General features: G+C 68.7%; 52 protein-coding genes (1 of these 52 running past the window's edge). 37 read left to right on the top strand and 15 right to left on the bottom strand.

Features of this window, described 5'->3' with window-relative positions:
* Positions 1–367, top strand: partial view of a metallophosphoesterase family protein gene (locus TF1_RS03215; protein ID WP_011291337.1) — the end only. 368 nt of this gene lie to the left of the window's left edge; the window shows 367 of its 735 coding nt (coding positions 369–735); its start codon lies beyond the left edge, outside the window; it ends in the stop codon at positions 365–367.
* Between the two features lie 72 nt (positions 368–439).
* Here TF1_RS03215 and TF1_RS03210 read toward each other — a convergent pair whose 3' ends face one another.
* A complete protein-coding gene (locus TF1_RS03210) occupies positions 440–817 on the bottom strand; it encodes a DUF3140 domain-containing protein (protein WP_011291338.1) in 378 nt (125 codons plus the stop codon).
* A 163-nt stretch (positions 818–980) separates the two neighbouring features.
* Here TF1_RS03210 and TF1_RS03205 point away from each other — a divergent pair, with 163 nt between their 5' ends.
* Together TF1_RS03205 and TF1_RS03200 are read left to right on the top strand one after the other, a co-directional pair.
* Complete coding sequence (locus TF1_RS03205; protein WP_016188397.1) at positions 981–1427, top strand: DUF6789 family protein; 447 nt, start codon at positions 981–983, stop codon at positions 1425–1427.
* Positions 1428–1502: 75 nt separating this feature from the next.
* Complete coding sequence (locus tag TF1_RS03200) at positions 1503–1907, top strand: ChaB family protein (RefSeq protein WP_011291340.1); 405 nt, start codon at positions 1503–1505, stop codon at positions 1905–1907.
* A gap of 45 nt (positions 1908–1952) precedes the next feature.
* Here TF1_RS03200 and TF1_RS03195 read toward each other — a convergent pair whose 3' ends face one another.
* Positions 1953–2957 carry a glycosyltransferase family 9 protein gene (locus tag TF1_RS03195; protein ID WP_011291341.1) on the bottom strand — a complete coding sequence of 335 codons (1005 nt, stop codon included), beginning with the start codon at positions 2955–2957 and terminating at the stop codon, positions 1953–1955.
* A gap of 128 nt (positions 2958–3085) precedes the next feature.
* Between TF1_RS03195 and TF1_RS03190 the strand changes: the two genes are divergently transcribed.
* The 3 genes from TF1_RS03190 (at position 3086) to TF1_RS03180 (ending at position 7354) form a co-directional block, all read left to right on the top strand.
* Positions 3086–4033 carry a Rieske 2Fe-2S domain-containing protein gene (locus tag TF1_RS03190; RefSeq protein ID WP_011291342.1) on the top strand — a complete coding sequence of 316 codons (948 nt, stop codon included), beginning with the start codon at positions 3086–3088 and terminating at the stop codon, positions 4031–4033.
* A gap of 926 nt (positions 4034–4959) precedes the next feature.
* Positions 4960–6000: a glycosyltransferase family 9 protein gene (locus TF1_RS03185; RefSeq protein WP_016188399.1), complete on the top strand. Its 1041-nt coding sequence runs from the start codon at positions 4960–4962 to the stop codon at positions 5998–6000.
* 130 nt (positions 6001–6130) lie between these two features.
* Entirely contained in the window at positions 6131–7354 is a 1224-nt protein-coding gene (locus TF1_RS03180; protein ID WP_255266132.1) for a glycosyltransferase, read from the top strand.
* Positions 7355–7384: 30 nt separating this feature from the next.
* On the opposite strand, the gene TF1_RS03175 is transcribed toward TF1_RS03180, so the two are convergent.
* Positions 7385–9418 carry a trypsin-like serine peptidase gene (locus tag TF1_RS03175; protein ID WP_061783622.1) on the bottom strand — a complete coding sequence of 678 codons (2034 nt, stop codon included), beginning with the start codon at positions 9416–9418 and terminating at the stop codon, positions 7385–7387.
* 373 nt (positions 9419–9791) lie between these two features.
* Here TF1_RS03175 and TF1_RS03170 point away from each other — a divergent pair, with 373 nt between their 5' ends.
* Complete coding sequence (locus tag TF1_RS03170) at positions 9792–11153, top strand: cellulase family glycosylhydrolase (protein WP_011291347.1); 1362 nt, start codon at positions 9792–9794, stop codon at positions 11151–11153.
* Between the two features lie 111 nt (positions 11154–11264).
* On the opposite strand, the gene TF1_RS03165 is transcribed toward TF1_RS03170, so the two are convergent.
* Entirely contained in the window at positions 11265–12665 is a 1401-nt protein-coding gene (locus TF1_RS03165; protein ID WP_011291348.1) for a cellulase family glycosylhydrolase, read from the bottom strand.
* Between the two features lie 252 nt (positions 12666–12917).
* Between TF1_RS03165 and TF1_RS03160 the strand changes: the two genes are divergently transcribed.
* A complete protein-coding gene (locus TF1_RS03160) occupies positions 12918–13550 on the top strand; it encodes a 3'-5' exonuclease (RefSeq protein ID WP_011291349.1) in 633 nt (210 codons plus the stop codon).
* Positions 13551–13796: 246 nt separating this feature from the next.
* On the opposite strand, the gene TF1_RS03155 is transcribed toward TF1_RS03160, so the two are convergent.
* Complete coding sequence (locus TF1_RS03155) at positions 13797–14321, bottom strand: GNAT family N-acetyltransferase (protein ID WP_016188402.1); 525 nt, start codon at positions 14319–14321, stop codon at positions 13797–13799.
* Positions 14322–14392: 71 nt separating this feature from the next.
* Complete coding sequence (locus tag TF1_RS03150; RefSeq protein WP_082797688.1) at positions 14393–15064, bottom strand: AAA family ATPase; 672 nt, start codon at positions 15062–15064, stop codon at positions 14393–14395.
* Between the two features lie 63 nt (positions 15065–15127).
* Between TF1_RS03150 and TF1_RS03145 the strand changes: the two genes are divergently transcribed.
* Positions 15128–15877 carry a PIG-L deacetylase family protein gene (locus TF1_RS03145; protein WP_061783621.1) on the top strand — a complete coding sequence of 250 codons (750 nt, stop codon included), beginning with the start codon at positions 15128–15130 and terminating at the stop codon, positions 15875–15877.
* A 30-nt stretch (positions 15878–15907) separates the two neighbouring features.
* Here the strand turns inward: TF1_RS03145 and TF1_RS03140 are convergent, their stop codons facing one another.
* A complete protein-coding gene (locus TF1_RS03140) occupies positions 15908–16525 on the bottom strand; it encodes a TetR family transcriptional regulator (RefSeq protein ID WP_061783620.1) in 618 nt (205 codons plus the stop codon).
* Positions 16526–16922: 397 nt separating this feature from the next.
* Here TF1_RS03140 and TF1_RS03135 point away from each other — a divergent pair, with 397 nt between their 5' ends.
* A complete protein-coding gene (locus TF1_RS03135) occupies positions 16923–17693 on the top strand; it encodes a DeoR/GlpR family DNA-binding transcription regulator (protein ID WP_038043447.1) in 771 nt (256 codons plus the stop codon).
* Positions 17694–17705: 12 nt separating this feature from the next.
* Here TF1_RS03135 and TF1_RS03130 read toward each other — a convergent pair whose 3' ends face one another.
* On the bottom strand, positions 17706–18107 hold the full coding sequence (locus TF1_RS03130; RefSeq protein WP_016188407.1) for a VOC family protein: 402 nt from the start codon (positions 18105–18107) through the stop codon (positions 17706–17708).
* 311 nt (positions 18108–18418) lie between these two features.
* Here TF1_RS03130 and TF1_RS03125 point away from each other — a divergent pair, with 311 nt between their 5' ends.
* From TF1_RS03125 to TF1_RS03095, 7 genes are all read left to right on the top strand, one after another.
* A complete protein-coding gene (locus tag TF1_RS03125) occupies positions 18419–19435 on the top strand; it encodes a LacI family DNA-binding transcriptional regulator (protein ID WP_011291356.1) in 1017 nt (338 codons plus the stop codon).
* 348 nt (positions 19436–19783) lie between these two features.
* Positions 19784–21502, top strand: a complete 1719-nt coding sequence (locus tag TF1_RS03120; RefSeq protein WP_011291357.1) for an ABC transporter substrate-binding protein — start codon at positions 19784–19786, stop codon at positions 21500–21502.
* Between the two features lie 116 nt (positions 21503–21618).
* Positions 21619–22614, top strand: coding sequence for an ABC transporter permease (locus tag TF1_RS03115; protein WP_011291358.1), 996 nt, complete (start codon positions 21619–21621; stop codon positions 22612–22614).
* On the top strand, positions 22611–23525 hold the full coding sequence (locus TF1_RS03110; RefSeq protein ID WP_011291359.1) for an ABC transporter permease: 915 nt from the start codon (positions 22611–22613) through the stop codon (positions 23523–23525). Before TF1_RS03115 ends, TF1_RS03110 begins: the two co-directional genes overlap by 4 nt.
* Before the next feature lie 3 nt (positions 23526–23528).
* Entirely contained in the window at positions 23529–24479 is a 951-nt protein-coding gene (locus TF1_RS03105) for an ABC transporter ATP-binding protein (RefSeq protein WP_016188408.1), read from the top strand.
* Positions 24480–24483: 4 nt separating this feature from the next.
* Entirely contained in the window at positions 24484–25416 is a 933-nt protein-coding gene (locus tag TF1_RS03100) for an ABC transporter ATP-binding protein (RefSeq protein ID WP_011291361.1), read from the top strand.
* Positions 25417–25707: 291 nt separating this feature from the next.
* Positions 25708–28200, top strand: coding sequence for a glycoside hydrolase family 2 protein (locus TF1_RS03095; protein ID WP_041427778.1), 2493 nt, complete (start codon positions 25708–25710; stop codon positions 28198–28200).
* Positions 28201–28324: 124 nt separating this feature from the next.
* On the opposite strand, the gene TF1_RS03090 is transcribed toward TF1_RS03095, so the two are convergent.
* On the bottom strand, positions 28325–28891 hold the full coding sequence (locus TF1_RS03090) for a class F sortase (protein WP_011291363.1): 567 nt from the start codon (positions 28889–28891) through the stop codon (positions 28325–28327).
* Positions 28869–29426, bottom strand: a complete 558-nt coding sequence (locus tag TF1_RS03085; protein ID WP_049754921.1) for a hypothetical protein — start codon at positions 29424–29426, stop codon at positions 28869–28871. Before TF1_RS03085 ends, TF1_RS03090 begins: the two co-directional genes overlap by 23 nt.
* A 316-nt stretch (positions 29427–29742) precedes the next feature.
* Between TF1_RS03085 and TF1_RS03080 the strand changes: the two genes are divergently transcribed.
* Complete coding sequence (locus tag TF1_RS03080; RefSeq protein ID WP_011291365.1) at positions 29743–30396, top strand: HD domain-containing protein; 654 nt, start codon at positions 29743–29745, stop codon at positions 30394–30396.
* Here the strand turns inward: TF1_RS03080 and TF1_RS03075 are convergent.
* Both TF1_RS03075 and TF1_RS03070 read right to left on the bottom strand, forming a co-directional pair.
* The gene (locus tag TF1_RS03075; protein ID WP_011291366.1) at positions 30361–30636 is read right to left on the bottom strand and encodes a DUF4031 domain-containing protein; all 276 of its coding nucleotides are present in this window, start codon (positions 30634–30636) and stop codon (positions 30361–30363) included. The genes TF1_RS03080 and TF1_RS03075 overlap by 36 nt on opposite strands.
* A gap of 10 nt (positions 30637–30646) precedes the next feature.
* Complete coding sequence (locus TF1_RS03070; protein ID WP_011291367.1) at positions 30647–31096, bottom strand: Lrp/AsnC family transcriptional regulator; 450 nt, start codon at positions 31094–31096, stop codon at positions 30647–30649.
* 157 nt (positions 31097–31253) lie between these two features.
* Between TF1_RS03070 and TF1_RS03065 the strand changes: the two genes are divergently transcribed.
* The 7 genes from TF1_RS03065 (at position 31254) to TF1_RS03035 (ending at position 40133) form a co-directional block, all read left to right on the top strand.
* On the top strand, positions 31254–32114 hold the full coding sequence (locus tag TF1_RS03065) for a tryptophan 2,3-dioxygenase family protein (RefSeq protein ID WP_011291368.1): 861 nt from the start codon (positions 31254–31256) through the stop codon (positions 32112–32114).
* A 41-nt stretch (positions 32115–32155) separates the two neighbouring features.
* Positions 32156–33397 (top strand): kynureninase, encoded by a 1242-nt coding sequence (kynU, locus tag TF1_RS03060; protein ID WP_061783619.1) that lies wholly within the window; start codon positions 32156–32158, stop codon positions 33395–33397.
* Positions 33398–33805: 408 nt separating this feature from the next.
* The gene (locus TF1_RS03055; RefSeq protein ID WP_011291370.1) at positions 33806–34654 is read left to right on the top strand and encodes a hypothetical protein; all 849 of its coding nucleotides are present in this window, start codon (positions 33806–33808) and stop codon (positions 34652–34654) included.
* Positions 34655–34928: 274 nt separating this feature from the next.
* Complete coding sequence (locus TF1_RS03050) at positions 34929–36020, top strand: ADP-ribosylglycohydrolase family protein (RefSeq protein WP_227480830.1); 1092 nt, start codon at positions 34929–34931, stop codon at positions 36018–36020.
* Positions 36021–36176: 156 nt separating this feature from the next.
* Positions 36177–37925 carry an ABC-ATPase domain-containing protein gene (locus TF1_RS03045; protein WP_011291372.1) on the top strand — a complete coding sequence of 583 codons (1749 nt, stop codon included), beginning with the start codon at positions 36177–36179 and terminating at the stop codon, positions 37923–37925.
* Between the two features lie 123 nt (positions 37926–38048).
* Positions 38049–38990, top strand: coding sequence for a proteasome assembly chaperone family protein (locus TF1_RS03040; protein WP_011291373.1), 942 nt, complete (start codon positions 38049–38051; stop codon positions 38988–38990).
* Positions 38991–38999: 9 nt separating this feature from the next.
* Positions 39000–40133, top strand: coding sequence for a quinone-dependent dihydroorotate dehydrogenase (locus TF1_RS03035; RefSeq protein ID WP_011291374.1), 1134 nt, complete (start codon positions 39000–39002; stop codon positions 40131–40133).
* 105 nt (positions 40134–40238) lie between these two features.
* On the opposite strand, the gene TF1_RS03030 is transcribed toward TF1_RS03035, so the two are convergent.
* Complete coding sequence (locus TF1_RS03030) at positions 40239–41204, bottom strand: carbohydrate kinase family protein (RefSeq protein ID WP_011291375.1); 966 nt, start codon at positions 41202–41204, stop codon at positions 40239–40241.
* A 145-nt stretch (positions 41205–41349) separates the two neighbouring features.
* Positions 41350–42378 (bottom strand): hypothetical protein, encoded by a 1029-nt coding sequence (locus TF1_RS03025; protein WP_061783618.1) that lies wholly within the window; start codon positions 42376–42378, stop codon positions 41350–41352.
* A gap of 496 nt (positions 42379–42874) precedes the next feature.
* Here TF1_RS03025 and TF1_RS16430 point away from each other — a divergent pair, with 496 nt between their 5' ends.
* Positions 42875–43006, top strand: a complete 132-nt coding sequence (locus TF1_RS16430; RefSeq protein ID WP_255266130.1) for a hypothetical protein — start codon at positions 42875–42877, stop codon at positions 43004–43006.
* 62 nt (positions 43007–43068) lie between these two features.
* Here TF1_RS16430 and TF1_RS03020 read toward each other — a convergent pair whose 3' ends face one another.
* Positions 43069–44142 (bottom strand): coiled-coil domain-containing protein, encoded by a 1074-nt coding sequence (locus TF1_RS03020; RefSeq protein WP_011291377.1) that lies wholly within the window; start codon positions 44140–44142, stop codon positions 43069–43071.
* Between the two features lie 384 nt (positions 44143–44526).
* Between TF1_RS03020 and TF1_RS03015 the strand changes: the two genes are divergently transcribed.
* The 11 genes from TF1_RS03015 to TF1_RS02965 form a co-directional block, all read left to right on the top strand.
* A complete protein-coding gene (locus TF1_RS03015; protein ID WP_038043468.1) occupies positions 44527–45480 on the top strand; it encodes a methionine ABC transporter ATP-binding protein in 954 nt (317 codons plus the stop codon).
* Positions 45477–46160, top strand: coding sequence for a methionine ABC transporter permease (locus TF1_RS03010; RefSeq protein ID WP_011291379.1), 684 nt, complete (start codon positions 45477–45479; stop codon positions 46158–46160). The genes TF1_RS03015 and TF1_RS03010 overlap by 4 nt, the downstream gene beginning before the upstream one ends.
* 69 nt (positions 46161–46229) lie before the next feature.
* Positions 46230–47087, top strand: coding sequence for a MetQ/NlpA family ABC transporter substrate-binding protein (locus TF1_RS03005; RefSeq protein WP_011291380.1), 858 nt, complete (start codon positions 46230–46232; stop codon positions 47085–47087).
* A 234-nt stretch (positions 47088–47321) separates the two neighbouring features.
* Positions 47322–48620 (top strand): ABC transporter substrate-binding protein, encoded by a 1299-nt coding sequence (locus TF1_RS03000; protein ID WP_081638427.1) that lies wholly within the window; start codon positions 47322–47324, stop codon positions 48618–48620.
* Between the two features lie 343 nt (positions 48621–48963).
* Positions 48964–49833: a carbohydrate ABC transporter permease gene (locus TF1_RS02995; protein WP_016188417.1), complete on the top strand. Its 870-nt coding sequence runs from the start codon at positions 48964–48966 to the stop codon at positions 49831–49833.
* The gene (locus TF1_RS02990) at positions 49833–50747 is read left to right on the top strand and encodes a carbohydrate ABC transporter permease (RefSeq protein WP_061783644.1); all 915 of its coding nucleotides are present in this window, start codon (positions 49833–49835) and stop codon (positions 50745–50747) included. The genes TF1_RS02995 and TF1_RS02990 overlap by 1 nt, the downstream gene beginning before the upstream one ends.
* Before the next feature lie 20 nt (positions 50748–50767).
* Positions 50768–52198, top strand: a complete 1431-nt coding sequence (locus TF1_RS02985) for a GH1 family beta-glucosidase (RefSeq protein WP_038043471.1) — start codon at positions 50768–50770, stop codon at positions 52196–52198.
* Positions 52199–52306: 108 nt separating this feature from the next.
* Positions 52307–53329, top strand: a complete 1023-nt coding sequence (locus TF1_RS02980; RefSeq protein WP_011291385.1) for a LacI family DNA-binding transcriptional regulator — start codon at positions 52307–52309, stop codon at positions 53327–53329.
* Between the two features lie 104 nt (positions 53330–53433).
* A complete protein-coding gene (locus tag TF1_RS02975; protein WP_081430397.1) occupies positions 53434–53637 on the top strand; it encodes a hypothetical protein in 204 nt (67 codons plus the stop codon).
* 100 nt (positions 53638–53737) lie between these two features.
* Positions 53738–54430 carry a hypothetical protein gene (locus tag TF1_RS02970; protein WP_011291386.1) on the top strand — a complete coding sequence of 231 codons (693 nt, stop codon included), beginning with the start codon at positions 53738–53740 and terminating at the stop codon, positions 54428–54430.
* A gap of 510 nt (positions 54431–54940) precedes the next feature.
* Positions 54941–57428: sensor histidine kinase (locus TF1_RS02965; RefSeq protein WP_061783643.1), on the top strand; the 2488-nt coding region annotated here is incomplete at its 3' end.

Here is a 57428-nt window from a genome sequence, read left to right as displayed (position 1 = left end):
GTCCGAGTTCGGCGAACCGGAGATGAAGTGTTTCGCCAGGAGCTCGCGGGAAGCCGCCGAACGGCTCGGGGCAGCGCTGGCGTCGCTGGACGCGGACACTGTGGTCGCCCTCACCCACTATGCGCCGGTCCGGGACACGCTGGCGGGGGAGCCCGTGGAGATCTTCCCGTTCCTCGGCAGCTACCTGCTGGCGGAGGCGATTGATGCGGCGGGGGCGGCTCTCGCGGTGCACGGGCACGCCCACCGGGGCACCGAGGTGGGGATGACCGCGGGCGGGGTGCCGGTGCGCAACGTGGCTTTGCCGGTCCTCGGCCGCCCCTACGGGGTGTACCGACTCGACGAGCGCACGACACAGCCCACCCGCTGAGGGGCGCGGGCCCCACCGGGGCGCGGCTGCGCCCGGACACGGACGGCGGAGCCCTGCAGGGCGTCTGCGCCGCTAGCCGCTGAGCTCCGGGTCTTCCCCCGGCCGGGGCGAAGTGGGTTTCAACGGGTCGTGGCCCAAGGTCATCAGGGCGTGCCGCCACTCGTCGTCGTCCGGTCGGGGATTCTGCAGCAGCAACGACACCTCGTCCACCACGGTCTGCATGGTGTCCACGTCTTCATCAGTCAGGTCGGTGCGCCGCTTGGTCAGCACGTGGATGATTTTCCGGCCCTCCTCGTCGATGTTCAGCGAGGGGTGGGAGGTGAAGCCTTCCGGGTTCGACGCCTCGGTCAGCAGCCAGGAACGCAGTTCGTTGCCGTTCATGTTGACGAGTTCGTGGAACCGCGTCCACAGCCGGTCGAGAGCGTCCTCGCTGAGACGGTGCTGCGCCATATGTGCCTCCCCGTGACTGCTGCGGATCCGGACATCTCTTGCCGGTTTCGCTACCGAACCTGGTCCGCGGCAAACCCGCCGGCCCGGCAACGTTTGCCGACCGGTGTGCGCGGTACCCGCGAGGACAACCGTGGAATGGCACTGGGCGAGGGAGGAAGGAACCGTGGGCATCGTCCGCGCGGCAGCACAGGGGGCAGTGGCGGGGTTCGCGGCAACCGGGGCGATGAGCGGGCTCCTGGCCGCGGCCTACCGGCGGGGCAAGGATCCGCTGCTCCCCCCGAAACTGGTGACCCGGCGGCTGCTGCCGGGCGGGCGGGAGCGCACTCCGCGCCCGGGGGAGAACGCGGTAACCGTGCTCGCCCACGCCGGGTTCGGGGTGGCGGCGGGCGCCGTCTTCGGCGCCGCGACAGGGGAACGGTCCCCCGGCCTGGTCGCGGGGGCATGCTACGGGCTGCTGGTGTGGCTGCTCAGCTACGAGGGGTGGGTGCCGCGGCTCACCGTGCAGCCGCCCGCGCACCGCGACAACCCGAAACGCGCGGTCACCATGGTCGTGGCGCACCTGGTGTACGGGGCCGCGCTCGCCGCGGCGCTCCGCCGGATGCGCAGGTGATGTTTAGCTGCGAGGGCAGCGGTCAGGCGTGGGGGATAGGGAGGTAGCGCCGAGACGGCAGAGGAGTGACAGCCGATGCCCGCGAAAGATGAGTTGCCGAGCACGCTGCAGCGCTCGTCGGAGAAGGCGCAGCGCACCTGGATCAAAGCCCACGATTCAGCGGTGGAGACCTACGGGGAGGGGGAGCGTGCCCACCGTGTCGCGTACGCGGCGTTGAAGCACTCGTTCGAAAAGGTGGGGGACCACTGGGAGCCGAAGGAAGCCCAGGGGCCGTCGGATCCGCAGGCCGCCAACCCCCGTGCGGGCCGCGGCGCAGACGTGGACACCGCGGAAGGGGTGGACGTCACCGCTTCCAAGAAGCACTTGTACGAGCGCGCCCGCGACTTGGGGATTCCCGGCCGGTCCACGATGACGAAGGAGGAGCTGGTGGCGGCATTGCAGCGGGAGAACCGGGCCCGTACCCGCCAGGCCCGGCAGTGACCTGGACCGCGCCCGCGGGCCAGAGGGCTTGGCCGCGGGGGCCGGTCACCGGGGGAGGGAGGCGAGGAGGTCTGTACACGCTTCGAGTACTTCGTCGGTGGTGATGGCGGCAAGACCCGGGTCGACGCGGGTGGCGCGCGGGTCCCCAGTGGTGCCCGACCACAGGCAGCGGTGCCGTTCCCGGTCGATCCGCGGCCCCCAGGTCGCGGGTGAGGACGGGCCGAACAGGGTCACCGACGGGGTGCCGTAGGCGGTCGCCAGGTGCGCGACCCCGGTGTCCCCGCTGACCACGAGCCGGGCGTGCGCGATGAGGGAGGCGAGCTGGGACAGCCCGGTCCGGCCGGCGAGGTCGTCCTGCGGGGACAGGCCTGCCACGCGGGCAATGCGTTCCGCGAGGCGCTGTTCTGCCGGGGAGCCGGTGACCACCACCCGCATCCCTTGGTCGCGCAGGTGGCGGGCGATCTCCGCGAACCGCAGCTCCGGCCAGCGGCGGGCAGCGAAGGCCGCCCCCGGGTGGATGACCACGGTCGAAGAGGTGTCCTTCTCTTCCGGGGGTACAGGCCACCGCAGGTCTTCGGGGTCGGCGGTGATGCCGTAGTAGGCCAGCAGCCGGCACCACCGGTCGACTTCGTGCAGGTCGACGGTCCATGCCGGGCCGGGCACGATCGCGTCGTCGGGGTCGTAGTGGGCCCACAGCAGCCGCGGGTGGAGCGCGGCAAGGGCACGAGTGCTCTGCGGGCCGCGCCCGTGCAGGTTGACGGCGATGTCGGGTGGGCTGAGCCCGGACCACGGCGGGGTGACGGGACCGGTGACCGTGACGGTCTCCCACGGAAGCCCGGCGAGGGCGAGCAGTTCCGCGGTGGACTCGGGGCCCGCGAGGATAGGCCGGTGCTGGGAGAAGGTGCGGCTCAGCGCGCGCAAGGCGGGGACCGCGGTCACGAAGTCGCCGAGTCCGCGGGCGCGCAGGACGAGCAGGATCGGCCGCTCCCGTTCCCCAGGGGCCAGCGGGGGAAGGGGAAAGGCCGGCACGAAACCGTACTGTTCTTTCATAACCCACACCTACCAGAAAACGACCAGGACAAACGTTGACCCGGGGACGCGGATACCTGGGGTGAGCTTGGTGGGAAACAGGACTGGCGGGCGGTTCGACTGACCGCCCCGCGGGTAGCCGGGCCCGCATGAGACTTGGCGAACCCATTCGGAAGATTGAACGGAACGAGAGCCTGGACCAGATCGCGGCGTTCGCGGAGCGGCTGGTGGACCGGGTCGTCCCCCGGGGGAAGGCCCGCGACCTGCTGCACGGGGTGCCGCTCGGCCATCCGGTCCACCCGCTGCTGATCCAGGTGCCGATCGGCTCGTGGCTGTCAGCGTTCCTACTGGACTTGGTGCCGGGTGGCGGCCCTGGGCTGCGCCGCTCCGCGCACCTGCTGGTGAATATCGGTGTCCTCACCGCGATCCCCGCGGCGATTGCCGGGTGGGTGGACCTCTCCCAGCAGCACAAACGCCAGCAGCGCACCGGTGTGATCCACGCTCTGGCCAACGGCACGGGCATTCTGCTGTTCGGCCTGTCGTCGCTGGCGCGTTCCCGGGGACAGCATTCGACGGGGGCGATGCTCGGCGGCATGGGGTTGAGCGCGGTCGCGTTCGCCGGCATGCTCGGCGGCCACTTGTCCTACTACCGCGCGAGCGGGGCCAACCGCGCCGACTACCTGATCGACCGGATGCCGTCCGAGTGGCACAAGATCGGCATGCTCAAGGACTTCCCCGAGGGGAAACCCGCCCGGGCCCAGGTGGGCGAGGTGCCGCTGGCCGTGGTGCGGATCAAGGACAACGTGCACGCGCTGGTGGGGGTCTGCTCTCACTTGGGTGGCCCGCTCGAGAAGGGGAAGATCGAGGGGGACTGCATCCGCTGCCCGTGGCACGGCAGCATGTTCCGGCTTACCGACGGTGTCGTGGCGCACGGTCCCGCTACCGCGGCCCAGCCGATGATGGAGGTGTCGGTACGCGACGGCGCGGTGTGGGTGCGCCGCCCGCAGGACCGCCCCGCCACGGAGGTTCCCCGTCCCCGAGCCGAAACCGAAGCGGCGCAGCGCAAAGAGAAGGAGAAGAAGACCACCGCACGGTGACCGCTGCCCGGGGAGCCTAAGAGTTTCCCGCGGCCAGCATGCCCGCATCCGGGTGCGGGGCGTCGTCGAACGCCTCGCACCACCGGGCCCCGCCCGGCCTGTCGGCCGGGAGCACCCCTCTTCCGCCCCGCCTCGATCAGACTGCTCTTCCCGTCCCGGCCTGTCCGTCCCCTGCCGTAGGAGGCACGCGGCGGCACCGCTCGTCCCGGCACACCCCGAAATCCCCGGTTTGCCAGGGTTGACGACGTAGTGTTTAAGAAGCGTTTCTCTTGGTAGTCAATGGCCTGCTCCGAGGCGGGAGGGGACGACCTGATGCGGTTGATCGGTGTTGCTGCTGTTCGTCACAGCTCGGCCGCCGCGCATGCCAGCGGCACCACAGCCGGGCCGGGCACCCCGGCAGCACAGTGCCGCCGCGGGCCCCGCGCCGCAGCCGCACCGCACCCCGCGTCCCGGGCGTCCAGCCCTGTCCCGCGGCGACGGCGGGCCCGCACCGCCGGATCACCCCACGCGGGGGCGGAGCCGTCCTGGAGGAAGCTGCGCGCGTGCTGACCGGGAGGGTGGAGATGCCGGAGCCGACGCATTCGGTGGTCGTGCCCACGGCGGGACGCCCCCGCCCGCCCTTGGACCCGGTCCCCTGGCCGACGTCGGGACTCGACGCCGCACCGCCGACCGCGGCCGCCCTGGCCGACGCCGTGCGGCTGCCGTTCGCCACGCACCTATCCCGGAAGAGCGGAGGGACAAGTCTGGTGTCCGCCACGTGGTTGACCTCGTACCCGCACCGCCCTGCTGGCATCCAGCGGCGGCCAGAGAATTCGTTGACGGTGACCCGGGCCCGCCCTCCGTCCGCGCCGCCGGATCGGCGGCGGACCCCGCCGCAGGCACGCGGGCACACCCGTCCACCGTGCCCTGCCTTCCTGCCGCACAGTGTGGCAGCGGCGTTCGAACCGACCCAGCGCCGTCCCACGGTGCTGGTCGCGTGTCTGGACAGCAGCGGCGAAGTGCTCCTGTCCGGTCCCGCGGTCAGAGCGGTGGCGGGGAGCGCGCAGCGGGTGGTCATGCTGACGGATCCGCGGGGCAGCGCCGCAGCCCGGATGCTGCCCGGCGTGGACAGGGTGATCGAGTGGCGTGCGCCGTGGACCAGGGACAGGGAACCCGGCGAGTACTGGCCGGAGCTGCTCGGGTTCTGCGCCGCGCTCGGCGAGGTCCGTCCGGATGCTGCACTGGTCTTCACCTCCGCCCACCAGTCCCCGCTGCCGCTGGCCCTGCTGCTCCGGCTGACCGGGGTGCCGTGGATCGGCGCGATCAGCATGGACGATCCGGGGAACCTGCTCGACCTGCACCACCAGGTTCCCGAGGGGATGCCGGAAGCGGAGCGTCTGCTGTCGCTCGTGGAAGCCGCCGGCTACCGGCTGCGGGCCAGTGACTCGGGTCGGCTCGCTGTGCGCCGCCCGCTCCCGGACACGACGGACTTGACCGGACCGGACGGCTATGTGGCCGTGCACGTGGGCGGGTCGGCGCCTGCCCGGCGGCTGCCGGTACGGCTTGCCGTGGAAGCCACCGCGAAACTGGCCGCTGAGGGGATCCGCGTGGTGGTGACCGGTGCGGCCGAAGACAAGGCGGAGGCCGCGGCCGTCGCGGAAGCGGGGGCGCTTGACCTGGCGGGGCGCACCAGCCTGCCGGAGCTCGCCGACGTGGTGGACCGTGCCGCGGTGCTCGTGGTCGGCAACACCGCCCCCGCCCACTTGGCCGCTGCCGTGCAGACCCCGGTGGTGTCCCTGTTCGCCCCGGTCGTTCCCGCCTCGGCGTGGGCGCCCTACGGCACCCGGCTGCGGCTGCTCGGCGACCAGAACGCCCGCTGCGCGGGGAGCCGGGCCCGCGCCTGCCCGGTTCCCGGCCACCCCTGCCTGAATTCGGTGACCGCCGACGAGGTGGTGCAGGCCGTCCACGAGTTCGTGGGGGCGCGATGACCCCGGCCGGGGCCCGCGTCCCGGCGCGCAGACGCCGCGGTGCGTGCGCGGCACCGCAGCACGTTCCGCGCAACCCAGGACTCACCCGGTTCCACGCCGACGGGAACCGGCTGTTCCAGGAGGTGACACGGTGAGGATCGCCATGGTCTCCGCGTCCGCTAGCCCGCTGGCTGTGCTCGGCGGGGCAGACGTGGGCGGACCGCACGTCTACATCGCGGAACTCTCCGCAGCACTGGCCCGGCTCGGGCACGAGGTGGTCGTCTACACCCGCCGCACTGCAGAAGGGATGTCCGGGGACGTGGTGCTGGGACCGGGGGTGCGGGTCCGGCCCTTGGCGGCGGGGCCCGCTGTCGCGCTCAGCGACGAGGACCTGCTGCCGCACCTGCCCGAGTTCGCGCAGGAGTTGCGGGCGGCGTGGGCTCGCGAGCTGCCTGAGGTGGTCCACGCCTACGGGTGGACGAGCGGTATGGCGGCGGTGGAGGCGGCCCGCGGCAGCGGTACCGCGGTGGTGCAGACTTTCCACGGTCTCGGCACCGCCTACCGCCGGTTCCGGGGAGCTGCGGATCCGCTGGCAGCCGGGCGGATCGCGCTGGAACGGTCGGTGGCCGCGCAGGCCACGCTGCTCATCGCCACGTCGACGGCGGAGCAGCGGGAGCTCCGCTCGTGGGGGGTGGCTGCTGCCCGAATCAGAGTGGTGCCGTGCGGGGTTGACGTGGCGCGTTTCACCCCGGAGGGGCCGCGGGCGCCCCGCGGGGAGCGGCCGCGGATCCTCACCCTGGGCCAGTTGCGGCCCCGGAAAGGGGTGGAGACAGCGATCCGGGCCCTGCCCGCCGTGCCCGACGCTGAACTGGTGGTTGTTGGGGGGCCAGAGGCGTCCACGGTGCGCACCGATCCCGAGGCGGTACGCCTGCACCGGCTCGCCCGGCGCCTCGGTGTGGCGGATCGGGTGTGCTTCCTGGGCCGTGTCCCGCACGGGGAGGTCCCGGCCCTGCTGCGCTCCGCCGACGTGGTCGTCAACGTGCCGTGGGACGAACCGTGCGGGATGAGCACTGTGGAGGCGATGGCCTGCGGCATTCCCGTGGTCGCTTCGGATGCGGGGAGCCACCGCGACACGGTGGTGCACGAGATCACGGGGGTGCTCGTGCCGCCCCGGGATCCGCGCGCGCTCGGGGTCCGGTTGCGGTCGCTGCTGCACGATGTGGTGGCCGCGGAAAGCTACGGGATCGCCGGGGCGGACCGGGCCGCGGCCCGGTTTTCGTGGGAGACCGTGGCCCGCGAGGTCGACGCGTGCTGTGCGGCGGCATTGGATGCCGCGGGCCGCAGCCCGTGCCTTGCCACCGAGGCGCTGCCGTAGCCGCCTGCCCTGCGGGACCGTGTCCCCCGGTTATGCGGCCAGTCCCGGCGGGGCGGGTACTCCGTCCGGGTGGAGGGCTTCGGCGACGGGGGCGGCCACCTGGGGGTGGCGCAGGTATTCCTCGACGTCGTGGGGGCGCCGCCGCGAGTTGGCGGTGACGACTTCCACGAGCCCCGGCCCCCACACGGGGGTCAGCGGGCAGCCGATGGTGGTGGCGTCCGCCGGGGTCCACGCGTTGAGCCATGCCGTGACCCGGTCGGGGCGGCGCGGCGGCTGGAGGAGGACCCGGGTGTAGACAGCGTCGAGTCCGAGCGGGCTGCCCATGGTGACGAGCAGCGGCACGGTGATGTCGGGGCGGGCCCGGCTGAGCAGGTCGACCGCTACGACGGTGCCGAGGCTGTGGCTGACGATGACGGCCTGCCCGCTCTGCGGGAGGGCGGCGGCGACCTGGTCGAGGATCGCGGTTTTCACGTCCTGGTCGCCCAGGTAGGCGGCGACGTCCCGCAGGAAGAGGGCGATGAGGGTTTCGTCGAGGCCGCTGCGGGCTGCCACCCAGCTCAACTGCCGCTGCAGGCGGCTGGTGAGCGGGGAGAGCAGGCCGAGCGCGGAGCCGCCTTCATGGTCGGTGTTCCCGTGGACGAGTTCGGCGGGCATCCCGGAGCGGAGCGCGGCCTGTTCCAGGAGCGAGGTGTAGATCGCGCGGGGCTCGTCGAGGACGGGGGCGAGTGTTTCCGCGGTGGTGGTGGCTTCGGTGTCTGCCGCGTCCACGGTGAGTTCGGCGAGCAGGTCCCCGTAGTAGGGGAACCACACTGTTTCGGGGGAGATGGTGGGCAGTCGGGCGGCGAGCAGCCCTGAGTTGAGTGCGGCTGTCCACGTGGCGCGTAGCCGTGCGGGGTCTTCTCCGGCCAGACCGCGGCCGTGGAGGAAGACGAGGTGGATGTCGTCGGGGGCGCTGCTGCCGCGCAGCCCGGTTCCGGTGGGCCGGGAGGAGCGGTGGCGTTCCCAGTACGGTCCCGCGCTGGCTGCGGTCTCCCCGGCGAGACCGGATGCGGGGCCGAGGGTGGCGAGCAGTTCGCGCTGGGCCGGGGGCAGGTCGAGCGTGGCGAGGAAGTCCAGGATGGAGCTGACCCGGGTGCCTTCGTTGCCGAGCCAGGCGGCGACCGAGTCGGGGTCGCCGGGCCGCAGCGGGGTGCCGTCGATGCGCAGCCGCTGTCCGCGGGCGTCGCGCCGCGGCACAGCGGAGTGGTGGAGCGCCACGACTTCCCACTGGTCGTTGAAGACGGGCGACCCGGAGCTGCCGGGTTCGGTGTCCGCGGAGTACTGGAGGAAGTCGTCGGTCTGCTGGAGGAGTCGGCTGTCGCGGACCGCGATTTCTTTGAGGCGTCCGCGGGGGTGGCCGATGAGGTTGACCGGTTCTCCGGCCACGACTTTTCCTTGGGTGCGCAACAGCGGGTTCCAGCCGAAGACGTCGCCGGGTGGGCTGCCGTCGGGGCCGGGGTGGACGCGGACGAGCGCGAAGTCGAGTTCCCGGTCGGCGAGGAAGAGCGTGTCCGGGTCGAGGCGGTAGCGCACGGGGACGCGGGGCTGCAGGTCTGCGTCGACTTCGGCGGCGAATTCGGCGACGACCTGTTCTGCGGTCTCGGGGGCGGTGAGTACGTGGTGGTTGGTGAGGAGGAGTTCGGGGGCGACGAGGAATCCGGTGCCGTAGGGGAGTTCCCTGCCGTGGTGGAGCAGGATGAGCCGGGCGATTGAGGCCGCGGCGCGCGCCCCGCGGTAGAGAAAGGCGACGGACTGCAACTGGTTGGCGTCCCCGATGATGCGCTGGTAGATCCGGTGCCGTTGCGCGGGGTCGGCGGCGGTGGCGGGGGGTGCGGGGGCGCGGTGGAGTGCGGCGAGGCGTTCTGCCCGCGCTTTGATCTGGTCGAAGGTGTCGTGGATGAGGATGCCGGTGCGCTGTTGGAGCTGCTGGAGCCGGGCCCGGTTCCGGGCAGTGTCCGTGAACCGCTGTGCGGCGCGCTGTTCCTGCCACCGCCGTTCCACGGTGATCCGGTAAGGAACGTCCATCCGATTCCTTCCTCTCCTCCTCCGGCGGGTGATCCGCCGGCCTCCCTGTTCTCCATGGTCGCTTGCTGACCGGAGAAATGCTGGGAAACGGAGAAAACTGTCGGTTTCCCGGGTGTCATCCGCGGAAGTTTTGGTGTTTTCGCAGCTCACAGCGGGGGAAGAGAGAAATGGCGAAAAAAGATGATAAGAGATGGTTTGTGGCAATCTATCGGAATAAAAAACCGGTTCACCAGAAAACGGCTGAACCGGTTGTGTGAACTGGACCACTAGGGCTATTGTGGCGTCGGCGCCTCAGGAGGGAAAAGCAAGCGGGGCTGCGTAATCCACTCGTGTACATCCCTGCCTACCGGCAGAGTCCTGGATGAGGAAGACCATGAGAAAACGTCTCGCGGTCGCCGCAGCAACCGTCCTTGCGCTGCTGGCGTCCGTCTTTGCCCTCACGCAGCCGGCGAACGCGGCCACCGGGCTCCACGTCAAGAACGGCCGCCTGTATGAGGCCAACGGCCAGGAGTTCATCATCCGTGGCGTCAGCCACCCCCACAACTGGTACCCCCAGCACACCCAGGCGTTCGCCGACATCAAGTCGCACGGCGCCAACACCGTCCGGGTGGTGCTGAGCAACGGTGTCCGGTGGAGCAAGAACGGTCCTTCTGACGTCGCCAACGTCATCTCCCTGTGCAAGCAGAACCGCCTTATCTGCATGCTGGAGGTGCACGACACCACCGGCTACGGCGAGCAGAGCGGGGCCTCCACGCTCGACCAGGCCGTCGACTACTGGATCGAGCTGAAGAGCGTGCTCCAGGGCGAGGAGGACTATGTCCTCATCAACATCGGCAACGAGCCCTACGGCAACGACTCCGCGACCGTCGCCCGCTGGGCGTCGGACACCTCCGCCGCCATCCAGCGGCTGCGCGCCGCCGGATTCGAGCACACCCTCGTGGTGGACGCCCCCAACTGGGGCCAGGACTGGACGAACACCATGCGGAACAACGCCGACCAGGTGTACGCCAGCGACCCCACCGGCAACACCGTCTTCTCGATCCACATGTACGGCGTCTACTCCCAGGCGTCCACGATCACCAGCTACCTGGAGCACTTCGTCAACGCGGGCCTGCCGCTCATCATCGGCGAGTTCGGCCACGACCACTCCGACGGCAACCCCGACGAGGACACGATCATGGCCGAGGCCGAGCGGCTCAAGCTGGGCTACATCGGCTGGTCGTGGAGCGGCAACGGCGGCGGAGTCGAGTACCTCGACATGGTGTACAACTTCGACGGCGACAACCTGAGCCCGTGGGGCGAGCGGATCTTCTACGGCCCTAACGGTATTGCGAGCACGGCCAAGGAGGCCACGATCTTCGGCGGCTCCCAGCCGGGCCCGACCGAGGAGCCGACGGAAGAGCCGACCGAGGAGCCGACTCCGACTCCGCCTCCCGCGGAGGGCGACTGCACCGCCACCTACGCCACCATCGGCAGCTGGGGCGGCGGCTTCCAGGGCGAGGTGACGGTCACCGCGGGCGACTCCGCGATCTCCTCGTGGCAGGTGAGCTGGACCTTCCCCGGCGGCCAGAGCGTGGCCCACGGCTGGAACGCCAGCTTCAGCGGCACGAGCACGGTGACGGCCAGCAACCTGTCCTACAACGGCCAGCTGGGTGCGGGACAGTCCGCCACGTTCGGCTTCATCGGCTCGGGCGACGCGCCTAGCTCGCTGACGCTGAGCTGCACCGCTCGCTGATCCTCTCCGCTCATCCCCACGGGGGAGGAACCACGGAGAGAAGCGGCCCGCGGGGCTGAGCCTCGCGGGCCGCTTGCTGTGCTCAGGGGCGCGCAGCCACCGCGCTGCACATCAGGACTGGAGCTTGCTCCGCACCCACTGTCCGGACGCCTTCAGCGACGAACCGCTCCACGGGCCGCCGGACGCGCAGGTGCCCGGCTGGAAGACCGCGCCGGAACGGAAGTCGTCCGAGTAGTTCCACTTGGTCCACCCGATCTTCCGTTCCGCCATCAGGTCGATGTAGCGGTCGGCCATCTGGAAGTCGTTGGCGCCGTCACCGGTGTAGGTCTCGGTGCCGAACTCGGTGACGAAGACCGGGAACAGCTCGGAGGCCTCACGCAGCGCGTTGAGGTAGTTGTCGCGGTGCGAGGCCGCGTAGAAGTGGAAGGCGTACATGATGTTGGAGGCGTTGACCGGGTTGGCCGCGATCTCGGCAGGGCCGGAGCCTTCGGAGACGCCGAGCGACGACCAGCCGCGGGTGCCCACGATGATCACCGAGTCGGGGTCGCGCTGGCGGATCACCGGGATGACCTCTTCGGCGTAGCTCTTGATGGAGGCCCAGCTCACTCCGTTGGGTTCGTTGGCGATCTCGTAGAGCACGTTGGTCTTGCTGGCGTGGCGCTGGGCGATTTCCGCGAAGAAGGTCTTGGCCCGGTCCAGGTTGTAGTGGGGATCGCCCGGGGTGAGGATGTGCCAGTCCACGATCACGTACAGGCCGCGCGCCGTGGCCATGTCGATGAGCTGGTGCATCCGGTCGGTGAAGCCGCGCGGGTTGGTCTCGTAGCCGTCTTCCTGGATGTACATGGACAGGCGGATGATGTCGGCCTTCCAGTCGTAGGCCAGGGCGTCCAGCGAGCTGTCGGTCAGGCAGTGGTCGAACCACTGGATGCCGTGGGTGCTCATGCCGCGCAGTTGGACCGGGTTGCCGTGCTCGTCGCAGAGCTGGGTGCCGCAGACCTGGACTTTGCCGTACCGCTCGACCGGGGTGCCGGTGCCGGGCTGCGTGCCGGGGTCGGGGGAGGGGGTTCCGGGACCGCCGGGGCCGCCCGGCTCGGAGCCTTCGTCGCAGGGGGCGCCGTTGATGGTGCAGTGGGTGGGTTCGCCGCTGCCGGAAGCGATGAAGCCGAAGGAGGCGGTGCCTCCGGGCGGGATGGTGCTGTTCCAGGAAACCCCGGTGAAGGTGTGGGAGTTGCCGCTGCTGGTGTGCTGGGCGTTCCACACCTGGGCCACTGTAGTGCCGCCGGGCAGGGTGAGGACGACCTCCCACTGGGAGACGGTGCTCGAGGTGTCGTTGCGGACGGTGACGGACGCGGAGTAGCCGTTGTCCCACGAGGATTCTTTGGTGACTGTGGCGGTGAGACCGGCGGCCTGCGCGACTCCGGGGGAGAGGAGCGCGATCAGCAGGGCGAGGGCCGCGGTCACCGCGACAGCGACCGGAGGGCCGCCCTTCCGGGCGGCGGGGGATTTCGCCATGGTTCCTCCAAGGGGAGAGGGGAGGAAGAGCGCTATGGGAGCGCTCCCATATAGGGATGCGCATTCCGCGACAGAATCGGGGAAGGAGGAATGCGCCGTTCTCGTTATGTAGTGAGACCGTAGCACAAAGTCAAGAGCAATAAGTGATCTAGGTCACTCAAAGAAGGAGGGGTGCTGGATGAGGTGAAGTTCCGGGAGCATGGGAGGAACCCCGACGCCTGGCCAGTGCGGCCCAAGGGAGGACGACCGGCGATGCACGACACCTGGACCGCTATCGACTTCGAGACCGCCAACCGCAACCAGGGCAGCGTGTGCGCGGTGGGACTCGTGCGAGTCACCGACGGGCGGATCGTCGACCGCTACACCACCCTGGTCCGTCCCCCGGCCCCCGTCGACCACTTCGAGCAGGACAACATCGCGGTCCACGGGATCACCCCCGAGCACGTCGCCGACGCCCCCGCTTGGCCGCAGGTCCACACGACCATCCTGGAATTCGCCGCGGGCAGCCCGTTCGTCGCGCACAACGCAGTGTTCGACATGGGCGTGATCCGCGCTGCCTGCGCGCACGCCGGCCTCCCCGAGCCCTCGCTCCACTACGCGTGCTCCTTGGACATCGCCCGGCGGACGTGGCCCGCCCTGCGGAACCACCGGCTGCCCACGGTCTGCCGCACGATCGGCTACGACCTGCGCCGCCACCACACCGCGGACGCCGACGCGGAAGCCGCCGCCCACGTCGTGCTCGCCGCACTCCGGCACCACGGGGCCGCCACCCTGGTCGAACTGTGCCAGCGGCTCCGCCGTCCGCTGCGGCGCACCCCCGCGCGTCCGGCACCGCAGCACTGCGCCCCGCAACCGCTGTGGTCCGAGGCCGGATTCAGCGAATAACCGGCGAAGGCCAGGGACCGAGACCATGCCCACCCCACTGCCGCCGCACCCGGCCGGGGGAAGAGTGCCGTGGCGGACGGCGGTACTCCGGACAACGACGGACCGTGCTCCTGTGCGCTCAGTACCTCCGGAAAACGTCCCACCGTCCGCCGAACTGACACGGTGGCTTCGGGGATCTCATCGACGCGTGTCCACTTGCTGGTCAAGCGGCCTGCAGACCACACCCCGCCGCACGGTTGCCGCGGGCTACAGGTCGGACGGGCGGCAGCGGAACACCTGGAGCCGGCGTCCGTCGTAGTACTTGTCGGTTTCGCCGACCCACTCCATACCGATACGGCGTGCCGTGGCGATGGCGCGCTTGTTCTCCGCCCGGGCGACCGCAAACACTTCTTCCAGTCCTTGCTTGAACGCCCACCGGATCAGGGCTCGGCTCGCCTCCGTGGCGTAGCCCTGCCCCCACACGTCGGGGCGCAACTGCCAGTTGAGCTCGAAGTCTTCCTCGAACGGGGGCATCAGCCGCAAGGAGAGGCCCCCGATGACCTCCCCGTCTTCTGTGCGTACCACCGCCCACCGCCCAGCCGGAGGTACCAGGTTCGGCTGCGCCTCGACCCATGCTTCCAGGACCGAGCGCATCGCGGAGACGTCGTCGACCGCTCCCGTGCTGATCCACCGCGCTACTTCAGAGGAGCCGTAGATCTTGTAGGCGGCCTCGACATCGTCGAGGCTCCAGTCTCTGATCAGGAGACGCTCAGTGCGCAGGGGTGGTGTCATGGAACTCATAGGCAGCGATATACCCGATTGGTCCATACCTGTCACATAAGGTTTTCTCAGATTTGACAGGGCTATGGGCCTTTGTCCCGGGCGAACTCTGGCCAGCGCTCGTGGACGAGGGCCTGCACCTGCCGGTCGAGCGCGGGGGCGCCCCGGCGGTTGTCGACGGCCACGTGAGGCGCTGCGGGCGGCTCGGTGGGGCGGACCCGTGCGGTGAACGCGGCGAAGTCCGCGAGCTTTCCCGCATCCTGGGCCCGGCCGCGGGCGATGAGGCGTTCGCGCAGGGTCTCCGCGTCGCTGCGCACCCACACCACGTGCACGGGTACTCCGCCCAGTTCCGCTACCCAGGCGCGCCACCGGGACAGGTCGCGGATCTGCTGGGTGAACGGGGCGTCCAACAGGACGGGGCAGCCCGCGGCGCGGATCTGCCGCGCCGCCGCGGTCATCCCCCCGTACTCGTGCGGTTTGATGTGCGCGTCGTACCAGGGGCCTTCGCGCTCCCCGTGGGGGCGGCCGTGCGCGCTGAGCAGCGCGGCCACACAGCCGCTGTACAGCGTGTCTTTGGCGAGCAGGGCGGGGACCGGGAAGAGGTGGCGCAGCAGCAGGTCCGCCACGGTGGACTTTCCTGCGCCAGGGGCTCCCGCCACGACCCACACGGGGGCCGGGCACTGCAGGGACGGTGATCGGCTCACCCGTCCAGTGTGGCGTGCCGCAGGCCGTCCTTCCCCGCGGGTCCCGCGCATGCGGCGCGGGGTTCTGGGAAAGTGTCCACCCCACACGGGACCGCCGCTGAAGAGGAGGCACATATGCGCGCCGCACGGTGGGCGGAACGCCGCCGACATTCCATGGACCGGCCGGGAACCTCTGAGGCGTCCTGGCGGGGATGGCCCGCCCTGCGGGAGTTTCCCGCGGTGCACCTGGCGGGGATCACGAGCGCGGTCGTCATCGCCGCGCACCCCGGGGATGCGGTCCTGTCGGTCGGGGGGACGATTTCCATGCTGGCTGCTTCCGGGGCCCGCGTCCGGATGGTCTCTGCCAGCACGGGGGACGTGGCAGACTCGGGAAAACGCGGCACCCCGTGGGAGTGGTGGGGCGAGGTGCGGCATGCCTTGCAGATGCTGGGCGCTGACGGGGTCGAGATCGTCCAGTTGCGGGACTCCGACGGTCACGGCGGTGGAGGGGGCGAACCGCAGGCGGAGACGCTGACCCGGCTGTGTGCGGGCTTCGACCTGTGCCTGGCCCCGTGGGAGGGGGACCGGAATCCCGCCACCGAGCCGGTGGCCCGGGCCGCCCGGCAGGCCGCCGCTGCCTTGGACATCCCGGTCCTGGGCTGCCCGGTCTGGTTGTGGCATTGGGCGCACCCCGAAGATCCCCGGGTGCCGTGGGAGCGGATGAACCGCATCGTCTTGTCCGAGGAGATCCGGCAGCTCAAAGTCGACGCGATTGCCTGCCTGAACGTGTGGGGCGGCACGAGCCGGGTCGCAGCTGACGGGATGACCCTGACCACGGAGAAGGTGGCGCACTTCATCCGGGATGCCGAGCTGGTCTTCCGGTAGCCCGCGGTGCGGCGCGGGCGGCAGTCCGGTTCAGCGGCGGGCGACGCCCAGCAGGTGGTGGAGGACGAGGTCCTCGTAGACGTCCCCGAGCTGCTGGGGGGTCATGCTGGAGGGGTCGTACCAGTTCAGGGTGGAGTCCAGGGTGTCGAGGACGGTTGTCGCGGTCACGGGCTCCCCGGAGCCGTCTGCAGGGGTGAACACGCCGTCGGTCCGGCCCTGGTCGATGATGCGGGCGATCCGGTCGTGGTAGGCACGCAGTAGCAGGGAGAGCTCCCGGTAGCGGGGCGGGGAGATCGCCCGCAGGGTGCGCAGCAGGGACCTGCGCAGGGTCAGTTCGACCCGGTAGCGGCAACTGTGCTCGATGTGGCGGCGGACGAGGCGGCGCATCTGCTCTACCGGGGATGCGGGGGCCGTGTTGGCGGGCTCGGCTGCGGTGAGCAGGCGGACCCGGTCCACGACGAGCCGGTAGACCAGGTCGAGCCGCGTGGGGAAGACCCGGCGGAGGTCGTCCGGGTCGACGCCGGCTGCGGCGGCGACGGCGTCCAAGCTGACCCCGGTAGTGCCGTGGCGGGAGAAGAGCTGGACGGCGGTGTCGAGGACGTGGAGAACGAACGGTGCGTCCGGTGCGGCGAGATCAGTGGTCGTCATGATCGCTCACCCGGGCCCGGCGCAGGAGCGGGCTGCGTGGGCCAGTGTTGTGCGGGGGAACCTCCTGTGGGGAGGGGAGTTCGGGTGCAAACTGAGGAGAGGATAGCGCCGCCCGTGTGAGGAAGACGTGAGTTTTCCTCTCCCCCGGAGCAAGGGTGTTCCTCCTCACCCCTTCCGCCCGGGAGCGACCGGCGAATCGGTGGGATATCCCCCGGGGAGGCTTTTCACTCCCGACCCAATGTCCTGCTTTCCTGCCCCTTCCTCAGCGGACGCCTCCGGTGTGGCCGGGGGAACTGGGCGGGAGGGAGGGGCGTTGCCGGAAGAGAGAACTGCTAAGAAAGATATGCGCGTCCCACAGTGCACCCCCGCACCGAACAGAATCGAACGAGGCCAGAAGATGATCCCCGATCAGCGTCGCGAACACATCCTCAAACTGCTGCAGGAACGCAACGTCCTCAGCATCAGTGAGCTCACGTCGATGCTGTCCGTCTCCCACATGACGGTGCGCAGGGATATCCAGGCGCTGGAGAACGAGGGCAAGGTCCTCTCCGTGACCGGGGGCGTCCGCCTGGCCGCACGTCTGAAGAGCGAACCCTCCTATCTGGCCAAGGCCCAGCTCGAGGTCCCGGCCAAACGCGCCATCGCCCGAGCCGCCGCCGAGCTCGTCCGGGAGAATTTCACGATCTTCTTGGATGCGGGGACGACCACGCTCCAGATGGTGCCGCTGCTGACCGACAAGGCAGGGCTGACCGTGGTGACCAACGACTTCAACGTGGTCGGCCACCTGATGGAGTACCCCAATATTGAACTGATCCACACCGGGGGTGTGGTGTCGCACGCGGACCATTCCTCGGTCGGCCAGTTCACCGCCGAGTTCCTCCGCCGGGTCAACGTGGATATCGCGTTCATCGCGAGCAGCTCGTGGGATGTGGAACGCGGTTCCACGACGCCGTCGGAGGCCAAGGTGGTGGCCAAGCAGGAGCTGCTGCGGGTGGCGTCCAAGAGTGTGCTGACGGTGGACAGCACCAAGTACGGCAAGTTCGGTACGTTCACGGTCGCCCGGCTGGAAGAGTTCGACCTCATCATCACGGACGACCGCCTGCCCGCCAACGCGGTGCAGCAGATGCGGGAGCGGGATATCCGCCTGCAGCTCGTCCCGTTGAACTGAGCCGCCTGCGGGTTAGCCCGCGGGCGGGTCCGGGCAGCACAGCTCCAACTGGATGCCGTCGGGGTCTTCGAACATCAGCAGCGGCCCGTGGTCGCCGTGGAGGATCGGGGTGTGCTCCACTTCGAGCGCGTCCAGCCGCTTCTCCCACTCTTCGAGGTCGTCGGGGGAGGAGACGGCGAAGGCGAGGTGGTCCATCCCGGCGTGCCGGGGGTCGAAACGGGCGTTGAAGTGGTCGGTGTGCTGGGTGAGGCAGAGCACCAGGCCGTTGGGGTGGCGGCAGAAGGTGCGTCGCCAGTGCGGGCCGTCCTCGGTCTTGTATTCGTGGAATCCGAGGACGTCGCGGTAGAACTCGACGCTGGTGTCGCGGTTGCGCACGGACAGGGTGATGTGCGCGATTCCCGCCAGACTCGACACGGGCACCCCTTTACGGCGGTGGAGTGGTCGCCGCGCAAGCGTGGAGAACAGGGTAGACACAAGCGTCCAGGGTACGCCTCTGCTTCGGGGAAACGGAACAGGACAGGGGCAATGGTGGAAAATGTGCCGCACCTGTGCTACCGGAACGTTTCTGAACACCAGGGGCGGCTGCTCCTGCCTGGCCAGAGGCATGGGGACGGCAGGAGGTCCCGGACGCGGGGGAACACTCCTCCGGTGACGGTAGAGACCTAGGGCCGTTGCTAACCTCACCTTTAGTGAACCGGTTCATTGAGCCAGCGCGGGGAGACAGGATGAGGCGTCCGACGATCGTGGATATCGCCAAGGCCGCAGGCGTTTCCAAAGGAGCGGTCTCCTACGCGCTGAATGGTCGGCCTGGAGTCTCGGACGCCACGCGGCGCCGCATCCTGGACATCGCCGAGCAGTTGGGCTGGGCGCCGAGCAGTGCGGCGCGTTCCCTGTCGGACGGTCGGGCCTGGGCGATCGGCATGGTGGTGGACCGTCCGGCCAAGACGCTGGCCGCCGAGCCGTTCTTCATGCAGTTGATCGGGGGGATCCAGCTCGAACTCGACGGCAGCCCGTTCTCTTTGTTGATGCGCTCTGCCGAGGACCGGGACGTGGAGACGGCCACGTACCAGCGCTGGCATGCGGAGCGCCGGGTCGACGGGGTGCTGCTGGTGGATTTGCGCCGTGACGACCCTCGACTGCCGTTTGTGAAGGAGCTGGGGCTGCCCGCGGTCGTGGTCGGCGGTCCCGAGCACACCCAGGGCCTGCCGTGCGCGTGGACGGACGACGCGGAAGCCATGGGGGAAGTGATCCGGTATTTGGCCGATTTGGGCCACCGGAGGATTGTCCGGGTGGCGGGTCCGGCGGAGTTCGTGCACACCGAAGTTCGGTCGCAGGCATTCGCCAAAGTGGCGCGCGAAGTGGGGTTGACTCGGGCAGAGATCGTTCACGCGGACTATGTGGAATCCCGCGCCGCGGATATTACTCGCGAGTTGCTTTCTGCGGAGAACCCGCCGAGCGCACTTGTTTTTGACAACGATTTGATGGCAGTGGCGGCGTTGGGCGCGGCGCAGGAGATGGGGGTCCCTGTTCCGGAGCGGCTGTCGATCGTGGCCTGGGACGATTCCCGGATCTGCCAGGTCATCCGCCCTGCGCTGACTGCGGTGGGGCGCGAGGTCACCCAGCACGGGAGAATTGCCGCGTCTTTGCTGATGGAAGTGATTGAAGGGCGTACTCCCCGTTCCCGGCAGACTCCGCCGAGCCGGCTCATCCCGCGGGCAAGTACGGGCCCCGCTGCATTCTGATCACTTCTTGACCTCCGCTTGACCAAGGTGAAGTAAGTTCGTTGTAATCCAGTCAGGTGTGTACGGTGCGGTGGGCGGGTTTGCTGTGCAAACAGCACGTCCCGCGTAAACCGGTTTAGTTTTCATAACACAGTCTTGACGCTAAACCGGTTTATTGATGTTCTTTCGTTCACTCCCGTCTGTGATCTGTGTGGCGGAACGGGCGGGAGGGGAGAGCAACAGCCGCATCTGCTGGCAAAAACCCGCGTGACCAGACGAAAGGCTACGGGGGGCCTTCGTTTGGGAACGCTCCCAAACAACTGTTGCCGGGCCACGCGTCGGTAACAGATGGAGGAGAGAAGAAGAACGATGCGAAACCGCTACAGGTTTCTGATCCCCCTCGCACTGGTCAGCTTGCTGGCCACATCCTGCGGGGGTGACACAGAGGGCGACGGTGGAGCGACAGGGGACTACCCCCGTGCGGAGACCCTCTACACCGGTGGTACCCAGTGGGGGCCGCCGAGCACGTGGAACCCGCTCGACACGGGTAACTACGCCACCGGAACGGTGGGTCTGGTCTACGAGACCCTGTTCCTCTACGAGCCGCAGACTGGAGAATACATCCCCTGGCTTGCGGAGAGCGGCGAGTGGGTCGACGACAAGACCTACGAGCTGAAGCTCCGCCAGGGCGTCAAGTGGAGCGACGGCGAAGACTTCACCGCCGACGACGTGGTCTTCACCGTCGAGATCGGCAAGTACGAGGGCTCCTCCTACCACTCGCTGTGGGAGTGGCTCGAGAGCGCTGAGGCCGTCGACGACTACACGGTCAAGTTCACCTTCTCCAAGGCCAACTACGCGCAGTGGGCCAACTGGCTGTACTTCAACGCCATTGTGCCCGAACACATCTGGTCGGAGCGCTCCGAGGAGGAGATCCTCACCGGCGCCAACGAGGACCCCGTCGGCACCGGCCCGTACCTCTACGAGACCCACGACCAGGACCGCCAGGTCTGGAAGAAGAACGAGGACTGGTGGGCCACTGAGGCGCTCGGCCACGAGGTCAAGCCCACGTACATCGTCGACGTGGTCAACACCAGCAACGAGGCCGCGCTGAGCCAGGTGCTCCAGGGCAACATCGACATCAACAACAACTTCCTGCCCGGTATCGCGCAGCTCGTCCAGGGCGGCTACCAGGTCCAGACCTACTTCCCTGAAGAGCCCTACATGCTCGCGGCCAACACCGCGTGGCTGGTGCCCAACACCACCAAGAAGCCGATGGACGACCCTGAGTTCCGCAAGGCGCTCTCGGCCTCCATCGACATGGACGAGATCGTCAACAACGTCTACGGCGGCCTGGTCACCGAGGCCGACCCCACCGGTCTGCTCCCTGTCTGGGACGACTACATCGACACCGAGGTGGTCGAGAAGCACGCCACCCCGCGTGACCCGAAGGTCGCCAAGAAGATCCTTGAGGAAGCCGGCTACGAGGACACCGACAACGACGGCTTCGTCGAGACCCCTGACGGTGAGCCGATCGATCTGACCCTCATCGTTCCCAGCGGCTGGACCGACTGGATGGAGGCCGCCCGGGTCATCAGCGAGAGCGCGAGCGAAGTCGGTATCAAGGTCACCACTGACTTCCCCGAGTTCAACGCCCTGGTGGACCAGCGCAACAGCGGCGAGTTCGACCTGGTGATCAACAACGAGCGCCAGATCAGCAACACGCCGTGGACCTACTACGACTACATCTTCCGCCTCCCGGTCCAGGACCAGCAGACTACGGTCAACTTCGGCCGCTACGAGAACGAAGAGGCCTGGGAGCTGGTGGGTGAACTCGACGGCATCCCGGTTGAGGACACCGAGAAGATCCGCGAGGTGGCGGGCAAGATCCAGAAGATCCAGCTCGAGGAGATGCCGGTCATCCCGCTCTGGTACAACGGCCTGTGGGCGCAGTACAACAACTCGGTGTGGACCAACTGGCCCTCCAGCGAGTCCGACAACAACTACCTGCCCTCGACCTGGCGCGGCTACTTCCAGCTCGGCAGCATCCTGATGCTGACCGAACTGGAGCCCGCCTCGGAGGAAGAGTAGGCAGCGAGTTTCGAGAAGTGGTCTTCCGGTGATTAGCCCCCGTCCCGCCGCCCGCTCCCGGGGAGTGGAGCGGCGAGACGGGGGCCCCGTATGGCCACCGAGCCCAGGAGGGCCCGTTGCGTAAATACTTCGGCCGCAAGATTTTTGTCTACGCGCTGACCTTCTTTGCAGCAGTCACCATCAACTGGATGATCCCGCGGCTGATGCCCGGTGACCCCATCAAGAGCCGGCTCGCCCGTGCTTCGCTCAACGACGCTGGCGCAGCGGAAGCGTTGTACGGGTACTTCAACAAGATGTTCGGCCTGGACCTGCCGCTCTGGCAGCAGTACCTCAACTTCTGGGTCTCGCTGTTCCAGGGCGACCTGGGGATTAGCATCTGGAACTTCCCCACGCCTGTTATTGACCTGATTTTGGGAGCGGTCCCATACAGTCTGGGACTCCTGCTGCCCTCGATTATCCTGAGCTGGCTCGTCGGCAACTGGTTCGGCGCCTACGCCGCGCGGAGCAAGTGGCTGGACAACACGATCCTGCCCATCGGCTACATCCTCACCGCTACTCCCTACATGTGGCTGGCGCTCCTGCTGGCCTGGAGCCTCGGCATCGTCGCGGGCCTGTTCCCCGCCGCAGGATCGTACGGCCTCTCCCTCCAGCCTGCGTTCACTTGGACGTTCATCTCCAGCCTGCTGGAGCACTGGTTCCTGCCGTTCCTGTCGCTGTTCCTGGTCGCCCTGGGCGGCTGGGCCATCGGCATGCGGAACATGATCATCTACGAGCTGGAGTCCGAGTACTCCAACTACCTGCAGGCGCTGGGCGCGCCGCGTCGCTTGATCCGCAAGTACGCTTTCCGTAACGCCATGCTGCCCCAGCTCACCGGCCTGGCCGTGCAGTTGGGCACGGTGGTCGCGGGCGCGCTGCTCACCGAAATCGTCTTCTCCTACCAGGGCCTGGGCTACCTGATCCTGCAGGCGATCCAGAACCAGGACTTCTTCCTGCTGCAGGGAACCTTCCTGTTCATCGTCATCGGCGTACTGATCGCTAACTTCATCATCGACATCGTCTACGCCCTGGTCGACCCGCGTGTCCGCGTCCAGATGCAGGGAGGAGCCAAATGACAGCCGCGCAGCCGCTGCCCGACCCGACCACGGCTCCGGAAGAGCCGGCGGTCGCCACACCGAAGGCGCCCCGGCTGGAAGCCCTCTACTTCGCACTGCGCAATCCCAAGCTGGTCGTCGGCCTGTCGATTGTGCTCCTGTTCCTGCTGGTGGGCCTGGTCGTCCCGCCGTTCTTGGAGCACACCCCCGGCGAGCGGTACGCGCCTCCGCTGCTGCCGCCGTCGGCAGAGCACTGGTTCGGGACGACGCAGTTCGGCCAGGACCTCTTCACCCAGTTCGTCTACGGCATCCGCTCGACGTTCCTCGTCGGCTTCCTCGGCGGCGGGATCGCAGCCGTCATCGGCATGACGATCGGCTTCGTCGCCGGATACAAGGGCGGCTGGATCGACGAGGTCCTCAACATGCTGACCAACGTCGTCCTGGTCCTGCCCACCCTGGCGGTGCTGTTCATCATCGCCGCCTACGTGGACTCCTATGGCGTGGTGACGCAGTCCTTCTTCATCGGCATGACCTCCTGGCCGTGGGCTGCGCGTGCGGTCCGCTCCCAGGCGCTGTCGCTGAGCTCGCGCGACTTCGTCGACCTGGCCCGCCTGAGCGGTGTCCGGCCATGGAAGATCATCGTCCGCGACATCGCGCCGAACATGAGTTCCTACCTGTTCATGACGTTCATCCTGCTCTTCGGCGGCGCTGTGCTGGCCGCCGCAGGACTGGACTTCGTGGGACTGGGCCCGAACGACGGCATGTCGCTGGGGCTGATCATGCACCAGGCCGTCAAGTGGGGCGCCCTGCAGTTGGGCGTGTGGTGGTGGTTCGTGCCTCCGGGCCTGGGCATCACCGCGATTGTCGGCTCGATGTACGTCATGAACGTGGGGCTGGACGAGGTCTTCAACCCCAAGCTGAGGGAGATGTAGCAGGTGACCCTCGAAGTCTCGGACCTGCGGGTCTACTATCGCACCTTGCGTGGTGACGTCCGCGCTCTCGACGGTCCCACGTTCACTGTCGCCGACGGCGAGATCATGGGACTGGCGGGAGAGTCAGGCAGCGGCAAGTCCACACTCAGCAAGAGCCTGATCCGGCTGGACGGGCGGATGCGCTACATCGGCGGCAGCGTCACCCTCGACGGCGACGAGATGCCGATCTGGGATGACCGGGCCATGGACGAGTTCCGCTACAAGCGGGTCTCGATCATCCCGCAGTACGCGATGAGCGCGATGAACCCGACCCGCAAGATCGGCAAGATGATCGCCGAGCTGCTGGAGTCGCGGGGGGTGCGGTTCCGGGACGTCCGCGACGAGCTGCACCGCCGTCTGGAGCTGGTGGAGCTGGAGCGGGACGTGCTGGACCGCTACCCGCTGGAGCTGTCGGGTGGGATGAAGCAGCGCACGGTCATGGTGATCTCGACGCTGCTCAACCCGTCGCTGCTGATCGCCGACGAGGTGACGTCGGCGCTGGACGTCTCCACCCAGCGGGCTGTCGCTGAAACCCTGGTGGAGTTCCGCGACCGCGAGTTCGTCAAGAGCATGATCGTCGTGACGCACGACATCTCGCTGGTGTACCAGATCGCGGACACCATCATGGTGATGTACGGCGGACGGCTTGCGGAGAAGGCGTCCGCCAAGACCATCATCGAGATGCCCAAGCATCCTTACACCAAGATGCTGCTGGACTCGCTTCCCGAGGTGGGCGTCAAGTACGAGGACAAGCGGTTGAGCGGTATTCCGGGGAGCCCGCCCGGTCTCCTCAATCCCCCGCAGGGGTGTCGCTTCCGGGATCGCTGCCCGCTGGCCGACAAGCAGTGTCTGGAGCAGCCGCCGTTCGTGGAAGTGGAAAGCGACCACCACGTCGCCTGTTGGAAGGCCGAGTGATCAGATGCTGAAATTCGACCGGGTCACCAAGGTCTACAAGGTGGGCGCCTTCGGCGGGGGAGAGTTCACTGCAGTCCGGGACGCCAGCTTCGAGGTGCGTCCCGGCGAGGTAGTGTCCCTGATCGGTGAGAGCGGCAGCGGCAAGAGCACTCTCGGCAAGATGGCGCTGCGGATCGCGTCGGTGAGCAAGGGGAAGATCACCTGCGACGGCATCGACGTGTCCACGCTGCGCGGGCACCGGGCGCTGAAGGACTACTACCGCAAGGTGCAGGGCGTCTTCCAGGACCCTTTCAGCAGCTACAACCCGATTTTCAAGGCCGACCGGGTCTTCTCGATGATCCGTGAGGAGTACTACCCGGAGGTCTCCCAGAGCGAGTGGCAGGACAGGGTGGCCGAGGCGCTGAAGGTGGTGCGGCTCGACCCGAACCAGGTGTTGGGCAAGTACCCGCACCAGCTCAGCGGCGGCCAGTTGCAGCGCATGCTCCTCGCCCGGGCGCTGCTGCTGGACATCGACTATCTGGTGGCCGACGAGGTGATCAGCATGTTGGACGCTTCGACGCGGATCGACGTGCTCAACCTGTTGGCCGACCTGAAGGCGCGGGGGATGGGCATCCTGTTCGTCACCCACGACTTGGCGCTGGGCAACTACATCAGCGACCAGACGGTCATCCTCTACAAGGGTGAGATCGTGGAGCGCGGGGTCACCGAGAAGGTGTTCAGCGATCCGCGCCACCCCTACACGAAGAAGCTGTTCGCCTCGGTGCCGCAGTTCCACAAGAAGTGGGAGGAGGTCGAGGCCGAGCTCCGTGCCAAGGAGGCCGCCGATACCTCCACGCATCCCTACCACCTTGAGGAGGGCCAGGAGGTCCCCAGCGAGCTGGTGCAGGTCTCCGAGGGGCACTACGTGCAGCCTTTCCACCGTCGGGCCGCGGTGTAGTCCCTAGTTCGCCGTCGAGCCGGCCAGCGGCTGGCTGAGAGTCGCTGACCGGCTCTTCGGCGTGCCTGAAAACGGGAGAACGGCTTTTATTGGCAATTTACTGAACCGCTTAATTTTCCTCTCAGCCTCTTGACACTGAACCGGTTTACTAGTCTCATGGGGAACGCGGCGGAACACCGACGACCGTCGTAAGAGTCGGGTGCGACCCGGCACCGGGTTACGCCCCCTCCCTCCTCCAGGCGCCCGGGTCGCACCCTTGAAGTGCAACACCGCTTCACCTGTGGAGACGCCATGGCAGTGCGCATCGAACTGCGCGAGAACTGGGTCCTCCGTGCGGACGATCCCGCCGAGGTTCCAGTGGAGATCGGCCCTGCGGGGATACCGGCGACCGTGCCGGGATGCGTGCACACCGACCTCATGGCGGCGAACCTCATTCCCGACCCTTACCAAGGTCGCAACGAGACCGAGCTCGGCTGGATCGGCCGCACCCAGTGGAGCTACACGACCACCTTCGACGCCACCGCACTGGCTGAGGCAGAACGGATCGACCTGGAATGCGCCGGACTGGACACCGTGGCCACGGTGTTCCTCAACGGTACGGAAGTCGGCCAGAGCCGCAATATGCACCGCTCCTACCGTTTCGACCTGCGCCGGGCGCTCCGAGACGGCACTAACGAACTGAGGGTCGAGTTCGCCTCCCCCTACAGCTACGCCACGGCGCTCCGCGACAAGCTCGGGGACCGGCCCAACGCCTACCCCGAGCCGTTCCAGTTCATCCGCAAGATGGCCTGCAACTTCGGCTGGGACTGGGGCCCCACCCTCGTCACCTCGGGGATCTGGCGGCCGATCCACGTGCACGCGTGGCACACGGCCCGCCTAGCCCAGGTCGTCCCCCTGATCACCGTGGCCCGCACCCACGACGGCAGCCTGGAGGGCCGCGTCCTGGTGCGGGTGGAGGTGGAGCGGAGCGAGCACGGGGAGGACACCGAGCTGGTCGTGCGCGTCCGGATCGCCGACCGGGAGCAGTCAATCGCCGTCCCCGCCGGGGTGTGCCGTACCGAACTGGAGGTCACCGTCCCCGACCCCGACCTCTGGTGGCCCCGCGGCTACGGTGACCAGCCGCTCTACGACCTGCGCGTCGATCTGGCCGCTCACGGGGAGGAACTGGACACCTGGCAGCGCCGGATCGGGTTCCGCACGGTCGAGCTCGACACCGGTGTCGACGAGGACGGCCGCCGGTTCACCATCGTCGTCAACGGGGTGCCCGTCCTCGTCAAGGGCGCCAACTGGATTCCCGACGACTGTTTTGTGAGCCGGGTGGGGCGCGACCGCTACGCCGCGCGGATCGACCAGGCGGTCGCGGCCAACATGAACCTGCTGCGGGTGTGGGGCGGCGGCCGCTACGAGAGCGAGGACTTCTACGAGCTGTGCGACGAGCGCGGCATCCTCGTCTGGCAGGACTTCCTGTTCGCCTGCGCCGCCTACCCCGAGGAGCCGCCGATCACTGAAGAGGTCGAGGCCGAGGCCCGCGAAGTGGTGGCCCGGCTCGCCCCCTACCCCAGCCTGGTGCTGTGGAACGGCAACAACGAGAACATCTGGGGCTACTGGGACTGGGGCTGGAAGGAGGAGCTGGCGGGCCGGAGCTGGGGCGAAGGCTACTACCTGGAGCTGCTGCCGCGGATCGTCGCCGAGGTCGACCCTACGCGCCCCTACTGGCCGGGCAGCCCGTACTCCGGGGTGCCGGACATCCACCCCAACGACCCGCGGTACGCCTCCATCCACATCTGGGACGTGTGGAACGAGGTGGACTACACCGCCTACCGCAACTACCGGCCCCGGTTCGTGGCCGAGTTCGGGTTCCAGGCCCCGCCCACCTACGCCACGCTGCGCTCCGCCCTGCCCGGAGAGGAGCTGCGACCGGATTCGCCGGGCATGCTGCACCACCAGAAGGCGGTCGACGGCAACGGCAAGCTCGCCCGCGGCCTGGCCCCGCACTTCGGCAACCCTGCCGACTTCGACGACTGGCACTATCTGACCCAGGTCAACCAGGCGCGCGCGATTACTCTGGGCATCGAGCACTTCCGCGCCCAGTGGCCCCGGTGCACGGGGAGCGTGGTCTGGCAGCTCAACGACTGCTGGCCGGTGACGTCGTGGTCGGCTGTGGACGGCGAAGGCCGGCGCAAACCGCTGTGGTACGCCCTGCGGGCGGTCTACGCCGAGCGGCTGGCCACGGTGCAGCCTGACGGCGACGGCCTGGTCCTCGTCGTGGCCAACGACAGCAACCGGGAGTGGACCGGGACCGCGCACCTGGCCCGGCGGGCCTTGGACGGCACGGTGCTGGCCGCGGCCGATGCCCCGTTCACTGTGCCTGCCCGCGGCGCCGTCCGGGTGCCGCTGCCCGCCGAGGTGGCGCGCCCCGGGGATGCGACCCGGGAATTGATTACCGCGGACACGGGGGCACGCCGAGCGTACTGGTTCTTCGCTGAGGACCGCGAGATCGCCTATCCGGCGCCGGAGTACGACACCCGTGTCGTGCCGCGTGGCGCGGACCTGTGCGTGACCGTGACGGCGCGGAGCCTGCTGCGCGACCTCTCCCTGTTCGCGGACCGCCTCGATCCGGGGGCCGAGGCGGATGACATGCTGGTCACCCTCCTGCCGGGAGAGTCGCACACGTTCACGGTGCGCGGCGGTGCCCACCTCGACCCTGCCCAGGTGGTCCAGCCGCCCGTGCTGCGCACCGTCAACGACGCGCTGCGCGCCGCGCAGGACAGCATCCCGGTCTGACCAGCCCAGACTCCGGTTCCGGATGGGGTGAGAAAGCGGGCTTTCCGGGACCGGACGGCGGTACGTGGTGGGGCAAGCACCGCGTGCCGCCACCCATGCTGGCCCGGCGGGTGAGGGGTTCGCCTCACCCGCCGGACTCGGCGAGGACGGCGTACACCACGAGGGAGTCGGAGTAGTGGCCGCTAGCCGGGTCGAAGTCCCCGGCGCAGGTCACCAGGCGCAGCTCCGGGCGGTCGCTCGGCCCGTAGACCTGGTCGGTGGGGAAGTCTTCCTTGGGCACCTGTTCGACCCGGTCCACCACGAACACGGGCTGGGAGCCGTCGGCGCGCGCCACGTGGACGAGGTCGTCGGGACGTAGTTCGTTGAGGCGGGCGAAGACCGACGGCCCGCTCCGGGTGTCGAGGTGCCCGGTGAGCACGGCGGGCCCGGCTTCGCCCGGGGAGGCACCGAGCGCGTACCAGCCGACCAGGTTGGGGTCGTCCAGCGGCGGGTCTTCCAGCGTGCCGTCGGGGTTGAGCCCCAGTTCGGCGACGGGCGCGTCCACCCCGATCGACTCGATGGTCAACCGGACAGGAACTGACCGCTTCAGTGGTGTTTCCGGGGTGGCGGGACCGCCGCTGGCGAACGCGGCTGCCACGCCGAGGAGGACGGCCAGCAGGACGCCGACGCTACTTCGCTGCTGGGCGGCCACGGCGCACCCCCTGCCGTAGCGCGACTACGGCGGTAGCACCGAGCAGGAGGAGACCGGCGGCGAGCACGTCGAAGGGCGGGGTCGTGGTGGACGCCGGGCGGGCCAGTCCGCCGCCTCCCGCGTTCGGCGCGCCGCTGGGCGTGGGTGCCGGGGAGGGCGTGGTGTGCTGCGGTGCCGGGACCGCGGACCCGTCCGGGGCGGGCACGGTGACGCTGGCGTACTGCACGTGGCTGGAGTCGGCCGCCCCGCATTCGCCGCGGACCTGGTAGTCGCCGGGTTCCAAGTCGTCGGACAGGACGAACTCCTGTTCGGCCGCGGTCTCCCCGGCCAAGTCGACCCGGGTGGGCGCCGCGAACGCGGGCGAAGAGTACTCCACCCACTCGGCGCTGTCCGGGCAGGAGACCCGCACGAAGACCGTGGAGCCCGGGGCCGCTTTGGGCGGGAACACCGTGATGGCTTCATCGGCGGCCGCGGTCCCGGCCCCTCCGACCAGGACCGCGGCCGCTGTCCAACCGAGCGCGGTGCGTACGCGCATAACCCTCCCCCTCATGTCGCCAGCGCTGCAAGACCCATTGGAAACATCGCAGAGCGTCCCGGGAACACGACGGCCGCCGCTGGCCGGTTGCGGAGTTTTTGCCCGAACTTTCTCCGATATCGGTGGCGCATGGCGGAACGCGCACTTCGGTTCGGGGTGGGGAGGGCCGGGCCGATCCCGCAGGGGCGGAGTGGTGCGCCGCACCCCCGGTCCGGGCGTGTGGCGCGCGGGACGCCCGGGCTCGGCGGATAGATTCGCAAGGGGACGTCTCCGGCACGCCCCGAGGAGGGGACACGCGGTGGGAGGAGGGGCGCCGATGGCCCGACTGTTGTTCGAGTTGGCCGGGGAGTGGAAGCGGCTGGCCGGACCGGGGAGGGAAGCCGCCGCGGTGGGTGCGGAACTCCTGGCCCGGTGGGCGGAGCCGCACCGCCGCTACCACACGCTCGACCACCTCAAAGCGGTGCTGGCTGCGGTGGAGGTGCTCGCGGACGCCGCCCGGGACAGCACCCTGGTCCGGTATGCCGCCTGGTTCCACGACGCGGTGTACCGGGGGGAGCCTGGGGCGGACGAGGAGAACAGCGCGCAGTTGGCGGAGCTACTGCTGCCGTCGTGCGGGTTGAGCACGGAGCAGGTCGCCGAAGTGGCCCGCCTGGTGCGGGTGACCGCCGACCATTCCCCAGAGCCGGGGGACGCCAACGCGGAAGTGCTGTGCGACGCCGACTTGGCGATCCTGGCCGCAGAGGACGCAGAGTACACCGCCTACGCCGCGGCGGTACGCCAGGAGTACGCGCACGTGGGCGACGTGGAGTTCGCGCGGGGGCGGATCGCGGTGCTGCGCGACCTGCTGGCCTCTCCCCGCCTGTACCGCACTGAGCAGGGGTATGCCTGGTGGGAGGAGCGGGCCCGCGCCAATGTGGCGGCGGAGATCGCCCGGTTAACGGAGCAGGCGGCGGGGTTTGCGCCGTCGTAGCCCTGCGGCGTGGAGCCGTGCGACGAGCGTCCGGCTGGAGACGGCGATCGCGCCGAGTTCCAGGGCTTTGGCGTACAGCGTTTCAGGCACGTCGTAGTGGTCCCGGTCGAAGGCGCGCTCCGGGATGCCGAGCGCGCGGGCGAACGCGTGCAGTTCCGCGTATGACGAGTCGCTGACGAGGTGGGACCAGAGCAGGCCGCGCGGTCCCGGCCAGGCAGGGGGGTCGATCAGGACACTCACCGCACCAAGGCTACCGCTCAGCCTGCGGGCGGCTGACGGCCCGCCACGGGATGGGGGAGGACAGCACCATCGTGGAGGAGGGGCGGCCGTGGTCGGCGAGATCGTCGATCAACTGCTCGAAGTGCGCCATCGACGGGACGCCGACGAGGAGCACGCAGCAGGCGTCGCCGGTGACCCGGTAGAGCCGCAGGATCTCCGGGCGGGCCAGCGCGGCCTCGTCGCGCAGCAGGCATAGCGGCCCGTAGCAGCCCATTTGGACGAGGGCGACCACCGACAGCCCTACCGCGTCCAGGTCGACGTGCGCGTGGTAGCCGGTGATCACGCCGCGTTCTTCGAGGCGGCGCACCCGTTCGGCGACGGCCGGGGGCGACAGCGCCACCCGGCGGGACAGTTCGTTGTAGGACAGGCGCCCGTCGGCTTGCAGCTCGGTGAGGATCCGCCAGTCCACCGCATCCAGCATGGTTGACGATCATAAACCATAAGCAGAAAACGGTTTGCGAATGGCAGGAAAAACGTCGTGATCGCCGTGGATTGCGCCTTCCTGGACGGGCGCGCGGCGGGCATCCTGGGAGCCCGGCAGGACAGGTGACGCGCAACCCTTCGGAGGTGATCCCCTCGTGTCCTCCTCCGCTGCCCTCGCCCGCGAGCAGCGCGCCGAGCGCAACCGCGGCCGCCCCACGCTCTCTTTCGACGGCGTCACCCCGTACGCCCACTACACCGCCGTCTCCACGCTGCTGTCGTTGCAGCGCCCCCGCACCGAGGAGCCCGCTGAGACCACGTTCCTCGTCGCCACACAGGTCATGGAGCTGCTGTTCGCGCTGATCCGGCACGAATGGGAGCAGGCCCGCGACGCGGTCGACGCCGATGACGTGCCCGCGGCCCTGGCCGCGCTGCGCCGCGGCCACAAGGCCCAGGACGTGCTGGCCGAGTCTTGGGAGCTGTTGGCTCCCATGACTCCCACCGAGTTCAACCGGTTTCGCGACCAGTTGGGTGAGGCGTCGGGCTTCCAGTCGTACGGCTACCGCCATCTGGAGTTCCTGCTCGGCAACAAGTCGGCGGCCATGATCCGTCCGCACCGTGCCGATCCGCACGTCAGCGCGGAGCTGGAGCGGGCCCTCGCCGAGCCGAGCCTGTACGACGCGGTGCTGCGCCTGCTGCACCGCCGCGGTTTCCCGGTGCCCGCCGAGCGGGTGGAACGCGACTGGACCCAGCCGGCGGAGCCCCATCCGCAGGTGGTGCGGGTCTGGGAGCTGGTCTACGCCGACGACAGGCCCGATAACGAGCTGCTCGCGTTGGCGGAGGCGCTGCTGGACACCGCGGAGCGGGTGACCCTGTGGCGGCACCGCCATGCGATGGCGGTGAAGCGCACGATGGGCGCCAAAGCGGGCACCGGCGGCTCGTCTGGTTTGCAATGGTTGATGAGAAATGTCCAAAAGGATGTGTTTCCGGAGCTCTGGCAGCTACGGACCCAGCTCTAAGCCCGGGCCCATCCTTCGGTGAAGGTAAGGAGCCGACCACTGTGACCATCCCCCTCACCCGCGAGGACTGCGCTGCACGGGACGCCGCCGACCCCCTGGCCCCGTTCCGCGACGAGTTCGTGCTGCCGGACGGCGTCATCTACCTCGACGGCAATTCGCTGGGCGCCCTGCCCCGGGCCACGCCTGCCCGGGTCGCACGCCTGGTGGAGCACGAGTGGGGCCAGCGGCTCATCGCCAGTTGGAACGAGGCGGGCTGGTGGGACAAGCCCCGCACCCTCGGCGCTCTGCTTGCCCCGCTGCTGGGGGCGGAGGCCGACGAAGTGGTGGTGGGGGACGGCACCTCGGTCAACCTCTTCAAGACCGTGGCGGCGGCGCTGTGGCTGCGGCCGAACCGCCGTGTCGTGGTGGCGGAGGCCGGGAACTTCCCCACCGACGGGTACATCGCCCAGGGGGTGGTGGACCTGGTGGACGGGGCCAGCCTCCGCATGGTGGACGTGGACGACCCCGCCGCCTTGGCCGCGGCCTTGGAGCCCGGGGATGTGGCTGTGGTGCTGCTCAGCCACGTGGACTACCGCACCGGCATCCTGCGCGACATGGCGGCGGTCACCGAGATGGTCCACGCGCACGGCGCCCTGGTGGTGTGGGACGTGTGCCACAGTGTGGGCGCGGTGCCGCTCGCGCTCGCGCAGACGGGTGTGGACTTCGCCGTGGGCTGCACCTACAAGTACCTCAATGCCGGTCCGGGCGCGCCCGCGTTCACCTATGTGGCCCGCCGCCACCACGAGCGGGTCCGCCAGCCCATCAGCGGCTGGCACGGCCACGCCCGTCCGTTCGACTTCGCTCCGGAGTACGAGCCTGCGGCGGGGGCGAGCCGGTTTTTGAGCGGGTCGCAGTCGCTGATCGCTGCGGCCGCGCTGGAGGCGAGCCTGGAGTTGTGGCAGCGCGTAGACCTGGCGCAGGTGCGCGAGAAGAGCCTGGCGTTGACGGACCTGTTCGTGGCGGTGACCGCGGAGGCGGGCCTGGAGTGCGTGACCCCGGCAGAGCACGAGCGGCGGGGCAGCCAGGTGGCGCTGCGCCACCCGGACGGCTACCCGATCGTGCAGGCGCTCATCGCCCGCGGGGTGGTGGGGGACTTCCGGTCCCCGGACATTCTGCGTTTCGGGTTCGCCCCGCTGTACTTGCGCTATGTGGACGTCTACGACGCGGCCCGGGCACTGGTCGAGGTCGTCACGTCGGGAGAGTGGCAAGACCCCCGGTTTGCGCAGCGTGCCCAGGTGACGTGAGCGCTGCGGAAGCGGCGTAACCGTGCGGGCGGTCCGGTGATGCGGGCCGCCCGCACGTCGTCTCTCGGGGAGTGTGGCAGAGAGGCCACGCTGGGTGATTTTACCTTTTTATTAACGTTTGGGGCGTTTTTCTCGCTTAGAGTCCTTGTATCCGGTTTGTAATCAGAGCTTGATCAAACCGGGTAAACCGATTGACCCCTTCGAGCGTCTATGGCGCTCGTTGGGTGGAGCCCGCACCTGGCGCGGAGTGCAGCCAGTGCTCCGCTGACCCCCTGACACCGCTGCCGGCGCAGCGGTCGCCCAGCGCGCCCACCCCCTCTGGTTGTGGCACTCCGCCTGTGTGACGCGGGTGCTGGGACGCGGTGTGCGGTTCCGTCACTGTCCTGCCGCCAACCCCTTGGTTCTCCTATGCCCTCTTCCCTGCCTACCGACGACGTGTTGCTGCACGGCAAGGTCAAAGCCTCGTACTTCTGGGACGACGGTTCCGGCATCAACGGCGACACGGGGCCGCCCGCCTCGGGCAAACCCATGCAGAAGGGCCTGTTCGCCGCCCCTAGCTGGCCGCTAGGCACCAAAGGCTACGTGGTCTACGAAGGCAAGACCGCCGAGTTCTTCATCGGCGACCGCGGCCCCGGCGACCCGTCGCAGGGATGCCACGTGATGCTCGACATCGACGGCAAGACCTTCGCCGAGCTCACCGGAGAGTCCTGGAACGAGACCACGTACACGGTCACCGGCGGGGCCGGACACATCAACGTCGAGTACTACATCACGGAGTGGGGTGACGGCCCCGGCACCCCGGGAGTGCCCCACCCCTTCCAGAACCCCTCCGAGCCCTGCCACAACGCGGTCTCCCCGATTCCGGAATCCCAGGAGTCCGCCCCGGAAGAGGCCAGCAGCGAAGAGACCCCTGAAGAGTCGGCCGAACAGCAGTCCGACACGGAGCAGGCCGCCCCCGCCGAGCAGGAGGAGGAGACAGCAGAGGCGCAGGCCGCCCCGCCGTCTCCCGGATCCGGCACCCCGTCCGACAGCCAGCAGGCGGACGCCCCCGCTCCGGCCGCGGACGACGCGGCAGCGGCCGAGCAGACCACCACGGCGACCGAAACCGGCCACGGTGCCTTCGACCTGATGTCCACCGAGGGCCCCATGACCTCGGCCGGGCTGACCATCGTCCTGCTCATCGCGGCCGGGGCCGCGGTCACCAAGCGGGTTGCCAGCCTGCTCCGCCCCACCGGACGCCACCACCGCGCCTCCTGAGAGGCGCAAAGCAGCATCCGCTGCCGAGGATGCGCAGCGAACCCTGCCGGTCCCGGCACCGGGCAGGCAGGGAGGAGACCGCGCCGCACGCCCCCACCCCGGGGCGCAGCGGCTGCCGGGAGCATCCCCGGAGCACACCGCGGGGCAGCGGAGCGGGAGCCGCCCCGACAGGGCGGCAAACCAGGACTAGAGTGCAAAAACCAGGAATTCCCGCCGTAAAACTGGCATGCTGTCCTCTGTTCTCACTTTCTGGACAAAGGACGGTCCCCCCATCGTGTGGCACAGTGAACCGCGTGACACGTACCGGTCACGGGTGCGCGGCTGCCTGCTCGGCGGTGCGCTAGGAGACGCGCTCGGCGCCCCCGTGGAGTTCAGCACACTCGCTCAGATCCGCGCCGCCCACGGTCCTGCCGGTGTGCGCTCCCACGTCGACCCCAGGGCGCTGGTCACCGACGACACCCAGATGACCCTGTGGACTGTGGACGGGCTGATCCGCGCCCGCGTCCGCCAGGCGGTCCACGGCGGAGAGTTCGACCCGACGCGGGCGGTGCACGACGCCTACCTGCGCTGGTACCACACCCAGTTCGTCTCGGCCCCCACCGGGGAGCACCCCGGGTGGCTGGCTGCCCGGAGCTGGCTGTACCACCAGCGCGCCCCCGGCCGCACCTGCCTGCAGGCGCTGCAGGACGCCGTCGGCGGCCGCCAGGAGCGGGGAGCGCCCGCCAGCAACGGCTCCAAAGGCTGCGGCGGGGTGATGCGCAGCGCCCCCTTCGGCCTGCTCCCCGACCACGTCGCCACCGACACCGCCGTCTTCGCCTGGGCGGACCGGGCCGCGGCGCTCACCCACGGCCACCCCACCGGACAACGAGCGTCCGGGGCGCTCGCCCTGCTGATCCGGCGGCTGCTGGCCGGGGACGACCTCGACACCGCGCTGGACGCGGTGCTCACCGAACTGCGCGGCTACACCGGGCACGAGGAGACTACACGGGCGCTGCTCGCCGCGCGGACCGTGGCTGCCGGGGGCGCCCCCAGCGCGGAGCACGTCGAATCGCTGGGCGAAGGGTGGATCGCCGAGGAAGCGCTCGCGATCGCGGTGTACGCGGCACTGGTCCACCGCACTCCCGCGGAGGTCACCGACGCCCTCGCCCTCGCGGTCAGCCACTCCGGGGACAGCGACTCCACCGGGGCGATCTGCGGCAACATTCTCGGCGCCCTGCACGGCGAGGCTGCGCTTCCCCCGGACCTCGCCGACCCAGTCGAAGGCCGCGCCGACCTGCTCCAGCTCGCCGACGACTTCATGCTGGCCTTCGCCTCCCCCGGCCCGCCGACCACCGCCGAGTGGCTGGCCCGCTACCCCGCGGACTGAGCCCGCGGCGCACGGACCGCCTAGAGCCCGCAACCGCACCGAAGGGTCACAGAGCAGAAAAAGTCCGCCAGCTTCGGGGATTCGCGGGCCAGATCCCGCGAATCCCCCTAGCATTCTGGGACGTGGCAACGGACCGTACGGGGGGAGCACATCATCATGTCGGCGGGCTACGGAGGACGGCACCAGCGGAATCGCACCCAGGCCAGCGGTGACCGCCACCGGCGCCGCGAAGTCGAACCGATCCGGGGGCGCCGCGACGAGCAGCGGCTCGCAGAGGAACTCCTCCGCTTGGACGGCGCCTCCTACGGCCGCTACCGGGCCCTCACCGGCGACTGGGACTTCGGCGACTTCACCCTCACCGTGCAGAAGGTCCAGGCCGACCCTTTCGCCCCGCCGTCCCGCATCCTGGTCCGCATCCCCGCGGCGACCGCGGGAATGCCGGAGCACGCCTGGCGCGACCCGGTGCGGCGCCGCGCCACCGCCGACTACCTGGCCCGCCGGGCGCGGCAGGTGCTGCGCGGCACCCGGATCCGTATCGACGCGGGAGGCCAGCAGGTAGTGGAGCGCTCCTCCTGCCAGATCCGCGACGGCGCCGTCGAGCTGCGGCTCGGCCTGGAACTGCCCGGGCACGGGCGCCGCATCGACGGGCGCGCCGCGCGGCACGCGCTGTGCGACACCGTGCCCGACCTGGTCGACGCCCTGTGTTGGGAGGCGCTGGACACCGCGGACGCCACAGCGTTCGCGGACAGTGTCGCCGACACGGTGGCGCTCCGCGACCGCCTGTCCGAGCTGGGGCTCGTGGCTTTCGTGGGCGACGGCGCGATCCTGCCCCGCATCAGCGGGATCAGCGACCTGCCGCTGCGGGACGCGGTCCCCTTCACCTCCCCGGAGAGCCTGCGCGTCACCGTGGACCTGCCGCACCGGGGCACGGTGACCGGGATGGGCATCCCCGAGGGGATCACGCTCATCGTCGGCGGCGGGTTCCACGGCAAATCCACCCTGCTGCACGCGCTGGAGCGCGGCGTCTACGACCACATCCCCGGGGACGGCCGCGAACTCGTCGTCACCCGCGCCGACGCGGTGAAGATCCGTGCGGAAGAAGGGCGGAGCGTGGTCCGCACCGACATCAGCGCTTTCGTCCGCACCCTGCCCACCGGGGCCGACACCAGCGACTTCAGCACCGAGAACGCGTCCGGCTCCACGTCGCAGGCCGCGAATATCGCGGAAGCGCTGGAAGCGGGCACCTCGGTGCTGCTGATCGACGAGGACACGACAGCCACCAACCTGATGGTCCGCGACGAGCGCATGCAGCAACTGGTGCATGGCGACCGCGAGCCCCTCACCCCGTTCGTGGACCTTGTCCGGCCCCTCCACCGGGTCCACGGCGTGTCCACCGTCCTGGTCATGGGCGCCAGCGGCGACTACTTCGACGTCGCCGACCACGTGGTCATGCTGGACACCTACCGTGCCTACGACGTCACCAAGCAGGCTCAGTCGCTCGCCCGGCCGCGCCAGGACGCCCCGTTTACTGTCCCCGCGCGCCGCGTGCCTGACCCCGCGTCGATCAGCGCCGCGGCCCGCGGCCGCACCCGGATCAAACGGCGCGACATGGACGTGCTCACCTTCGGGGAATCCGACATCGACCTGCGGTTCCTCTCCCAACTGGTCGACCCCGCCCAGGTGATCGGTATCGGACTGGCGCTGCGCGCCCTGGTGGAAGAGGGGCTGGTCGACGGGAAACGGACGCTCAGCCAAGCCTTGGACGTGCTGGAAGAACGGCTCCGCGACCACGGCGTCACTTTTGTGGGGCGCGGCTACTATGGCGACTACGCGGCGGTCCGCCGCCAGGAGATCGCTGCGGCCCTCAACCGGCTACGAGGCCTCAAAATTCACCGACAGTGCTAAAACGGAAATAGGGCAGTAAGGTGCCTGGTTATTGCCGTTGAGGCATGTATGGCCAGTCAGTTGTGGATCGGTATCCTGAAGACCCGATCACACGGATGAGCGTGAGAACGGAGACCCGTCCAGGTGCGAGATCCCGCTGATCTCTACGAGCTTCGATCTGACCTTCCGGAACTGTCCGAGCCAGTCATGCTGGTGTCGCTGGACGGTTTCGTGGATGCAGGCGCGGCCGGAAAACAGGCGGTGGCGACCCTCCTCGACGGTCTGCAGCACACCGAGCTCGCCACTTTCGACATCGACGGGCTCCTGGACTACCGGTCCCGTCGACCGGTCATGATCTTCAACGAGACCACCTGGGTGAGCTACGCCGAGCCGAAGCTCTCCCTGACTCTGCTCCACGACCTGGAGGGCACCCCCTTCCTGCTGCTGCACGGCCTGGAGCCGGACCGCCGCTGGGAGGGCTTCACCGCGGCAGTGCGGCAACTGGTCGAGCGCCTGTCGGTCCGGTTGACCGTCTGCTTCTACGGCATCCCCATGGCGGTGCCGCACACCCGTCCCGTGACGGCGACACCCCACGCCACCCGCCCCGAGCTCGTCACCGAGCACACGCCGTGGGTCGGCCGGATCCAAGTGCCGGGCAACATCATGTCGCTGCTGGAGTACCGGCTGGGGCAGGCCGGGCACGACGTCATCGGCTACGCCGTGCACGTGCCGAGCTACCTCGCCCAGTCCGAGTACCCACGCGCCGGGCTCGCGGTCCTGGAGTACATCGCGCGCGTTACCGGGCTGGTGCTGCCCACCGAGAAGCTCGCTGAGGAGGCGACCCGGGTCGACGGCGAGATCAACCGGCAAGTGGAGGCATCCGAGGAAGTCCAGCGCGTGGTCCGCAACCTGGAGGCCCAGTACGACAACTTCATGGCCGTCCACAACGGGCTCGATGTCGATGCGCTCCTCGCCGGAGACGAGTCGCGGCTGCCCACCGCGGACGAGCTGGGGGCGGAACTGGAGCGTTTCCTCGCCGAGCACGGCCGCGGCTCCGCGGAACACGACCGCGGCTCTGAGGGATAGAGTCCCTTCGTGCTCTACCAGTTCATCTTCCACACCCTGCTTCGCCGTGTTGATGCAGAACGCGCCCATCGGGTGAGTTTCGCCGGGCTGCGCGCCCTCGCCGCGGTGCCCGGCACGACCCGTCTGATGCGCCGCGTGCTAGGGCCGCGCGAGCCCGAGCTGCGGGTGCGCGTGTTCGGCCGGGAATTCCCTGGACCGCTGGGGCTGGCCGCGGGGTTCGACAAGAACGCCCGCGGTGTGGCCGCGCTCACCGCACTGGGGTTCAGCCACGTCGAAATCGGGACGGTGACCGGCCAGCCGCAGCCGGGAAACCCCCGGCCCCGGCTGTTCCGCCTGGTCGCGGACCGCGCCATCGTGAACCGGATGGGCTTCAACAACGAGGGCTCGCAGGCGGTGTCGGAGCGGCTGCGCGCCCACCGCGCCCGCCGGGCCCGCGACCTCATCGTCGGGGTCAACATCGGCAAGACCAAGGTGGTCCCGGACAGTGACGCTGTCGCCGACTATGTGACGAGCGCACGCCGGTTCGCGGACCTCGCCGACTACCTGGTGGTGAATGTCAGTTCGCCGAACACGCCGGGCCTGCGGGACTTGCAGGCCACGGAACGGCTGCGGCCGCTGCTGAGCGCGGTGCGCCGCACCCTCGACGAGGCGGGACGCCCCGACCTGCCGCTCCTGGTCAAGATCGCCCCTGACCTGGCTGACGAGGACATCGACGCGGTGGCGGACCTGGCCGTGGAGCTGGGTTTGGACGGCATCATCGCCACCAACACCACGGTGTCCCGCGACGGCTTGGCCACTGACCCGGAGGAGGTGGCCGCGCTCGGCGCGGGCGGCCTGTCGGGGGCGCCGTTGAAGGAGCGTGCCCTGCAGGTGCTGCGCCGTCTGCGCGCCCGGGTGGGGGACCGGCTCGTCCTCATCGCGGTCGGCGGGATCGAGACCCCGGAGGACGCGTGGGCGCGGATCCGGGCCGGGGCCACGCTCGTCCAGGGCTACACCGGTCTCATCTACGGGGGGCCGCTGTGGCCGCGCCGCATCCACCGCGGGGTGGCCGCGTTGGCCCGCCGTGACGGTTTCGCGTCGATCGCTGAGGCGGTCGGCGTGGACGTGGACCCTAGCGCCAAACCGTCGACGGCCTCCTCCTAGCCGCCGGGCGCTGGCTGCGGTCTCCGCTGGCTGCCGTGCAGCACAGACCCCTGACGGGCGCTGCCGCGGGTCAGGGGTCTGTCCGTGTCCTGCGCGGGCAGCGGGCTAGAACTCGAGCGGGGGGAAGTCGAGTTCGCCGGGGTCTGCTCCCACGCGGCGGCAGGTGTGCGCGGCGACCCGGTGGGCGTGTGCCACGCACACGGTGAGCTGGGCGTCGGTGAGGGCGGCCAGCCGCTCGCGCCCGTCTGCCCCCAAGGCTCCGGCTTGGCCGAGGGCATCAAGCAGTCCGGCGCAGAACGCGTCCCCGGCGCCGATGCTGTCGACGACGTCGACCGGTTCCGGCGCCACGGACAGCGGCCGGTCCTCGCGGCCCCGCACCAGTACGAGCGTCTGGTCGCCGCCGCAGGTGATGGTGATCAGGCTCGGTCCGCGGCGCAACCACGACCGGCCGACCTCCACGAGCAGGTCAGCAGACCCGGTCGCGGGGTCCTGCTCGTACAGCCAGTACACGTCTTCGTCGCTGACTTTCACCAGGTCGGCGAGGGCGACTTGGCGTTCTACCCGTTCGCGGGCGCTCGCCGGGGTCCCGGCGAGGGCGGGGCGGATGTTGGGGTCGTAGCTGATCACCGCGCGGCCGCGCTGCCGGGCCACCCACTCTTCCACCACGGCCGCGCCCGGCGGCATCGCCATCGCCAGGGAGCCCACGTGGATGGCGGTCACGTCGTCGGCGAGCGGGTCGGGCAGCTCTTCGGGCCGCCACTGCCAGTCGACGGTGCCTTTGACGTAGAAGTCGTAGGTGGCGCGGCCGGTCTCGTCAAGGGTGGCGATAGCCAGGGTGGTGGGCTCGTCGGAGACGACGATGTCGCGGGTGCTGACCCCGCGGGATCCCACATAGGCGCGCAACTGCTGGCCGAAGCGGTCGGTGCTCATCCGGGCGAGTAGGGACGACGGCACGCCGAGCCGGGCCAGTGCCACCGCGGTGTTGGCGGGTGCCCCACCCGGGACGGAACGGTAGGTGCCGCTCTCCGAGCTGATGAGGTCGATGAGTGCTTCGCCTACGACGGTGATCAACGACAAGTCCTTCCGGGACAAGCGGGCTGGGGCACTGTGCGAGGGAGTAGTATCCCGCCCTTCCGGGGCGCTGACAACGCGGCAGCTCAGGAAAGAGAAACGGGAGCGCGGAGAGGGCCCGCGCTCCCGTGAGGGTGGGGAAGCTTTACAGGGAGTTCAGTGCTTCCTCCGCCGCCTTCTTCATGATCTCTTCCACATCGTCGAAGCTCTGCGGCGGCTCATTGGAGTTGAAGTTGCTGACGCTCCACTCCACGGAGATGTTGATGTTGTCCTGGCGGATCAGGACGGTGGTGCGGTTGCCGGGGGAGATGATCTCCTCGGAGGCGAAGACGAGCACCGACTCGCTGCCGTAGTTGAGCTCCTGCTCTTCGATGACTTCCAGGTCGAAGATGGAGCCTTCTTCGTCGGTGGCGTAGTCGTAGTTGAACGCGTAGTCGTCCTTGGCCGCCTCAACCGAGTCGGAGCCGCCGTAGGGGGTGGAGTATTCGACGGTCAGCGTGCCGTAGAGGCCGTCCACCTCGGTGCTCCAACTGCACGTGGCCGAGTTGTCGGTGATGTTCTTCCGGCTGCTGGAGGCACCGAACTCTTCGAGGGTGCCTTCGGAGAGGACCGAGCACGGGTCTTCCGGCGGGGAGTAGGGGGGACCGCCCGAGGGGCCGGTGTTGCCGCCAGTGTCGTCGCCCGTGTCGTCGTCCGGGGCGTCCGTCTGTCCTGTGTCTTCGGTCTGCTCGGTGGTCTGGGGAGTGTCGGCGACCGGGGCACGGTCGTTGCCGCCCCGGTTGAACAGTACGACGATCACCGCGATGACCAGCACGACGATGACGACACCGCCGGCGATGACGATCCACAGTCCCGCGTTGTTCTTCCGGGGTTGCTGGGGGGTCTGAGCGTGGTACTGCGGCGGGTAGGGAGGCTGGTTGGGGTATTGCGGCATGCCGCCCTGGCTGGGGTAGGGACCCGATCCGTACCCCATGGCCTGCTGTCCGCCGGAACCCCCGTCCCCGTAGGGGGCCTGGTAGGGGCCGCTGTGATAGCTGGGCTGTCCCCCGGTGTTGGGATCGGGCTGCCCGCCCTGGGGGCCGTAGGAGCCTCCGTACGGTCCGGGCTGTCCTCCTGGGTTGCCCTCGCCACCGGGGTACTGAGGTGGCTGGGTGTAGGGTCCGTTGTCGCTCATGACTCCCCTCGCGCCGGCTTGGTTATGTCAGGACTGAGACGCGTGTTGACTCTCTCATGGTTCCGATGCTGGTGGTCCCGGGACCGCTGGGACGGCTCGACCGGGGCGAAGTCCTGCGCTCATGACAAAGCGTTGAGATCTTATCCCTCCATAAGAATGAGGGCAGCGTCCCCCTTCCGGGGGGAAAGGAGGGGAATCGTCACCCTTTTGGAACACAGGACTGCTGCTCGGTACCGGATCGTTGCGCGATCGCTATCGACCTGAGGGGAGCGCGGATGGCCGGAAACGGCCAAAACGGCGGACCGGGGCCGGCCTGCGGCGGCGGAAACGGTGCGTGGTCCGGCTGCAACGTGGAGAAACGCAGGGTTCGTCGATGTGATCCGTAGTTGCCGGGGTCAAACCTGTTTGGCCGAACCAGGCTGTTTCATGGGAAGACTTGGGGTTTGAGACGTATGGTGAGGGCGCTGGGGGAGAGGGAGACTACAGGGGGCTAAGAATGCCGTCCCGCGGGGAGCCACCCGAACACGGGTTCTTCGAGTGGCTCGTCTTCCTCACCGCAATCGGGGTGATGCTGTCGATCTGTGTCGGGTGCACGGCGTGGCTGTACGCCCCCCTGTTCACCGGGTGACCTACGGGCCGGGGCGCGGCGCCCGCCTGCGGGAGCGGACACCGCACCCCAGGGGTGTGCGCTCAGAACATCGAGATGTGCACGTGGTCGTAGTGGTTCTCGGTGATGCTGCCGCGGTCGGCCATGCGGCGCCACCCGTCGTTGCGGCGGATGTCCCAGATCTCTTGCCGCCAGATGACGTACATGATGCCGAGGTCTTCGGCGTGCTCCACGGCCCAGTCAGCGATGGCTTGCCCGTGCGCCTGCTGTTCCGGGGTGGGCATCTGCCCGTGGGCGTTGACCATGAAGTCGCAGGCCCGCCCCTTGGGGTGTTCGCCGACGACCCAGCCGCCGTTCGGGCGGTAGCAGCCCACACCGCCGTTCTCGTCGTTGCGGCCGAATTTCTCGATGATGAGGTCGCGCATCTGGCGGGTGCGCGGCGTGAGGTTGTCCGGCGGGGTCATCTCCTGCACTGGGTATTTGGCGATGAGCCTGCGGACTTCCCACCGGCGTTCTTCGAGCTCTTCGAGGTCGGCTTCGGCCTCTTCCAGTTTCTCTTCGGCGTTGGCCTGCGCTTTTTCGTCCCGCTCCATCGCTTCGAGCAGGTAGGAGATCTTGTCGTTGTTGGTGTGGGACAGGTGGTCGACGATGGAGACGGTGTCGATGATCTCCTGCGGGTTGGGGTCGAGCAGGATGCTCAGCGCCGGGTCGAGGCCGTTGCTGGTGTAGGTGGCCACCGCGAGGTAGCGGACTTGTTCGCGGGCTTCGTCGACTTCTTTGCGCGTGGCGTCGGCGCGTTCTTTGGCCGCTTCGGCTTCTTCGAGGACGGCTTCCATGTCGCGGAGTTCGCCGCGGTACTCCTCGCTGAGCTTGTCGGCCCGCTCCAGCAGCGAGTCGAGGCTTTCTGCGGGCGCCACGGGAGCGGCGGGCGCTGCCTCCGCCCGGGGGGCGGTGTGCACGGACAGGAAGGCCGTGACGAGAATGAGGGAGAGCACCGCGGCCGCGAAGGAGAGCCGCTGCGGGCCGTTGACACGGGGGGCGAACAGTTCGGCGAGGTCAGCCAGGTGGTCGCGCCAGGTCCCGTCGGTGGGGTCGGGCGCCCAGAAATCGGCGTAGGGATCGGTGTGACCGTCGCCGCGTGAATGCTTGGACAGCATTTCTTCGCTCCTCGGTAGCCACAGAGGTCCCGCGTGCGGGGTTTACCGGGTGTGAGGGAAGCGGGTCCCCTGCTCCTGGGGTAAGGCCGGAGGCCGCTCGTGGGGTGTGTGGGGGAATAGGCGGCCGGACATTGCTCGGCTGAACTGAGTGTAGGCGGCTTTGCCGCGGAAAACAGACACCTGTCGCGATCTCCCAGTTTCGGGAGGTAAAGGAAAAATCGCTAATTCCTACCTGTATTATGGCTTTTAGGGGCGTCTGGAGGTCCCGGCGGGATACGGGGGGACAGCCTCCCCGGCCGCAACCGCGCCGACCGGAGGTGGTATTGGTGCGGGACTGTCATGTCGAAGCATGCGACTCCTTCGGGGGGAAACGTGATCAACGCTGTGGACCTCCATAAGGTCTACCAGCTCAAGGGGCGTGAGGTGGTCGCTTTACGCGGTGTCAGCCTCCACGTGCCGCAGGGGGAGATCTACGGCGTCGTCGGGCCGAGCGGTGCAGGGAAGAGCACGCTGCTCCGCTGCATCAACCTCCTGGAACGCCCGGATCGAGGCGAAATCTGGGTTGATGGGAGAAATCTCACTGCGCTGCCCCCACCCCAGTTGCGCGCGGCCCGACGCGGGATCGGCATGATCCACCAGCATTTCGCGCTGCTGTCCTCCCGCACGGTCGCGGGCAACGTCGCCTTTCCCCTGGAGATCGCGGGAGTGCCCCGGGCCGAGCGGCGCCGCCGGGTCGCTGAACTGCTGGAGCTGGTGGGCCTGGCCGACAAGGCCGCGGCGTACCCGGCCCAGCTCTCCGGCGGGCAGAAGCAGCGGGTGGGGATCGCCCGCGCGCTCGCCCCGCGCCCCACGGTGCTGCTCTCGGACGAGGCCACCTCGGCTTTGGACCCGGCGACCACGGCCTCCATCCTCGACCTGCTGCGCGACCTCAACCGCGAGCTGGGGCTGACCATCCTGCTGATCACCCACGAGATGGACGTGGTCAAACGGATCTGCGACGCCGTGGCGATCATGGACCGCGGCTCGGTGGTCGAAACGGGGCGGACCGTGGACCTGCTGCGCACCCCCGGGTCGCTGTTGGCGCGGTCGCTGTTCGCACCCCCGCCCGTCTCCGGGGACGGCGTGGTCACGCTGACCTGGGTGGACCAGGCCGAGGAACCGCTCATCTCCCAGCTCACCCGGCTCTTCGACGTGGACGTCAGCATCCTCGGCGGGGCGTTGGAGGAGGTTGCCGGGCATGCCGTGGGCCGGCTCACCGTCCGGATCACCGGGGAGCGCAGCGCGGAGGCGCTCACGTACCTGACCGACCGCAACGTGCTGGTTGAGGAGGTCCCATGACCGGATGGTTGGACGGGCTGGTGGAGCGCTGGCCGCAGATGGGGCCGAACCTGTGGTGGGGCACCCTGGACACCCTCTACATGGTGGGGTGGTCCACGTTCTTCACCGCACTGTTCGGACTGCCGCTCGGGGTGCTGCTGGTCACCACGGACGAGCGCGGCCTCACCCCTGCCCCGGCGGTGCGGGCCCTGCTCAGCGCGGTGGTCAACGTGGGGCGCTCCCTGCCGTTCATCGTGCTGATGGTGGCGGTGCTCTCCCTGACCAGGCTGCTCACCGGGACCACGCTGGGGCCGACCGCCGCCATCGTCCCGCTGAGCATCGGCGCCATCCCGTTCTACGCGCGGCTCGTGGAGACCGCGCTGCGTGAAGTGGGCCGCGACGTGGTCGACGCAGCGCAGGCGATGGGGGCGCGCCGGATCGTCATCGTCGGCAAGGTCCTGCTGCCCGAAGCGCTGCCCGGGCTGATCGCCGGACTGGTGATGACGGTGGTCACGCTCGTCTCGTACTCGGCCATGGCCGGGGCGATCGGCGGCGGCGGGCTCGGCGACCTCGCGATCCGCTACGGCTACCAGCGTTTCGACGACTACTACCTGTGGGCCACGGTCATCCTGCTGGTCCTCGTGGTCCAGGTGGTGCAGAGCGTCGGCGATGTGCTCGTCCGCCGGGTGTCCCACCGGTGAGGCGAGGGCTCGGTCCCCGCATGGGCCGAGCCGACCAGGAATGTTCCATCGAAAGGAGAGGGGCAGGGAATGCGCAAGGCGTTTGCGGCCCTGGGAGCAGTGGCACTGGCCGCGACACTGGCGGCGTGCGGGGCACCCAGCGAGACGGCGCGCAACGGGGGAGCCGACCAGGAGGGGCTGACCACGCTGCGGGTCGGGGTCAACCCGGTGCCGCACGGGGAGATCCTCCGGTACGTCCAGGAGAACCTCGCCGCGGATGCGGGACTCAACCTGGAGATCGTGGAGATCGCCGACTACAACCAGCCCAACCAGCAACTGGCCCAGGGGGAGCTGAACGCCAACTACTTCCAGCACCGCACGTTCCTGGAAGAGTGGCAGAAGGCCAACCCGGGCGACGAGCTCGTCTACGTCAGCGACGTGCACGTGGAGCGGCTGGGGCTGTATTCGAGGAAGCACGAGAGCTCGGCGGACCTGCCGGAGGGCGCCGAGATCGCGGTGCCCAACGACGCGGCCAACCTGGACCGCGCGCTGCGGACGCTGGAAGCCGAAGGGCTGATCACGGTGGACCCGGAGGCCGGGGCGCTGGCGACCGAGTCCGACATCACCGACAACCCCCGCGGGATTACGGTCACGCCGTTGGAGGCGGCCCAGTTGCCGCGGTCGCTGGACGATGTGGACGCCGCAGTGGTCAACGGCAACTACGCGATCGAGGCGAACCTGACCGAGACCGCGAACGAGCTCGCCTGGGAGCCCAGCGACTCCCCGGACTACATCGAGAAGTACGCCAACGGGCTGGTGGTCCGGGCTGAGGACGTGGACGATCCGGCGATCCGCACGCTCAGCGAACTGCTGCGCAGCGACGAGGTGCGCGAGTACATCGAGCAGACGTGGCAGGGCGTGGTCTACCCGGTCGGCGACCGGGAGTGAGCCGCGGCTGACCGTGCAGCGTGGCGCAGTGCCGCCTGGTTTTTCTGGAAAACCAGGCGGTTTTTTCGTTTTCTGCGGGGGCGCAAGACTTTTCAGGTAACGGTTGTATTTCGCAGGCGCGGTCTGGGATTGACGGATCACAGTGGTGTGGGCCACGCTCTTGGGAGCGCTCCCATGCGGGGGATCACACGGGACGCGCAGTAAGACATTCCCACTTTGAGCGAGGGGTCGCACATGCGAACTTTTCACCGTCGGTACTGGAAGACGACCGCTGCGATGCTGGGCGTAGTGGCGCTTCTCGGCACCTCTGCGTGTAGCGGCGACGATGAAGCCGACAGCGACGGCAAGATCACTCTGACCGTCGACACGTTCGGGGTCTTCGGGTACGACGAGCTCTTCGAGCAGTACATGGAGGAGAACCCGAACATCATCATCAAGGAGAACAACGTCACCGACCTGCACGCCGACTACGTGCCCCAGCTCCAGCAGAACATTGCGGCAGGCAGCGGCGCCGGTGACATCGTCGCCATCGAGGAAGGTATCGTCCAGCAGTTCTTCCTCAGCCAGGGCGACAACTTCGTCGACCTCGCCGAGTACGGCGCGGAGGAGCTGAAGGACAACTTCCTGCCCTGGAAGTGGGAGATGGGCAAGGGCCCGAACGGGGAGATCCTCGGCCTCGGCACCGACATCGGTGGCATGAGCATGTGCTACAATAAGACGCTCTTCGAGGACGCGGGCCTGCCCACCGACCGGGAAGAGGTCAGCGCGAGCTGGGAGACCTGGGACGACTTCATCGAGGTCGGTAAGAAGTTCCAGGAAGCCCAGACCGGCGCCTCCTTCATCTCCACGACCGTCCCCTACTTCAGCGCCGTCAACGCCCAGGGCGGCACCCACACCTTCTTCGACGAGGACAACAACCTCGTCGCGGAGACCAACCCGGTCATCCTGGAGAGCTGGGACCTCATGGTGCGGATGGTCGAGGAAGGCCTCTCGGCCAACCTGCCGATGTGGTCTGACGAGTGGAACGCCGGTATCCAGAACAACGTCTTCGCCACCCTGCCCTGCCCGGCCTGGATGCTCGGCCACATCGAGAACACCGCGGGCGAGAGCGGCCGCGACCAGTGGGATGTCGCGAGCGTCCCTGGCAACGGTGGTAACTGGGGCGGCTCCTGGCTGGCAGTGACCACCCAGAGCAAGCACCCTGAGGAGGCCGCGAAGCTGGCCATGTTCCTCACCAGCCCCGAGGGCCAGATCTCCGCGTGGAACGCCGCCAACACCCTGCCGTCCTCGCCGAAGGCCCTGGACGACCCGGCGGTCACCGAGTTCACCCGCGACTACTTCAACGAGGCCCCGGTCGGCAAGATCTACGCCGAGACCGCCAAGGAGCTGAAGCCCGTCTACTACGGCATCCACCACGCCCAGGTGAGCGAGGAGTTCCGTAAGGCCCTCGAAGCCATGGAGCAGGGCCAGCTCTCTCCGGAAGAGGCCTGGCAGCAGGCGATCGACGGCGCCAAGCGGGCCTCGGGCCAGTAAGCCGTCCCGGAACTCACACGAACCGCGAGTGATGACGCGGACCCGTCCCGTTGCCTAGTCCTCGACGGACGCCCGCAACAGGACGGGTCCGCACACCCCGTACACCACAAATCCCCTAGCTGACGGCCCGTCCCCCGGCTCCCCCTCCTCCCTCTCCCGAATGGCGCGGGCGGGCCGTCCTCTCTTCCATCTGACATCTGACCTCTCACGGTGAGGAGAGCTTGACGTGACTCTTCTTAGGCGTGGCGCCGCCCCGCCCGGGGACAAGGAGGCGACCAGCCTTCCCCGACCCGGGAACGACGCCGTGACGGAGAGGGAGCGCAGGCAGATCTTCTGGACCCGAATGGATCTGCGGGTCACCCCTTATCTGTTCATCGCCCCCTTCTTCATCCTGTTCGCGATCTTCGGCCTGTTTCCGCTGCTCTACACCGTCTGGGTGTCGCTCCACGACTGGACGCTGCTCGGCGGAAACCAGGGGTTCAACTGGTTCGCGCACTACACCAGGCTCGTCCAGGACGCCAAGTTCTGGAACTCGCTGTACAACACCTTCGGCATCTTCGTCGTCGCGGTTGTTCCGCAGCTGCTCCTGGCCATGTACCTGGCCGACACGCTGAGCCGGAGGATCCGCGCGGTCAACTTCTTCCGCATGGGGCTCCTGCTGCCCTACCTCACCTCGATCGCTGCCGTGGCGATCGTCTTCTCCCAGCTGTTCGGTACCCAGTTCGGTCTCATCAACTACGTGCTGGGCTTCTTCGGCATCGACCCGATCAACTGGCAGGCAGGCCGGTTCTCCTCGTGGGTCGCGATCGCGGTGATGATCGACTGGCGCTGGACCGGCTACAACGCGCTGATCTACCTGGCGGCGATGTCGGCCATCCCCCGGGAGATCTACGAGGCCGCTGCCATTGACGGGGCGTCGCGCATGCGGCAGTTCTGGCAGATCACCATCCCCATGCTGCGGCCCACCATCATCTTCACCGTCATCGTCTCCACGATCGGCCAGATGCAGCTCTTCACTGAGCCGGTCATCTTCGGCGACGTGGCGGGCGGTACTCAAGGACAGTTCCAGACCACGATGATGCTGATCTTCGAGGAGGCGTTCCGCTTCAACAACTACGGGTACGGCTCCGCGATCGCCTGGACGCTATTCATGATCATCGTGGTGCTCAGCGCGCTGAACGCGCTGCTCACCAGCAAGATCAAGGGGGCATGATGGCTGCGACTTCGACCCCGTCTTCTCCGTCTGTGTCGGCAGTCCCCCAGTCCGCGAAGAAGCGGAAGCGGAAAAACGGCGGCAGCATCGGTATGCGGGAGGCGACCCCGCTCACCTACATCGGGCTGTCCCTCACCATCCTGCTGTCGGTCTTCCCCCTATGGTGGATGTTCGTCGTGGCCAGCCGCGACACTGCTGCCGCCTCAGCCCGTCCACCCTACCTGTGGCCCGGCGGGAATTTCCTGGAAAATCTGGAACGCCTGTTCACGAACACCACCGCCAACTTCACGCTCGGTCTGCTCAACTCGACGATTTCCGCTACCGCCGTGGCGCTCTCGGTGGTGTTCTTCTCCTCGCTCGCCGGGTTCTCCCTGGCCAAGCTGCGCTTCAAGGGCCGCAACGTGGCCGCGGTCGGCGTTGTGCTGACCATGGCCGTGCCTGTGCAGATGGGAATCATCCCGCTGCTGATGCTCATGGAGTGGTTCGGCTGGCGCGGCCAGATCACCGCGATCATCGTGCCCTTCATGGTCAGCGGCTTCGGCGTGTTCATGATGCGCCAGTACTGCATCCAGGCGATCCCTGACGAACTGCTGGAAGCGGCGCGTATGGACGGCTGCTCCACGTTCCGCATCTACTGGAACGTGGTCCTTCCTGCCCTCCGCCCTGCGATGGTGGTGCTCGGCCTGCTGACGTTCATGACGCAGTGGAACGAGTTCACCTGGGCGCTGGCGGTGCTGACTCCCGCCAACCCGACCGTCCAGATCGCCATCAACCAGCTCAACCAGTCGGCGTACTCGCGTGACTTCGCGCTCATGTTCACCGGGTCCGTCGTCGCAACCCTCCCCCTGCTCATCCTGTTCTTCGTCCTCGGCCGTCAACTCATCGGCCGGATCATGGAAGGTGCCATTAAGTGACCTCGCAATCGACGACTCCTCTGGGCAATCTCGAGGAGACTCCCAAACCGGATATCCGCTTCCCGTCCGATTTCGTGTGGGGAGTGGCGACCGCTTCGTTCCAGATCGAAGGCTCCACCACGGCCGACGGCCGCGGCCCCAGCATCTGGGACACCTTCTGCGCCACTCCGGGCAAGGTCGAGAACGGCGACACGGGCGACCCTGCCTGCGACCACTACAACCGGTACCGCGATGACGTGGCCTTGATGCGGGAGCTGGGCGTGGGCGCCTACCGCTTCTCCATCGCCTGGCCGCGGATCCAGCCCGAGGGCAAGGGCACGCCCGTGGAGGCCGGGCTGGACTTCTACGACCGGCTTGTGGACTGCCTGCTGGAGGCCGGCATCGAGCCGTGGCCGACCCTCTACCACTGGGACCTGCCGCAGGCGCTGGAGGACGCGGGCGGCTGGCCCAACCGGGACACGGCCAAGCGGTTCGCCGACTACGCGGAGATCGTCTACCGCCGGCTCGGCGACCGGATCACCAACTGGAACACGCTCAACGAGCCGTGGTGCTCCGCGTTCCTGGGCTACGCCTCCGGCGTGCACGCCCCGGGCCGCCAGGAGCCGGCTGCTGCGCTGGCCGCCGCCCACCACCTGATGCTGGGCCACGGGCTGGCCGCTGCCGTGATGCGGGACTTGGCGGGCCAGGCCGGACGTTCCGTGCGGATCGGTGTCGCGCACAACCAGACCACGGTCCGTCCCTACACTGACAGTGAGGCCGACCGGGACGCTGCGCGCCGGATCGACGCCCTGCGGAACCGCATCTTCACCGAGCCGCTGGTGAAGGGCCGCTACCCGGAGGACCTGATCGAGGACGTCGCCGCGGTCACCGACTACAGCTTCGTCCAGGACGGCGACCTGAAGACCATCTCCGCCAACCTGGACATGATGGGCGTCAACTTCTACAACCCGAGCTGGGTGTCAGGCAACCGGGAGAACGGGGGCTCCGACCGGCTGCCCGACGAGGGCTACTCGCCGTCGGTCGGCAGCGAGCATGTCGTGGAGGTGGACCCCGGCCTGCCGGTGACCGCCATGGGCTGGCCGATCGACCCGACCGGGCTGTACGACACGCTGACCCGGCTGGCCAACGACTACCCGGGCCTGCCGCTGTACATCACCGAGAACGGCGCCGCCTTCGAGGACAAGGTGGTCGACGGCGCGGTGCACGACACCGAGCGGATCGCCTACCTGGACTCGCACCTGCGGGCCGCGCACGCCGCCATTGAGGCGGGCGTGCCGCTCAAGGGCTACTTCGCCTGGTCGTTCATGGACAACTTCGAGTGGGCCCTCGGGTACGGGAAGCGGTTCGGCATCGTGCACGTGGACTACGAGAGCCAGACGCGCACGGTGAAGGACAGCGGCTGGTGGTACTCCCGGGTGATGCGCAACGGGGGAATCTTCGGACAGGAATAGTCCGCCAGACCGAGAATAGATAGGTCAAAATCTCGCCGTCCCGGCGGCTTCCACGGTACAAACAAGGAGGATGCCGGGACGGCGCGGTCGTGGGTTGGGGGAACAAGGATGGAGCGTCGGCGACGTCCGACACTAGAGATGGTGGCCGCGTTGGCCGGGGTCGGCCGAGGCACGGTGTCTCGGGTGATCAACGGCTCTGACCAGGTCAGTCCGGCCACGCGAGAGGCCGTGAAGCGGGCGATCAAAGAGCTGGGCTACGTGCCGAACCGCGCAGCCCGCACCCTGGTCACCCGACGTACCGACACCGTAGCCCTGGTGGTGTCGGAAAACAACCAGAAGCTCTTCGCCGAACCCTTCTATGCCGGGATCGTGCTCGGCGTGGGGGTTGCTCTGTCCGAACGGGGATTCCAGTTCGTCCTGGCCACGGGCCGCTCCGGGATAGAGCATGAGCGGCTGGGCGGCTACCTGGCCGGACAGCACGTCGACGGGGTCCTCCTGCTGTCGCTCCACCGCGACGACCCGCTGCCGCAGATGCTGGACGAGGCCGGGGTGCCGTACGTCTACGGCGGCCGTCCGCTCGGCGTCCCCGAAGAACAGGTGTCCTATGTCGATATCGACAACATCGGCGGGGGACGCCAGGCCACCCAGCGGCTGATCGAGACCGGGCACCGGCGGATCGCTACGATCGCGGGCCCGCAGGACATGGTCGCTGGTGTGGAACGCCTCCAGGGGTATCGCGAAGCACTGCTCGCCGCGGGGATGGAGTACGACGAGACGCTGGTGAGCTACGGTGACTTCACCTACGACAGCGGGGTGGCCGCGATGCGGGAGCTGCTGGATCGGGCCCCCGACGTGGACGCCGTGTTCGCGGCCTCCGACTTGATGGGGCTGGCCGCGCTGCGGGTGCTGCGTGCTTCGGGCCGCCGCGTGCCCGAGGATGTGGCGGTGGTCGGCTACGACGACTCGACCGTAGCCGAGCACGCCGAACCGCCGATGACCAGCGTCAACCAGCCCACCGAGCTGATGGGCCGGGAGATGGCCCGGCTGCTCGTGGACCGGATCACCGGGGAGACCACCGAACCGGTGCGGCTGGTGCTGGAGACCCATTTGATGGTGCGGGAATCCGGGTGAGGTCCGCACGTCGCCCTAGATCCGCGCCCGCGGTGGACGACACCCGCTGACTGGGCCGCGCTGACGCGAGGATAAAGAGGACAACGGGAGGCAGGCGGAAGCCGGTGGAGACGCTCCGAGCACGGTGCGAAGTGGACGACTGCGAGTGGTGCGCGCAGAGCGGTGTTCCGTGCCGCTGCTGCGGCGGGAGCGGCCAGTGGCGGCCGGAGCGGCCGAAACGCGACCCTGACGGGGTGATCGGCTGGATCCGGGTGGTGGAGATGTGCCGTATGTGCGGCGGCACCGGCAAAGAGCACAATCCGCTGTAACCGGCGGCCGGATGAGGGGCCCGCGCAAAGGGGACCGGTAGGTTTCCCCCGAGGACGGTGCCTGGGCGTGGGGCCCGGGACTGCGGACAGGGGGTGCACGATGCGCTGGGTTACCTATCTTTCCCCTAGCGGGGGCGAGCAGCGTCCCGGAGTAGTGGACGACGGCTGTGTGTTCGGCTATCCGGGGCCTGAGGATCTGCCCCAGCTGCTGGCGAAGGGCACTGCCGCGCTGCGGGAGGCCCACCGGCAGGCGTTGGCGGAGCCGGTGGAGATCATCGTGGAGTTCGAGACCCGGTTGTGCGCCCCGTTGGTCCCGGAGCGTCCGCTGACCGTGGTCCGCGTGGAGGCGGACCCGCTCGCCCTCCACCCGGCGCTGGTGCGCGGCACGGATGACGGCGTGCTGCTTCCCCCGGGGACCGGTGTGCTGGACGCCGAAGTGGGCGTGGCCGCGTTCGCCTCCAGCACGGGGGAGGTCGTCGGGTACACGCTCGCCTGCTTGTGGAGCACGCCGCAGCGGAAGACGGTCGCGGTGACGCTCGGTCCGGCACTGGTGACCGAGGAGGAGCTCGACGGTGCCGCGGTTTTCCCGTTCACGGTGAGCGTGGACGACGTGGCGGCCGCCCAGGGGACGGTGGAGCGCGGCCTGCTGGCCCGCCGGGCCGAAGCCGACAGGGGGCCGGTGGGGGTGCTGCCCGCGCGGGTCCGGTCGCTGGCCGCGGGCGCGGAGTTCTTTGTCGACGCGGGGCTGCTCGGCATGTTCGAACTGCGGGTCGGCTCCGGTACGGGCACCTGAGGAGCACGGGGCCGACCCCGCGTGGCGGGGACCGCAGCCTTGCGTGGCGTCCACCACGCTGCCAGGAGTTTTCCACAGACCTTATACGGACGTGCACAAAAAGTTATCCATGTGATGGAATGGGGCTGCGCCATCCTCACAGTACGGGAACTTCTGGCGGAAAAGGGCGCAAAAGACTAGACCAGTGAGACGTAACGGTATACACCGTTTGTAGGTAGTTCCGGTGATTAGGGACGATCGGGGTAGTGCGGGGCACCTGTCCCAATTGGTACGCTAGCGGCTCACGTACGCTGTTCCCGGTTCAGCGCTGCGCGACGCCACAGCCTCCCACTTTGAGGCTCCGCGGCGACAAGATCTCCCTTCTTGTTACCGGGTCCCCTACCCATGACACCTCCGACGGCGCACTGTGGTACGCACAGCGGGCCGGATGGTGCTTGTCCGGTACCCACCCCACGGGGCCTGTGAGTCCGAAAATGCCCCAGGCGGTGACACGAAAGGTTGCGAAGGTCCGTGTCGACACGAGCGACAAACAACGGCGCTGACGCCAAGGACGACGCGCCGGAGCAGGCCGAGAAGACAGAGACCACGGCCAAGCGCCCCGCCAGACGGTGGGACCCCAGGAACTGGCGCGTCCGTTCCCGGTTGGTGGCGCTCGTTGTCGTCCCCACCGCGGCCGCGCTGATTCTGGGAGTCGTCAGATTCTCCGAGAGCGCCCTGAACACGTTCCGGAACGAGCGCACCGAGGCGATGGTGACGCTCGCCGAGGACATCGTGCAGTTGGGCAACGAGCTCGGTAAGGAGCGCATGCTCGTTGCCGCCTACATCGCCGACAACCCCAACCCCACGCGGCGCTCCAACGATCGCGCGGTCGCGCTGCAAGAGCAGCAGAAGATCGTTGACCAAGAGCTCAACGACGTCCGTGCAGGAGCGAACGAACTAGGCACCCCCTCCGACCCGCTCGTCAAGGAGCGGCTCGACATCATGCTCGACTCCTTGGAGAAACTGAACGGGGTGCGGGAGGAGGTCACCAGCACCAGGGTCACGATGCTTCCGGCGGTCACCAAGTACCGCCAGATCATCTCCACGCTCACCGACTTTGTGGAGACGCTGGCCAACGCCACCAACACCTCTTCGGAGCTGCGGGAGAGCGTCCGTGCGCTCAGCGCGCTCGGCCGGGCCCGGGACGACCAGTCCTACGAGGCCGCGCTCATGGTGCACTCCCTGATCCGCGACTCGATGTCCGGCGGTGTGCAGGACTCGATTGAGAGCACCCAGGCGCGCTACAACAACGAGATCCGCAACTTCCGCAACAGCGCGACCCCCGCGCAGGAGGCGCTGCTCGACGAGAACTACGGAGGCTTGGACGTCAGCCGGCTGGGCACCATGCGGCTGCGTGCCCTGCTGAGGGCCGATGAAGGCCAGCCGCTGACGGGGATCACGGACGGGGACGACGCGGACAGCTACCAGCAGACGGCCCTCAGCGCTCTGGACACGCTGGCCAAGGTGGAGAGCTCCCTGGCCAGGATGGTGCGCGCCGAGGCGACCGCCCACAAGGAGCAGGGCCGCAGGCTGCTGCTCTTCGACAGCATCACGGTGCTCTTCGTCGTCGTCTTCGTCTTCTTGACGACCTCGTGGGTGGCGCGCAGCATGGTGATCCCGCTGCGGGTCCTGCGGGACGGCGCGATGCGGATCGCCGCGAAGGACCTGCCCGAAGCGATCGTCCGGATGCGCGAGACGAACGTGCGTCCAGAAGAGGTGAAGATTACCCCGCTCGAAGTCGACTCCTCCGACGAGTTCGGCGAGGTGGCCCGCTCCTTCGACGAGGTGCACCGCTCCGCGCTGCGGCTGGCTGCTGACGAGGCCGCCCTGCGGGCCAACGTCAACGCGATGTTCGTGAACCTATCGCGGCGGAGCCAGAGCCTGGTGGAGCGGCAGCTGCGCCTTATCGAGCACCTGGAGCAGAGCGAGCAGGACGAAGAGCGTCTGGCAGAGCTGTTCCAGCTCGACCACTTGGCCACCCGCATGCGCCGCAACAACGAGAACCTGCTGGTCCTCTCCGGGCAGGACAACACCCGCAAGTGGGCCCAGCCGGTTCCGCTGGTCGACGTGCTGCGGGCCGCGGTCTCCGAGGTGGAGCAGTACGCGCGGGTCAACGTGCGCGCCCCCTCCCACGTGTCGGTGCTGGGCCGCCCAGTCAACGACGTCATCCACCTCATCGCCGAGCTGGTGGAGAACGCCACCGTGTTCTCCGCGCACGACACCCAGGTGTCGGTGACCGCGCAGGCTGTCGACAACGGCGACATCATCATCGAGATCACCGACTCGGGTATCGGTATGTCGGCCGAGGAGCTGGAGAGCGCCAACCAGAAGCTCGCCGAGCCTCCGGTGATCGACGTTGCGGTCTCCCGCCGCATGGGTCTGTTCGTGGTGAGCCGCCTGGCCAACCGGCACGGTATCGAGGTGCGGCTGCGTCCGGCGCACAACGGCGGTATCACTGCCGCGGTGCGGCTGCCCAACGACCTGCTCATCACCCCGGTCGAGCCGACGCCTCCGGCGCTCACCTCGGGGCGTGGCACCACTGTTCCGGACACGTACGCCGAGGCGACCGCGGCGTTCGCGTCGTCGCCGGCTCCGGCGGATCCCGCGGACAGCGTGTGGGAGCCGCGTACCAGCAACGACCGCCCGGTGTGGGAGCCGCGCACAACCCCCTCGGGGCTGCCGAAGCGGCCCGACCCGGCGACCCGTGCCGCCCAGCAGGGCCAGCAGACCCCGCCGGAGCACCCGCCGAGCGGCGAGGACCTGTGGGACGCGGGATGGAAGCGGTCGGTGTCCCGCACCACTTCCCCCCAACCGGTGGCGGACCGTCCGGAGACGCCGCGCACGGAAACCCCGCGTCCGGAGACCCCGCGTCCGGAGACCCCGCGGACCGAGACTCCGCGCACGGAGAGCCCGGCGGACACCACGTCGACGTCGGCGATACCGACGGTGTCCGATTCGC

The organism is Thermobifida fusca NBRC 14071 = JCM 3263 (assembly GCF_001592045.1).
Classification (GTDB): Bacteria; Actinomycetota; Actinomycetes; order Streptosporangiales; family Streptosporangiaceae; genus Thermobifida; species Thermobifida fusca.
Note: the sequence above shows the minus strand (reverse complement) of the source record. Positions and strands in the feature narration are given on the sequence as shown.

Bases quoted from the DNA above. Each gene is read 5' to 3' on its own strand.
- TF1_RS03210 (WP_011291338.1), bottom strand. From the start codon at position 817: ATGGCGCAGCACCGTCTCAGCGAGGACGCTCTCGACCGGCTGTGGACG.
- TF1_RS03200 (WP_011291340.1), top strand. From the start codon at position 1,503: ATGCCCGCGAAAGATGAGTTGCCGAGCACGCTGCAGCGCTCGTCGGAG.
- TF1_RS03195 (WP_011291341.1), bottom strand. From the start codon at position 2,957: ATGAAAGAACAGTACGGTTTCGTGCCGGCCTTTCCCCTTCCCCCGCTG.
- TF1_RS03190 (WP_011291342.1), top strand. From the start codon at position 3,086: ATGAGACTTGGCGAACCCATTCGGAAGATTGAACGGAACGAGAGCCTG.
- TF1_RS03175 (WP_061783622.1), bottom strand. From the start codon at position 9,418: ATGGACGTTCCTTACCGGATCACCGTGGAACGGCGGTGGCAGGAACAG.
- TF1_RS03170 (WP_011291347.1), top strand. From the start codon at position 9,792: ATGAGAAAACGTCTCGCGGTCGCCGCAGCAACCGTCCTTGCGCTGCTG.
- TF1_RS03165 (WP_011291348.1), bottom strand. From the start codon at position 12,665: ATGGCGAAATCCCCCGCCGCCCGGAAGGGCGGCCCTCCGGTCGCTGTC.
- TF1_RS03160 (WP_011291349.1), top strand. From the start codon at position 12,918: ATGCACGACACCTGGACCGCTATCGACTTCGAGACCGCCAACCGCAAC.
- TF1_RS03155 (WP_016188402.1), bottom strand. From the start codon at position 14,321: ATGACACCACCCCTGCGCACTGAGCGTCTCCTGATCAGAGACTGGAGC.
- TF1_RS03150 (WP_082797688.1), bottom strand. From the start codon at position 15,064: ATGCGCGGGACCCGCGGGGAAGGACGGCCTGCGGCACGCCACACTGGA.
- TF1_RS03145 (WP_061783621.1), top strand. From the start codon at position 15,128: ATGCGCGCCGCACGGTGGGCGGAACGCCGCCGACATTCCATGGACCGG.
- TF1_RS03140 (WP_061783620.1), bottom strand. From the start codon at position 16,525: ATGACGACCACTGATCTCGCCGCACCGGACGCACCGTTCGTTCTCCAC.
- TF1_RS03135 (WP_038043447.1), top strand. From the start codon at position 16,923: ATGATCCCCGATCAGCGTCGCGAACACATCCTCAAACTGCTGCAGGAA.
- TF1_RS03125 (WP_011291356.1), top strand. From the start codon at position 18,419: ATGAGGCGTCCGACGATCGTGGATATCGCCAAGGCCGCAGGCGTTTCC.
- TF1_RS03120 (WP_011291357.1), top strand. From the start codon at position 19,784: ATGCGAAACCGCTACAGGTTTCTGATCCCCCTCGCACTGGTCAGCTTG.
- TF1_RS03110 (WP_011291359.1), top strand. From the start codon at position 22,611: ATGACAGCCGCGCAGCCGCTGCCCGACCCGACCACGGCTCCGGAAGAG.
- TF1_RS03100 (WP_011291361.1), top strand. From the start codon at position 24,484: ATGCTGAAATTCGACCGGGTCACCAAGGTCTACAAGGTGGGCGCCTTC.
- TF1_RS03095 (WP_041427778.1), top strand. From the start codon at position 25,708: ATGGCAGTGCGCATCGAACTGCGCGAGAACTGGGTCCTCCGTGCGGAC.
- TF1_RS03085 (WP_049754921.1), bottom strand. From the start codon at position 29,426: ATGCGCGTACGCACCGCGCTCGGTTGGACAGCGGCCGCGGTCCTGGTC.
- TF1_RS03080 (WP_011291365.1), top strand. From the start codon at position 29,743: ATGGCCCGACTGTTGTTCGAGTTGGCCGGGGAGTGGAAGCGGCTGGCC.
- TF1_RS03070 (WP_011291367.1), bottom strand. From the start codon at position 31,096: ATGCTGGATGCGGTGGACTGGCGGATCCTCACCGAGCTGCAAGCCGAC.
- TF1_RS03055 (WP_011291370.1), top strand. From the start codon at position 33,806: ATGCCCTCTTCCCTGCCTACCGACGACGTGTTGCTGCACGGCAAGGTC.
- TF1_RS03045 (WP_011291372.1), top strand. From the start codon at position 36,177: ATGTCGGCGGGCTACGGAGGACGGCACCAGCGGAATCGCACCCAGGCC.
- TF1_RS03025 (WP_061783618.1), bottom strand. From the start codon at position 42,378: ATGAGCGACAACGGACCCTACACCCAGCCACCTCAGTACCCCGGTGGC.
- TF1_RS16430 (WP_255266130.1), top strand. From the start codon at position 42,875: ATGCCGTCCCGCGGGGAGCCACCCGAACACGGGTTCTTCGAGTGGCTC.
- TF1_RS03020 (WP_011291377.1), bottom strand. From the start codon at position 44,142: ATGCTGTCCAAGCATTCACGCGGCGACGGTCACACCGATCCCTACGCC.
- TF1_RS03010 (WP_011291379.1), top strand. From the start codon at position 45,477: ATGACCGGATGGTTGGACGGGCTGGTGGAGCGCTGGCCGCAGATGGGG.
- TF1_RS03005 (WP_011291380.1), top strand. From the start codon at position 46,230: ATGCGCAAGGCGTTTGCGGCCCTGGGAGCAGTGGCACTGGCCGCGACA.
- TF1_RS03000 (WP_081638427.1), top strand. From the start codon at position 47,322: ATGCGAACTTTTCACCGTCGGTACTGGAAGACGACCGCTGCGATGCTG.
- TF1_RS02995 (WP_016188417.1), top strand. From the start codon at position 48,964: ATGGATCTGCGGGTCACCCCTTATCTGTTCATCGCCCCCTTCTTCATC.
- TF1_RS02990 (WP_061783644.1), top strand. From the start codon at position 49,833: ATGGCTGCGACTTCGACCCCGTCTTCTCCGTCTGTGTCGGCAGTCCCC.
- TF1_RS02980 (WP_011291385.1), top strand. From the start codon at position 52,307: ATGGAGCGTCGGCGACGTCCGACACTAGAGATGGTGGCCGCGTTGGCC.
- TF1_RS02970 (WP_011291386.1), top strand. From the start codon at position 53,738: ATGCGCTGGGTTACCTATCTTTCCCCTAGCGGGGGCGAGCAGCGTCCC.